Raw genomic sequence first — 57,671 nt, 5'->3', positions numbered from 1 at the left:
AAAATAGCTGGATTTAACAACATTGGATTACTTACACCAGGGCAATCGCCTACGTGAATAGTAAATGTGTTTGATTCACTTACACAATTTCCTCTCTTTACTATTAATCTAACCTTTAATCCGTTGATCGACTTCGTTGCGTGCTCAACTTTTAAGGTTTTATCTGTTACAAAAACAACCTGACTAAATGTTGTATTGGTAAGCGTTTTCCATGTTGGATCTCCAGTAGTTGAATACTCCCATGTATAAGTACTTCCATTTGCTACAACCGACACAAGTTGAGAATCGGAGTTTTCACAAATAGAAACATCTGCTAAAGAAGTATTTACTGTTGGTGAATCGACTATCGTGATATCAAAAGGCACTTTGTTTCCATAACATGCTCCTTTTCCTTCCGCTACGAAGTAACGATGCGTTCCAACTGTTGTAGGATTTGGTATTGTTGTAAGTGGATTTCCATCAGCATCAAAGTAAAACAACACATAGTTGTTGGTCACTCCTGTTGCAGATCGCTCTACATTTGGCACAACAGTATCATTCAAACAAAAGCTTACATCGGTTGCAGTTGGAACAGTTGTAATCACATCTTTACTTATCGCTAACTTAGCGTAACAACCTATTTCCATACCGGGAACAACAGCGTAATAATTTTTAGGTGTTCCATCGCTATTTAAAGCGAAATTACCCGTTACTAAACCTGTTGTACTTTCATATGAACTAGGAGGTACGTTAAAGAACTTCGTTCCTTGAGGATATGCATTTACCACTTCTGCACGATCCAATTGATTGGATGTAGAAGCAGAACACACTTCTTTGAAATAAAGCACTCCGTTATCTACAGGAGGAGTACAAGACGATAAGAACATTGTGCTAGCAACCAGAGTCATTTTAAATGGTTCTAAATTCGGTTGAGCACATAGATCTGTACTGTATTCACGAACAAATGGAGCGTTTAAATCAACTTGTGAATTCTTCCCTTTTCCAAGGATATTTCCATTGATTTCTAGGTTAAGTCCACAAGAATTTGTAGCTAATAAAACGCAGTTTTCAGAAGCTTTTAGATAGTATTTTAATTGCCCTAACAACTCTCTTTGTGTTAAATCTAGGGGCAATTCACCCACAGTCCAAACTATAGTTCCCCCAGAAGTTACAACAGGATCATTCGTTCCACCTGTTGGTGGTACCCATGAAACTGTGCCACCAACTGCCATATTTGGTGTCGGTTGAGCTGCTACATAATGCAAGTTAAAAGGAATGGGAATTTCTACTTTTGTTCCTGTTACTGCATCAGATCCTTTGTTGTATAGATCCAATTGGAAAGCTAAATCTTGTCCAGGCTGTATCGTACCATTGTGTGTTGGCAAAAATCCATTGTGTGTAATCGGTCGATTAAATCCAATTACTTCGGGTTCATAAGCATCTACTGCAAAAACCATATTATAGATAATATAGGTATCTTGATTAGATCCGTAACGGAATCTCGTAGACGTTTGTTCTTTCCCAATAAGATTATTATTGTTATTACTCAAATCAAAACGCGCTAAATCCATTCCTGTATTGTTAGTCAGACTAGGATTACGAGGATTTCCTCCTGTATTAATTGAAGAGTCGAAGAAGTTTACGCTTAAATCATTACTTGTTGCTAGTGTTGTATTACCAGTAACTCGATTAATTCTTCTCCATTCTGTATCATCAGCATTTCGAATATCGAAGTAATCTCCTTTAATATCTATATCTCCTTCACCCGCCATCAATCCAAGGGTAACACGAGCATTTCCTGTTTGAGCTGCTCTAAAACCCGAAATTGGCAATTCATAATTTGTTGTTGTACTACCTGGAACATAGGCATGTCCGTCAAATACCGAAATAGAGCGACGCGTAGTACCTGGAGTTTCATAAACAACGATCATTCCCCAACCACCGTAAAATCCTGTACTTCCTCCATTATCAGCATTTAAGGCAATATCAGCAACAAAATACTCTCCTGCACCTTTAGTTTGAACATAATCCGTCACATCTGCATAAGCTGAATACATGTTGCCATCTTGATTATTCGGATAATATATATCAGTAGCAGCAGCTTCAATTTCTCGATACGAATCTCCGGCCATTTTCAATTTAACTTTTCGCTTGTTCAATGGAGGATTACGATTCGGATCTACTTCTCTTGTGGTTACAGTATTGTAATAAATAACCGCTGCATTAGTGTAACTTTGTGTATTGCCGTTTGTGTTCGTGTCTCGTTTGAATTTTGTTATATATACCGTAGAACTTCCGACCTTTATTTCAAATGGCGTTGTCAAAGTTACAATGCCAGTGTTAGAATCATATGTACTTGCTAAGGTTTGATATTCACCATTTGTAATAAAATTCTTGCGATACTGTACTGGATTTGTTGCGTTATTGGTTAATCTAAAATCATATTGTGTCGCAAACAAAAATGCCTCATTAGACAAGGTGTATTTTGGATACTTATCTCTACTGCTTCCTTCACTCTGAACATTTGTAAACTTAAATCCACCTGTTGAAAATGAATTGCCTTTGCTAATATTTTGATCATATTGCGTAACTTCCTCCATACGTGCAACAGTGAAACTCATCGGACTCTCATTTTCATGTGCACGTCCAGACCAATACAATCCTGCATACACAATTTTCTGACAAGTAACATTTGTATTGGGTAAAACCAAGGTTGCAGAAGATGAATTTATGGTGTTCCAATCACCATCTACGTCAACATATTCCATTTTTTCATTTCCATTTCCTGTGGATGCACTATAGCTACTCAACGTCAGGTTGGTGTTTCCAATCATGGTAAATTCTCCTTGAACATTAAATTCCATTCGTTTAGAAAAGGGTTTCTTTACCTGTGCAAACCCTGAAAGTGCAGTACTTACAACCCATACAAAAGCAATCCATGTGAAAAGTTGTTTTTTATTATAAAGACTATTTCTCATACTACTTTACTTAATTAGGTTTCTCCATAATGAAATACACAATTTCTACTTCATTTCCCAAACGTTCTAACTGTCTGATCAAAGCTGAAAAGCGCTGTTTCACATAATTGTCATCCATTACTTGATGTGAGCGAAGGTAGATGTATTTCAATTTTGACATCCGTTGTATACTCCTTGTAGGTAGTGTAATAACATCTTGACCATTCCATTTCAAATCTATAACAGCTATTTCTTCTACTTCTAGATCTGTATTCTGAAACGCTCTAAAGTTGACAAAATGATCATTGTAATCTTCTGCTAAAAAAGCGCTAAACTCTTGGGCTTGTTCAACAGTTAATTCACTTAATTTCGTTTGATAGGCTACTACACGTTGCGCTTGTGCTTTAAAACCAAAGCACAAAAACAACGTGAATAGACCATATATATATTTATGTTTCATAATTAATCTTCGTTCACTGTAAATACGATATTCATAAAGTTCACCCCTTCTGCACTTGCTTGGGCACTTACTGTATACATCAATACACCATCAACGGTAATATCTGTAATGGTAAAAACTCCTTCTGTTGCAAATGTTACATGATACCCTAAATCCGTTGCTTGTAGCACTGGCAATGCTGCTGCACCTGGACTTGATTTTACTGTTGTACCATATTGTTTTTTATAAATAGTATACAATTCAATTCTTCCTTGACGTGTAGCATTATCAAAACTTACACCTGTTTGTGTTGCCTGACTTGCTGCTGTAGGTACTACAATTGAAGGCATATAGAAAAACTTCGGCATTGCTGCTTTTAATGCTTTTACCTCATTTGTACTGGCATCTACCGCTACTAAGTGTTGTACAATTTGATTATTTGAAACGGCTTGTGTTTTATCTTTATCTAAGCCAACTAAAGCTAATGTATGTCCATCAAGATCTAATACCGTGTTGCGAACTAATGGTCCTCCTAACTGAATATTTGAATCTGCAATATCTAATGGATTCTGTTGTAATCCATTGTTAAAGCTTACGCCTAATTTGTATGCGTTTCCTGCTTCTCCAGTACCAGAAATTGTAATTGGGCTTCTGTTTGCTCTTTCTGTTACACCTCCAAGACCATTATCTCCTTTATCCCCTTTGTCTCCTTTTTCACCTGGTAATCCGTCTTTTCCATTTACCCCATTTACTCCATCCGTTCCGTTTACTCCATTTTCTCCCTTAGGACCTTGCTCTCCTTGAAGTCCACGTTCTCCTTGGATTCCTTGTTCTCCTTGGATTCCTTGGATTCCTTGCTCACCTTGTTCTCCTTTTTCACCTGGTAAACCATCTTTTCCATTTACTCCATCTTCTCCTTTAGGGCCTTGTTCTCCTTGAAGTCCACGCTCTCCTTGTTCTCCTTTTTCACCTGGCAAACCATCTTTTCCATTTGCTCCATCTTCACCCTTAGGACCTTGCTCTCCTTGAAGTCCACGCTCTCCTTGCTCACCTTTTTCACCTGGTAAACCATCTATTCCATTTACTCCATCTTCTCCTTTAGGACCTTGTTCCCCTTGAAGTCCACGCTCTCCTTGGATTCCTTGTTCACCTTTTTCACCTGGTAAACCATCTATTCCATTTACTCCATCTTCTCCCTTAGGACCTTGTTCTCCTTGGATTCCTTGTTCTCCTTGTTCTCCTTGAAGTCCACGCTCTCCTTGTATTCCTTGCTCACCTTTTTCACCTGGTAAACCATCTATTCCATTTACTCCATCTTCTCCCTTAGGACCTTGTTCTCCTTGAAGTCCACGCTCTCCTTGTATTCCTTGCTCACCTTTTTCACCTGGTAAACCATCTATTCCATTTGCTCCATCTTCTCCTTTAGGACCTTGTTCTCCTTGAAGTCCACGCTCTCCTTGTTCACCTTTTTCACCTTTTTCACCTGGTAAACCATCTATTCCATTTACTCCATCTTCTCCTTTAGGACCTTGTTCCCCTTGAATTCCTTGCTCTCCTTGGATTCCTTGGGCACCTTCTTCTCCACGAACACCTTTTTCTCCAGGTACTCCTTGTGGTCCCTGCTCTCCTTGGATTCCTTGCTCACCTTGAAGTCCACGTTCTCCTTGGATTCCTTGCTCACCTTGAAGTCCACGTTCTCCCTGGATTCCTTGCTCACCTTGAAGTCCACGTTCTCCCTGGCTTCCTTGCTCTCCTTGAAGTCCACGTTCTCCCTGGATTCCTTGCTCACCTTGGATTCCTTGCTCTCCTTGTTCTCCTTGAAGTCCACGTTCTCCTTGAATTCCTTGCTCTCCTTGTTCTCCTTGAAGTCCACGTTCTCCCTGAATTCCTTGCTCTCCTTGGATTCCTTGTTCTCCTTGGATGCCTTGTTCTCCCTGAATTCCTTGCTCTCCTTTTTCACCTGGTAAACCATCTATTCCATTTACTCCATCTTCTCCTTTAGGACCTTGTTCACCTTGGATTCCACGTTCTCCCTGAATTCCTTGTTCTCCCTGAATTCCTTGTTCTCCTTGAAGTCCACGTTCTCCCTGAATTCCTTGTTCTCCTTGGATTCCTTGTTCTCCTTTTTCACCTGGTAAGCCATCAACTCCATCTTCTCCTTTTGGTCCTTGGATACCCTGCTCTCCTTGTGGTCCAGCAGCTAAATCAATCACAACTTTTTGATTTGCTTCATTTGTATATGTGATAGTTCCATCTCCATTATCAACCAATGTTGTAAGAGTTTCATTATCCTTTACAATAGTATTTGCATCTAAATTGTGTTGTATGTTTTCTTCGTCTGTATAAACGATTTTTTTTGTTGTTGCATTGTAAATCAGTGTCGTAAGAGATTGCTCAACCTGAACTAATTGTTTTAAGACTTGATACAAATCAAGGTCTGTTCTATTCTGAATTACTTCTGTAAGATCTCCAACTACATTGATATTCGTTGTTGCACCTGCTTCATTTGTATAGGTATATTTACCTGCTTGTGTGCGTACTAAAGTTGTTATTGTCTCTCTTTCTCTGATGAATGTTTCCAAGTTTAACGTTGTAGTTTCTCCCTCTTCATCAATAAAAGAAATAATTCCTGTAGTTCGATCAAACGCAATAGAGGTAACTGTTTCGAATGATTTGACAGCGCCTTTTATATCAACTGTTGCTACATGACCTTCCTCATTCGAGTAAGTCAACAGTCCAGTTGCAGAGTCATACCCCAAAACAGTTACAGTCTCATATTGCTGAACGATATCCTCAAAGTTTAATTCTACTTTAATTCCATCGTTATTGATGTAATATAATTTATCCCCTTCATAAATTACATTACCTTCAGTTGTTCTAACGATATTTTTAATTAGGTTTTTCACCTTATCGCCTTCCATGTTTAAAATCTCTTCGAAATGTTGTACAACTAGAGAAGGAATATCCTTTCCATTAACTAAACGTTGCCAAGCCTCATCGTACCAATAGTAGTAACCAGGCGTAATTAGCGCATTAGCCGTTGTGTTAAATACCATTAAACTATTAAGGTTACCATTCGTTATTGTCGTCTTATCTGTTGCGCTTGTTAAAGCAACATTGGGAATTAATAATCCTCGGTTCGTAGCTTCAATCGTCAATTCCGCAGATTTATTAGGGTTATTGGTTCCAATACCCACTTGCGCGTTTGCTGATACTGCCCCCATTAATAGAGCAATTGGTATTAATCTTTTTTTCATAATAATAGTGATGTGTCTAACATTCTTGTCTATAGAAAATGCTAATGCATTATTTCAATACCAAATTTTCACTCTTTATTTCAAATCTGGGATTCAAAAAATTGGCACAAACTAATTTTTAAAGATTTTCAAAAAACTGAACTCGCTCTTTTTAGAAAACACAAATAATTACAAAAACATGATTATCAACTAGATATATTTTAAAAAACCTAGACTATACCTAACCATTCGGGTAATTAAAAACTATTCTTTCTTTTTGATCTCAACGAAAACAATTAAACTTTTTACTGTACTTTTTTGAAGAAAAAAGAGACACTTACAGGTCGTTAAAACGGCATAAAAGTTAAATAAAAGTGAAGTACCCTCCTTTTTAAAGTTAATTAAATCAAAAAAAACACAAACCATACGAGAAATTCAACCTCTATTTCACCACTCAAAAAAGGATATAGGCTAGATTAAACTAGATCATAAAATACTTCTTTTCGAATGATGGAGTAATCTCCTTATAATGTCAAAATTTACAAGCGTATGTATTTACACGTTTGCCTTTATTCACTCTACCTTTACATTTATATTATCGCTGCCTAGTGTATAGAAATTACAGCGTATAAAGGACAGACCGTTATGCGTTTGTGAAAACAAAAAGAAAGTATACCACAGTAAATCAAAAAAATAAACTAAAAACAAAGCGTTTACACAAATAAATTCAAAGTATCCTATATTTTCCCAAGTTTTTTTTTGATAATATAATATTTTATTCAGCTACATAAATATTCTTTAAATTTAATTGATAAATAGTGAGTTTTTTTGCTATTTTTGTAAGGCAGTATTTCAAAAAAACTGCTTCAACGTTTTAGTTAATACAACAACAACTTTTAAAAAAACACTATAAAATGAGTTTAGAAACAAAATTTGAACTTTCTATTGACAAGATAGAAAAGTCTAGAGTCGATTCAATTGATTTCGAGAATGTAAAATTTGGATCTATTTTCACGGATCATATGTTGGTTTGTCATTATAAAGATGGTAAATGGGGAAAAGTGGAAATCAAACCTTATGGACCGATGAGTTTTGCTCCTTCAATTAATGTTTTCCATTACGGACAAGCAATTTTCGAAGGAATGAAAGCATACAAAGACAATAATGATGACGTATGGTTATTCCGTCCACGCGAGAACTGGGCTCGTTTTAATAAATCTGCAGAGCGTATGGCTATGCCACACATTGATGAGGAGAGATTTATTGACGGTTTAAAAGCACTTTTAGATTTAGACAGAGAATGGGTAAGAAAAGGACAAGGAAACTCTTTGTACTTACGTCCATTTATGGTTGGTACACACGAAGGTGTTGTAGCTGGTCCTTCTAGCGAATTTATGTTCTGTGTTATTTGTTCTCCTGCACGTACATACTACTCTGGTAAAGTAAAAGTACAAATCGCTGAACACTATAGCCGTGCGGCTAATGGTGGTGTAGGATACACTAAATGTTCTGGAAACTACGGTGGACAATTCTACCCTACACAATTAGCTCAAAAAGAAGGTTACCAACAAGTAATCTGGACAGATGACGCTACACATACAAAATTAGAAGAAGCTGGTACAATGAACGTATTCTTCAGAATTGGAGATACTTTAATTACAGCTCCTACAAGTGAGCGTATCTTAGACGGTGTTACAAGAAAAAGTTTAATCGATATCGCGAAAAGCAAAGGAATTAACGTTGAAGTTCGCTCTATCGTTGTTCAAGAGTTGTTAGATGCTCATGCTAAAGGTGAATTATTAGAAATTTTTGGTGCTGGTACTGCAGTTACAATTGGACAAATTGAAGGTTTTGCATACCAACAAAAATACTATGAATTACCAAATGTAACAGATGAAGATTCTTATGCTATCTTGTTAAAAACCAACCTACAAGGGATTCAACAAAAAGCAATTGAAGATACATTCAACTGGACAGAAAAAATATAATGATCCTTTTAGGATACAATTTCAAGAACGGCAGTAACCCTGCCGTTTTTTTATGTACTATATTGAAGGTTTTTACTTATTTTTGCTAAAATCTTTATTATGTTTACAACAGGTCAAATTCAATTCGCACTTTTTTTTATAATCACATTTACGATCATTTTAATTATTATGTATCGCAAAGACCTCAATCTTCACCGTAAATACTACAAGAATAGATTGTGGATTTTACTTGCGTTTTTGGCCTTTATTGGTTCGCTATTTATCCTAAAAAATGTACTGAAATAATGCTTTAATCCTTAGTGTCTACTGCTAATTATGAAAATCCTTAAGTATTTCCTTCTTCTTGTTATTTTGCTATGCATTTCGCTAGTTGTATTTGTATTAACTCAAAGTGGCAATTTCAAAATTACGAAGTCTTTTGAACTTGATGCACCTCAACCCATCGTATATCAATACATACAAGATTTAAACAATTGGAATGATTGGATTGAAACAGAAAATAACACCAACGGAATCTACAGCATCACCCTGCCTAACATCGGAGTTTATCAAATTCGAAAAGAATACGAAAAACCGTTTGACAGCATCTCACAAGACATTCTTTACGACAATAAATTATCTAATATTGTTTGGCGTTTTAGCCCTAAAGGACAAAAAACTAAAGTAGAATTCTTTTTTGAAGGTACTATCGACCTCAAAACAAAAATTTTAACCTTTTTCTCTGGATCTCCTGATCAAGTTGTTGGTCAAGCCATTGACAATAATATCAATGCTTTGATCGTATTTTTTATCAAGCAATATAGAGAGTATGATTTAGGTACGACTGGTTCGACAACAAAAGAAGCATTTCACTATATCTATTTGAATGGCTCTTCAAGTTATACTGATGTCAAAACCACAATTGAAGCACTAAATATACAATTGACCGACTTCTGTTCTTCAAATAGTATTAAAGTCGATTCAACTCCTTTACTTATTTTCGACAATAATCCCTTAACGGATAACTTGGAATTTCAATACGGATTCAGACTTCGAGATTCTATTTTCCTAAATGAAGAAGAAAACTTCAAATTAGGTAGTTTAGAAGCCAATACATACTTTGAAAGTACTATTACAGGTTATTATTCTCACTTGCCAAAAGCGTTGAGAGAAATTCGTACCATTGTTAGCAAATCTGAAGTTTTTACGAATAATCCAGCTCAGAAAATGATGATTGAATTGAATCAATCATCGCTGAATAATCGTCTACCTTCTACTTGGAAAACTACGGTTTTAATTCCGATTACACTTAATAAACAACCATCGGTGGTGTATGACAGTATAAGACGTCCGCGTGTACCCGTTTATAAGAAACCAGTAAATATACAAGAAAACGAAGAACCAGTTACACAAGAAGCAGCTCAAACCCCTCCTCCAACAGAGGAATAAATATAAAAAAAGAGAGAATCAAATTTGATTCTCTCTTTTTTTATATCACGCCTTTAGCTAGTAGCGCCTTAGCTTCTTCTAAATCTTCTGGGGTATCAATTCCCACACCGATGTGATGGGTAATTGCCATTTTTATACGCTTTCCATATTCTAAATAGCGTAATTGTTCCAATTTTTCGGTTGCTTCCAAAAATTTCATCGGCCAAGTTGTAAATTCCAACAAAGCATCACGTCTAAATGCATAAACTCCAATATGTTGATAATACTGTACTTGGGTTTCTTTATCACGAGGATAAGGAATAACTGAACGAGAAAAATACAAAGCTACTTGATTCTCATCAACGACTACCTTGACGTTATTGGGATTTTCAATGCGTTCCCATTCCTGAATAGGCGTCATTAAAGAAGCTAAATCGATTTGCTTATCCTGGTCTTCTTTGAAAATTTGAATTAACTTCTCCAAATTGTCTGTGTTGACAAAGGGTTCATCTCCTTGTACATTGATTACAATATCAGCCTCAAGATCTGCCACTGCCTCTGCTATTCGGTCACTTCCACTTTCGTGTTCTTTGATACTGCGAACCACTTTTCCGCCATGTGTTTGAATTTCGTCAAAAATCAAAGGTGAATCTGTCACAACAAATACATCATCAAATAATCCTGTTGCTACTGTTGCTTCATAAGTTCTTCGAATAATGGTTTTACCTCCTAATTCTTGCATTAATTTAGCAGGAAATCGCGTAGAGGCATAACGGGCCGGAATAACAGCAATTACTTTCATACTGGTTTTATTTAGTTGTTCAAAGATAAGAGAATTAGATAATCTCTAATAAAATATACGGTTGTTTTATCGTTTCAGCTAATCAAATTGCTCTTCGAAATATTCCTCTTGAAAGCCAATTAAATACAATTTACTTTTTGCACGTGTAATGGCCGTATACAGCCAACGCACATAATCTTGGGTGATTCCTTCCGGTAAATACGGTTGTTCTATAAAAACGGTATCCCATTGTCCACCTTGTGATTTATGACAAGTTACAGCATACGAAAACTTTACTTGTAACGCGTTGAAATACTCGTTTTCCTTTACTTTCTGATTCTTTTTATACTTGGATATTTCGTCTTCATAATCCAACAACACCTCTTGATATAAGCGATTACTCTCTTCATATGTCAAGGCAGGTGATTCACTCGTCAGGGTATCCAACAAAATAACGGTATCAAAAGGAGCCATTTGATCATAGTCAATCATGCGAATACGCACAGAAGCAAATCGAAAGCCATAGAGTTCGACTGTTTTGTAAATTTGAAGAATTTCGATAATATCTCCATTGGCTAAAAAGTCGGTTACAGTTGAATCTTTTAACCAATAGTAATTATTTTTCACTACCATCAACAAATCACCCGCGGCAATTTCACTATCTCGATCCAAAATTCGCATTCTTATTTGTTGATTGTAAGCATTGGCTCGCTTATTGGAACGTACGATAAACATAGTTTCCTCTGGACCAGCATTGGAATAGGACGAAAAAATGGCATCTTGAATATCATAGCTATCTGTCAGGCGAATAATATCTTTAAAACCATAGAGATTAAACTGAAACGTATCCATGAAGTGAGAGTCTAACAACAAGCGCAATTCTGTTGCATTATAGAGAATTCCCGAATCTTCTTCTTGACGCATAACCTCATCTAACTCGATGTGATGAATTGGCATATTGTAGTGAAAGCTCAACTGATCTGTATCCAAAGCGGGGCTAACAGTCATATTAATGGGAGGAAGCTGAGCAACATCACCAATTAAGATGAGTTTACAATTTTGTCCAGTATACACGTAGTAAATTAAGTCATCTAAAAGTGATCCATGTGGATACATACTACTATCACCTGCAGAACCATCTCCTATCATAGATGCTTCATCAACAATAAAGACGGTGTTCTTATGCTTGTTTTGGCGCATTGTATATTGCATTCCACCACCGTTCTTCAATGGTTTAGGATAATAAATATACTTGTGTATCGTAAAAGCAGGGCGTTGTGCATAGCTACTAATTACCTTTGCAGCGCGTCCTGTTGGAGCAAGCATAACGGCATATTTTTGAATCGAACGCAATTGATTAACCACCACAGATAACAAGGTTGTTTTCCCCGTTCCTGCATATCCTTTTAGGACAAATAATTCATCTTGTTGATCTGCTGTAATAAACTCCGCTATTTTCTGTAAAAAAATATCCTGCTTCAACGTCAGTTCGTATGGGAATTGATGTCGTAATACTTTGTAAAATTCCGTTCCTCTCATGCTACTTTCTCCTAAATACACCTAAAACACCAAAGATACTAAGCTTTTTAGGCCAAGACTAATATACTCCCTTAAAATTGTTTAAATTTGTCTCTCGCATTCGTTGTCAGAAATTTATAGCTAAACAAACTATGAAGCAAAGCTTAAACAAACTTATCATTCAGGTTTCCCTCCAGAAATTTACGTTTATCATTCAAGAAATTGAATCCAAACGCATTCATCATTTTGTTTCAGAAGGGTTAAATCAAAACAAAACAATTGAAGATCAGTTGCAGGTACTCTTTGCTAAACACGAAATTTTAAGCACTCCTTTTGAAGATATTTTAGTACTACATGACAATCATCTCAATACCTTTGTGCCAACAGCTCTATTTGACGAGAAAGCGATGGGATCGTATTTACAATACAACACCAAAGTTTTTTCTTCTGACTTTTTTGCCTTTGATGAATTAACGGGAAAAGACATCAATAATGTATACATTCCCTATGTACAAATCAACAACGTACTGTTTGATAAACTGGGTTCTTTTACCTATCAAAATATCAATACAGCCTTAGTTGAACGTGTGTTAAATCTATCAAAGGATGAAAGCGAAATCGAAGTCTACGCATACGTGCAAAAAGATCACTTTGAATTAGTGGTTACCCAAAAAGGAGAACTACTCTTATTTAATTCATTTTTGTATACTACTGCACAAGATTTCATCTACTATCTCTTATTTGTATATGAACAACTGAAGCTTGATCCGGAGCATATTCGATTAAGATTAATCAGTCGAATTGAAAAAGAAGATCCGTTGTTTGAACAAGCATACACCTATATTAGACACGTAGAAATTTTGGAGGAACAAGCCTTAATATCGCCCTCACTCCTCCTTCATTATCAAGTACCAAAACAACATTATATTTTATTCCATCTATGAGAATTATTTCAGGAAAATTAAAAGGAAGAAAACTTAGTCCACCAAAAAACTTACCCGTACGTCCAACGACCGATATGAGTAAAGAAGCCTTGTTTAATATTTTAAACAACCACTTCAATTTCTCAGAACTACAAGTATTGGATTTATTTTCGGGTACAGGAAGTATTAGCTACGAGTTTGCTTCAAGAGGCGTGGAAAATATTGTCAGCATCGACGCTGATTATGGTTGTGTCAATTTTATAAAAAAAACAGCAAAAGATTTTGATCTAAATATCGTTCCCTACAAATCAGATGTGTTTAAATTTATTGAAAAACACCAAGGAACGTATGATATTATTTTTGCGGATCCACCTTATGATTTCACCCAAGAGCAATTTGAAAAAATAGTTACAGATATTTTAGAAAACAACATCTTAGACGAAGAAGGAATGCTTGTGGTAGAGCATTCTAAATTCACAAAACTAGAGCACTTGCCTCATTTCTCTTTTGAGAAAAACTACGGAGGTTCAGTCTTTACGTTTTTTGAATACGCATCAGAAGAGGATGACGAAGATACAGACAACGAAGAATAAAAAAATCCACACTTTACGTGTGGATTTTTTTATTCTTATACATTGATTTTAAAATAAATGCAGATCTATAAGCCGGATTCTGTATGCACCGAAGTGCACCCTTATCATTTATCCAGGCCATCAATTACTCGATGGCTCTATCTGCCTACCCCTAAAGCATCGGGCGAGCAGCCCTCGAACGCTAAATATACATGGCATTTCACCGTATAGAGTTTACCTGATTTCACTACAGCCTTACCTGTACATCCTTTCTGTTGCACTTGTCCTCACGAATTGCTCCGCGGATGGGTGTTACCCACTATACTGCTCTATGGTGTCCAGACTTTCCTCTCGTTTATTGCTAAACCAGCGATAAGGCGATCTGCATAAGATCGCAAAAGTACAGCTTTCCGTGGGAATGCGGATAAACTATTTACTTTATTTTTTTTATATTATGGAATCCATTTTTTAGGAAAATTCGGCTTGCGTTTCTCTAAAAACGCATTGCGCCCTTCTATTGCTTCTTCTGTCATATAAGCCAAACGCGTTGCTTCTCCTGCAAATACTTGCTGTCCTACCATACCATCGTCTGTCAAGTTCATTGCAAATTTCAACATTTTAATTGATGTTGGTGATTTAGCTAATACTTCTTGTGCCCATTCATAGGCTGTATCTTCTAACTCATCATGCGGAATCACAGCATTTACCATTCCCATTTCAAAAGCTTCTTGCGCAGAATAGTTTCTTCCTAAAAAGAAAATCTCTCTTGCTTTCTTCTGTCCTACCATTTTCGCTAAATAAGCAGAACCATATCCACCGTCAAAACTAGTTACATCTGCATCTGTTTGCTTGAAAATAGCATGTTCTTTACTGGCTAAAGTCATATCACACACAACGTGTAAACTATGTCCTCCTCCGACAGCCCATCCAGGAACAACAGCAATCACAACTTTAGGCATGAAGCGAATTAAACGCTGTACTTCCAATATATTCAATCGATGCATTCCATCTTCACCTACATAGCCTTGGTGTCCTCTCGCCTTTTGATCTCCTCCACTACAAAAAGAATATACGCCATCTTTGGGTGAAGGGCCTTCTGCTGAAAGCAAAACTACCCCAATAGAAGTATCTTCTTGTGCATCGTAAAAAGCACGATACAACTCACTGGTTGTCTTTGGTCTAAAAGCATTTCGAACTTCTGGTCGATTAAACGCAATACGAGCCACTCCATTACACTTTTTATAGGTAATATCTTCAAACTCGATAGCCGTTTTCCATTCTATCTTACTCATATCTTAGATTATTTGTGAGTAAAATTACTATTTTTTTACTTGATATCTATACAAATACTGCGAGAATCCCGCTTATCTTCCCTTATCTATACGAAGCCTTCCTTTTCTTTTTCACAGCAACTCCATCGATTACTTGATTACTCTATTCTCAGTCTCAAACGATCCACTTACCTATACTTAAAAACCTCAAATTACGCAGTTCGCAATTATTTTAATTGGAATATGAAACTTTAATGAGTTTTTTCTTTGAAATTCAATAACTTTTACTAATTTGGTTTTTTCTTTAAAAAATCCCTACAAAGACAGTAAGACTAATGAATACCAAACTCACAATCGCTTTAGTTAGCTTATTAGCTTTAGCTTCTTGCAAACAACAGCAAGATGCTACTATGGATTTAGCCTTGAATATGCCCATCATCAAAGAACACAATGTCTTTGTTGACAAATCATATGAAGCGTCATTTCAAGAGTTAAAGCCTGAATACATCCTTGAAAAAGGACAACAAATCGAAGATTTTTACAATCAATATATCAATAAAAGTGGTTATACAGGGAGTTTTTTAGTAGCTCAAAATGGAAAAATTTTGTACGAACACTATTCGGGTTATGCCAATAAAAAACAAAATGAAGCCATTACGGAAACCACTCCTATACATGTAGCTTCTGTAGGAAAAGTCATTACAGCAATTACGATTCTTCGCTTGGTTCAAGAAGGGCTTATCTCTCTTGATCAACCAGTTTCAGAGATTATCGAAGGTTTTCCGTATGATGAGATTACAGTTCGTACCCTGCTAAGTCACCGAAGCGGGTTGAAATATTATGGTTATTATCCCAATGGTAAATGGAGCAGTTCAAACGTCATTACCAATGATCAAGTAATCGATGTAATTAAAAGTAAATCAGTTGCTTTAGATTTTAAACCCAATACGCGATTTACGTATAGCAATACCAATTATGTTGTATTAGCCTCAATTGCTGAAAAAGTAACAGGTAAAAAATTCAAACAAGTGGTGCGCGATTTAATTTTCGATCCATTAGAAATGAACCACAGTTTTGTGTTTGATGATATCTCTCACAAAAGAGAAGTTACGCAATCGTATAACTCAAACTATCGCGAAATGCATTGGGATTATATGGATGGAACCTACGGGGATAAAAACATTTATACAACCCCAAGAGATATGCTCAAACTTGACACAGCGATGTACTCAGATGATTTTTTAAGTGCTAACCTAAAAGAGCAAATGACAGAAGGTTACAGCTTTGAAAGTAGAGGTACGCGCAATTATGGATTAGGTTTGCGCTTGATCAAAATGAAAAACGACAAAAATTACACCTACCACAACGGTTGGTGGAGAGGAAACACCTCATCTTATATTCGATTAGCGGACTCAAATGCTTGTATCATCCTCTTCTCAAATAAGTATTCAAAATTAACGTATAAAACGATCGATTTATCTCACTATCTAGGAGATTATCCCGTTGGAAATGTAGAGTTGTAATGTAAATTACAACTCTTTTTTTTTAATACTTTTTGTTTAGTTGGTTGGGAGTTGTTCGGCGAATCTTCACTTCTTTCTTCTTTCCAATAAGCTATTCACTCAAAATTCGCTTAATGTCTTTGTTATCTCCATAGATAACCATGATATCCCCTTTGTGCAAAACTGTATCATAAGACGCAATTCCTTGTACCTCGTGTATTTTTCGTTGTGCTCCAAAGAAATTGCGTTCTTCGCGTACTTTTAACGTAGTAAGTACTACTAAATTATAATTCGTTCTGAATCCAATTTCTCCCAATGTTTTATTGGCAAAACGATCCGAAATAGTGATCTCAACAATACTATAGCGTCCGTTGATTTCATAAGAATCAACCACTCCTTTTATACAAAGTTTTTTAGCCCAACGCTCCGCAGTTTCTTCTTCTGGATGTACGATCTCATCAACGCCAATTGCCTGTAACACGTTTTCATGTAAAGGAGTAATTGCACGACTGATCAAACGTTTGACATTGAGATTTTTCAATACTGCAGTAGTCATAATATTAGCTCCTTGATCTTCACCAATAGCAACGATAACGATATCGGTATTTCCTAAAGGCAATCCCGCCACCAAATATTGATCTGTTGAATCTAAGCAGATGGTGTGAGATACTTTATCTTTATTTGCATCAACACGAGCCATGTTCTTATCTACCCCGATCACTTCATTTCCCTGCTCTGTTAACTTTTGAGCCAAAGATGCTCCAAAATTCCCTAAACCGATAATTATATATTTCATCGTAACATTTTCTATTAGTTAATCAAAATCTCTTCTGTTGGATACCTGTAATTGGTAACTGTTTCTTTTTTGCTTATTGCAATTAAAAGTGTCAATATACTCACTCTCCCTACAAACATCAACATGATAAGTGTAACCTTACTCGGATCAGCTAAATTAGGGGTAATCCCCGTACTCAATCCTGCTGTACTATAGGCGGAAAAAGCTTCATAGGATAGGCGAATAATATCGATATTGGGTTCAAAAAAAGTCAAAGCAAAAAGTGCAATTCCAATAACAAACAAAGATAAAAAGATAATTGCAAAAGCGCGTCTTATCGCTGATTCATCTACTTCTCGTCTGTTTATTTCGATGCGTGTTTTTCCTTTCATCAAAGTCCATATATTCAGCAACGCAATAGCAAATGTCGTTGTTTTTATCCCCCCTCCTGTAGAAATTGGAGAGGCACCAATCCACATCAGTAGCATGAGAATTAAAAAAGTTGGCACCGTAAATAGATTATTATCCACAGAGGCAAATCCGGCAGTACGCGGTGAAGTCGCTGTAAAGAAAGCAACCACAACCTTTCCCAAACCACGATGCTCTGCAAGTGTGTTATTGTATTCTAAACAATACACCAAAACTGTCCCGCCAACGATTAATCCTGCGGTAGTTATCAAAATAATTTTTGTACTCAAATTAATCACTCGAGGCACGTATACACTAGCTTCTTTTAAGCTAAAAGGCAAAAGTCTATTAACGATTAAATGCTTGATATATTTGTACACATTGTAAACAATAGGAAAACCTAATCCTCCCATAATAAATAAACCTGCAATAATCAATTGCAATGGATAATTAAATCGATATTCAAAAGTATACAAATTCTCAGGTAATGTTGAAAATCCAGCATTACAAAAAGCGGAAACCCCGTGAAATACCGAGAAGAACAATCGTTCATATAACGAGTCAAATGCTTGATGTCTCACACTAATAAAGATTGCGACCATCCCGACGAATTGGATAATTCCAGAGATAATTATGATGCGTTTCAATGTAGCAAATACATCTCCTAACTTATCAATAGATGATACATCCTTTAGAACCAATTGGTTGCCATAAGACGCTTTTCCCCTAAAAAAGTAGCTAAAATAACTGGCGATGGTCATGATTCCCAATCCACCACATTCCATCAAGAAGATCATCACTGTTTTTCCAAACAAGGTAAACTGACTGCCGATATCTACAGTAGACAACCCCGTCACACAAACGGCACTTGTTGCGGTAAAAAGCGCGTCAATATACCTCATACTACCAGGGGTAACTGTTGCTTTGGGAAAAGACAACATAAATGCCCCGATGAAAATAATCAACAAAAAGCTAACGATAAACAACTGAGGTGGCGTAAGTTTCGTTTTTTTTAGGTTGAGCTGTAGCATGGAAAACTCGCGAACCAACATCAGAAAAACCGCAAAAAAGATCACGGCATTACTATCAAAAAAGCGATTGGTGTGTTCTGGAAGCCAACGTGCCACAATGAGAATCAAAAACAATAATACGCTAAAGAGATCAAATATTTTAACCCCTAAACTCAGGTGTTTTTTTTGTGAAAAAGCACTGTAATACCGATAGATAATTATGGTCATTCCAAAGGTTAAACACACATTATACAAATGGTGTAAATGACTGTGATAATCATTTAGCGTATTAAATCCCAAGTCAAAAATCAAAGCAAATAGGGAAATAAAACTAAGCAAGAAAGGCAAGCGTACTAACACATATTTAATCTTACTTAAAACGACATCTTTGATATAAAATAATGGCATAGCTACAAAACTAGTTCTTCAAAAAGTTGGTTAAATGTTTGTTCCGCATCTTCAGTTAACCCACAATGCGTTGGTGAAACCTGAAGACAAGAACTTTTGGTTGCCGCTAACCATCTAAATCGCTCCGCCGCATCAAAACTAGCGATAGGACTTGCTTTCGCTTCAGCTTGGGCAATAGCGATAAACGCTTGAATATGCTTTTCTAAAACATCCATATCGATCTCAGTAGAAAAACAAGCTAATTTTTCACGATTCAAATAATATTGTCCACGCAAAGCTCTCTTTTGCTTACAAAACAACAAAAGTCCTATATTTATGAATTCCCCTCGTTCAACACGAGGAACGAATCGAATCACTGCATACTCATATACCAACATGACGTAATTTTTTTGCTTCATTCACAAATAGCATGGCATTATCTCGTCTTACTTTCAGAAACTGATAATAAACGGCTCTTATTTCTTCCGGATTTAATTCTGATTCTTCCCAAGTTAACCAATCAATAGGAATTTGTTGTACCACTTCTTGTAATACCTCATCTGTTAATCGCTGTGTAAATACTTCATTTACTTGATCTAATTTAGAGGCTTTGGCTAATAAAACATGATCCTTGATCAACGAAAAAGGCGTCAAAGCACTCTTTTCCCAATTGGTAAAAGAATGGTGAAAATAGAAAGACGCACCGTGATCAATCAACCATAGTTCTTTGTGCCAAATCAACATATTGGTATTTCGGAACGTACGATCTACATTCGTGATAAATGCATCCAACCAAACCACTTTCGAAGCAAGCTCATCATCCACAGCATAAGCTTGTGGATCAAATGTCAACGCACCAGATAAAAAGTGTAACCCGAGATTCAATCCTTGACTAAACTTGAGTAAATCCTGTATTTCTTCATCAGCTTCGGTTCTACCAAAAGCTTCATCTAAAGTTACAAACACCAACTCAGGCACAGGTAAATCTAGTTTTTTCGCGAGTAATCCGCCTAGTAATTCCGCAATTAATGCCTTTACTCCATGTCCTGCTCCTCTAAATTTAATGACATATTTAAATCCGTCATCAGCATCAGCCAAAGCAGGTAAAGACCCTCCTTCTCTCAAAGGAGTAACATAGCGTGTAACCACTACACTTCTCAAATCAAGTGATGTATTCATGATTGTACGTTCTTTTTATTTAAAAGACTTGATGAACTAAAAGTAAGCTTTCTCTTTATCTTTATCAACTCCAGCCTTATGAAAAGTAAAAAAAGGGATAAATCCCTTCTTTTCTTCTATTAATTCGATTGTTTTAGACGTATTATATCCCTAATAAAGGGTTATTTCATTACTATTTTCGCATTAGTCAAAATCTTGCGCAATTCACTTTGTTGTTCTTTGGTTTTGAGATTAAAAATCTCCCTAACCTTGCCATTATTCAACTTAACTTCTGCTTTCGTAGCCAATCCTTTTGGCATTTTTACATACTTAATAGCCACTTTGTCTATGGCTTCCCCAGCTGTTTTCTTAATAAAGTTCTTGTATACCAAAAACAAAAATACAGCTGCAATGATACAGAAAACATAATCCATCTCTTTCGGATTCTTTAAGTCCGCCATAAATAAGCGAATCAAAGACATTCCCAAAATAACAGCAGACATCAAACGAGAAGAAGTTAATCTTCCTTTGTAATTATCCTTAATCAACAATTGTTTGGTTTCATTATTAAACGACAGCATAGAAAGTATATGTTTTTATTTTTCAATCTTGCAAAGTTAAGTATTTAACTAAGAAGTTGCTCTTTTTTAACCTTTCAACAAGAGATTCTTCACCTGTAAACATCTCATTCCTTGTTCTTCATCCTTGTGAAAAGATCGAATCAAAAACAGGATCAGGAAGTTCTTCTACGTTAGTTAGCAATTGTTTCAGCAAAGGGATGTAGCCATCGTGTAATTCGCCATGTTCAAAGACGATTTGTTTATTCTTCATAATGTATCCATCGTAAAAAAAGGTATTCAATTGCCCTATTTTAGTGATAACACCTACTTTCAAATAAGGATGTATTCGGCTAAAACCCGCTATTTTCTCGTCTAAAAAAAGTACCGACACATCGAAATTCGTCCAGCAAATTTCATCTATATTAATGGTTAACAACAACAGGGTTTCCTCCTGACAATCGACGAACTTCATCGAAGCAAAAGGAAATAAAATTTTTAATTCATCCGTAAAAGCTTGCTTATTTTCTGCATGTAATACTATAATAACATAAAGGATTTCCATAGACTAACTTCTTTTATTTAAAGCTAAGCCGTAAAAATGTTAATTCCTTCTTTTTAACCTTATGAAATGGTTATATTATTATTATGCTAAAGAAAGAGGAGAGAGAAAAGAAGAGAGAAGAAGTTTCACCTCTTCTCTTTCTTCTTTTCTCTCTCCTCTATTTTATCGTATTAGTTCTAATTTATCGAACTAATTTCTTGTATTTCAAACGCGTTGGTGCAACATCACCTAAACGTTTCTTACGGTTTTCTTCGTATTCTGAGAAAGATCCTTCAAAGAAGTATACTTGAGATTCTCCTTCAAAAGCAAGAATATGTGTACAGATACGGTCTAAAAACCAACGGTCGTGGGAAATCACTACTGCACATCCCGCAAAGTTATCCAAACCTTCTTCTAACGCACGAAGTGTGTTCACATCTAAGTCGTTCGTAGGCTCATCGAGTAACAATACGTTTCCTTCTTCTTTCAAGGTCATTGCTAAGTGTAAGCGATTGCGCTCTCCACCTGATAAAGTAGCTACCTTTTTATTTTGATCAGATCCCCCAAAGTTAAAGCGGCTTAAATACGCTCTTGAATTAACTTGGCGTCCCCCCATCATAATCAATTCTTGTCCATCACAGAAGTTTTCCCAAATTGATTTTTCAGGATCAATATTTGAGTGTGACTGATCGACATATGCGATTTTCACCGTATCTCCAATAGAGAATGTTCCTGCATCTGGTGTTTGTTCTCCCATGATCATGCGGAAGATTGTCGATTTACCAGCACCATTTGGTCCAATAATTCCCACAATACCCGCTTGTGGTAAAGTAAAGTTTAGGTTGTCATACAACAACTTGTCTCCAAAAGCTTTGGCTACACCTTGCGCCTCGATTACATTGGTTCCCAAACGAGGTCCATTTGGAATGTAGATTTCCAATTTTTCCTCTAATTGTTTTTGATCCTCATTCAACAATTTATCGTAGTTCTGTAACCTTGCTTTTTGTTTGGTTTGACGACCTTTAGCACCTTGACGAACCCAATCCAACTCGCGCTCTAACGTTTTACGGCGTTTTGATGCAGTTTTCTCCTCTTGTTCTAAACGTTTTGCTTTTTGGTCTAACCAAGAAGAGTAGTTTCCTTTCCAAGGAATTCCCTCTCCTCTATCCAACTCTAAAATCCATCCTGCAACATTATCCAAGAAATAACGGTCGTGCGTTACAGCGATAACCGTTCCTGCATACTGTTGTAAGTGTTGCTCCAACCAATGTACAGATTCTGCATCCAAGTGGTTGGTAGGCTCATCCAATAGTAATACATCTGGATTTTGTAACAACAAACGACATAAAGCTACTCGACGACGCTCCCCTCCTGATAATACTTTAATTGGCGTATCTGGATCTGGTGTGCGCAAAGCATCCATTGCTATTTCTAATTTTGTATCCAACTCCCATCCTCCAACAGCATCAATCTTATCTTGTAATAGTGCTTGTCTATCCATCAGTTTTTGCATTTTATCTGCATCTTCATAAACCTCTGGTAAACCAAACATATCGTTAATCTCATTGAATTCATCCAGAATAGCTACAATTTCTGCTGCACCTTCTCTTACAATTTCGATTACCGTTTTCTCTTCGTCTAATTCTGGTTCTTGTTCTAAATACCCCACAGTATACCCTGGTGCAAATACAACATCCCCTTGGTAATTCTTATCAACACCAGCAATAATCTTCAATAAGGAAGATTTACCTGAACCGTTAAGACCCAAAATACCGATTTTAGCTCCATAAAAGAAGCTTAAATAAATGTCTTTTAAAACTGTTTTGTTTGTAGATGAGTACGTTTTACTCACCTTCGACATGGAAAAAATTACCTTTTTATCGTCTGACATAAAGTAAAAAAATTGATTGAAAAATGATGTGACAAAATTCTTCTCGTTCACCCTGAACGACAAGAGAATCATCGAATACCCCAAAAATACACATTATTACGGAGATAAGAAATATTTTTCAATCAGGAACAGCGATTAATCAAATACACCACACCTATTTGAATAGAGATTATTTCCTCAAAGGTCAACAGCGTGAATCCAAAAGACGATTTAAATTGCCCTAACACTACATTGAAAAAGAAGTTATGCATTAGCTACCTCTTTTTTGATGGCCAATTCAATTAAACAAGAACCACATACATACCGTACAAAAGAGAAAAAAAGCGGGAAACATAACGAAATTTTGATAGCGATTGACCGTCATCGGCTCATTTCCTCCTAGTTTATACAGACTTATTCCACAGGAGAAAGCTAAAATCACAAACAAAACAAGCGTAAATCCATTAGATCCAGAAGAAAGAAGTGGTGTATAATCTCTTGTACTTGTTTTGACCTGGACAATTTGTTTAAACAACAACGTTCGCTTTAGCACAATAGATGATCCCCGAATATAGTCTTTATCAATTGAAAACCGACCTCCCTTATTTGTGTAATAGTAATACCCTACAACCTCTCTCGATCTTACTTGTCTTCTAATACCATAGTATTCGATTGTTTCCTCCGACTGTTGATAGGGTAAAAACACGGCATCAACAATAATTAAAACACTAAAGACTAAAACGGCCACCATTCCCCAAACGGTGTATCTCTTGTTTTTAATATTAAACATCCTACTCTACTACTTCTTATTACTATAGCTAACTTTAAAAAACCGCCTAAACTCTTAAAAAGAGTTAAACCACACCTATATCGGTATATCGAACACTACAATATGTTAAAGTTTTCGAAAATAACAATTAATAGTTCAAAAACACCTAAAATAATCAAATATTTTTTACTATATTTAAAAGTATAAAAATCACACAAAATTGTATGGAAAAATTTTTTAGAACGATCCGTTTTAAAGACCTACAAGAGCAGGATGTGGAAACAAACCAATCTGTAGGCGACAACTTAAATTACCCACTGAGCGAAGCTGAAATACCAGCGGGCCTCTATGTAGAGTTAGAAGAAGAAGAAATAGATTATTACGATGAGTACGAGGAACATTTGGGAATTTAAGCATGTAGGATCTTGTAACTGATTTTCGGTTTTTTAATTAAAACGACAATCAATTACAAGATTTTTTATTTTATGCGATCATCAAATGCAATCAATCATTCTTTTATCCTAGATTTAAGTAATTAAGTATAACCCTTACATTTTTTCTTTCATCTAGAAATTCACTTCACCTTAGCGTGAAACGTTTACACGCGTCCTTTTAGCGCATTAAATACCCAAGCGATGGCTAAGAATCCAACGCCTACGGTAGCAAATCCCCAACCGGCAATTTCGTAATACTTTAGTGTACCCAATCCAATTAACGCCAGTCCCATTACAATCATAAGTAAGGTTGCGTACCCTAAAATTTTGTTTTTATTTAAATTATTTGCCATTTCTTTTTTAATTAAAAATTTTCATCAACATTTCCTTCAATAGGTCTCCTTGTGGCAATTGGGATGCACCAACGCCTTTTCCTTTTAAATCCACTTCTTTTAAATGAGCAATGATCTGACTCACTCGTTTCATTGGATATGTTTTAAACCCCAATTCATAGTCTTTTATTGCGTACTGAACAATCTTTAAATTTTTCATTGCGTTTTGAGGCGATTTATCTTGCAGGCCGTGATACAATAACAGTTTCGAAAAATACGCGTACACAATTCCAATAGTCACTACAAAAGGATTGTTTTTTGGGTTCTGAGCAAAGTGATTGGCAATTTTATAAGCTTGTAACTGATTGCGATCAACGATAGCTTTCATCAACTCAAAATTATTGTAATCTTTACTAATACCGATATTTTTCTCGATTACCTCTGCGGTAATAGGTTGTCCTTTGGGAAGAACAAGAGCCAGTTTGTCTAATTCTTTGACAATCTTAGACAAGTCATTTCCAAGAAATTCAATAAGCATAGCCGCTGATTTAGGATCAATACTATATCCGCGTTTGCTAACTGTTTGTTGCAACCATCCTTCTAATTTATAATCTTTTAGGCGGTTACTCTCGAAGAGAACGGCATTTTTCTGTAAGCTTTTATACAGTTTCTTGCGCTTGTCTATTGTTTTATACTTGTAGCAGAACACCAATACAGTAGAAGGTTGGGGTTGATTGACATAATCATCCAACTGTTCGATAGTCTTGGCTAATTCTTGCGCTTCTTTGACAATAATCACTTGTTTGTCCGCCATCAAAGGAAAGCGCTTAGCATTGGAAACGATATCTTGAATAGTAACATCTCTACCGTATAGTATCATCTGATTAAATCCTTTTTCCTCCTCAGTTAATACATTACTTTCGATATAATCCGCAACATTATCAATATAATAAGGCTCATCCCCCATCAAAAAATATACAGGCGCTATAGTCTTATTTTTAATGTTTTTTACGATTTCTTTGAGTTGTTCCAAAATATAATTTACTTAAAATTGTTCTGTCCGTTTAAACAAATATCTTTGTGATATGCAAAGATTAAACTTTCCATCTTTTAATTTCCGATTCAAAAATAGTGAAAATAAGATATCTATTTTTGATGTGATCCGTAAAAAATTTATTCTTCTAACTCCTGAAGAATGGGTTCGACAACATGTTGTCCACGATTTAATGCAGGTTAAAGGATATCCTATTTCTTTAATTAGCGTTGAAAAAATCGTCAAGATCAACGGAATGAACAAGCGATATGATGTAGTTGTTTTTAAACCCAATGGAGAAATTGCTGTTTTAGTTGAGTGTAAAGCACCCTCAGTGGGAATTACACAGGATACATTTGATCAAATTGCTCGATATAATTTTCAACTTCGCGCCGAACACTTGTATGTAACCAATGGATTAAACCACTACTTTTGTCAAATGGATTATGAGAAAGAAAGCTATTTCTTTTTGCGCTCCTTGCCTGACTATACTGCGATAAAAAAATGATTAACTCAATGGAAAAACAATTTGCTTTAGTTGTCTTAAACTGGAATGGTAAAAAACTCTTAGAAACTTTTTTACCCACTTTGGTGGACTATTCTCCACAAGCAAACATCTATGTAGTTGACAACGATTCTACAGATGGTAGTCAAGCACTCATACACGAGCAATTTCCGAGTGTACAACTCATACAAAATGACGGAAACTATGGCTACGCTAAAGGATATAACAAAGGGCTTGTTTCGCTAAGCGAACCCATTTTGATATTAATTAATTCTGATATTGAAGTAACTGAAAATTGGCTTGTACCAATTGCACAATTATTCGACGAAGATCCTGAAGTGGCTCTTGTACAGCCCAAGATTCTCGATTATAAAAACAAGGCGTATTTTGAATATGCTGGCGCAGCTGGTGGATACATTGATAAGTATGGTTTTCCTTACTGTAGAGGACGTATTTTTGACACGATTGAAAAAGATGAAGGTCAATACGATGACATCGTTTCTATTTTTTGGGCGAGCGGTGCCTGTCTATGTATTAAAAACGACGTTTTTAAAGCCTTGAATGGTTTTGACGAAACATTCTTTGCGCATCAAGAAGAAATTGATTTATGTTGGCGTGCTCAAAATAGAGGATATCGCATTAAATACTGTGGATACTCCACGGTATACCATGTAGGTGGTGCAACCTTAAACTATGAAAATCCACGCAAGACCTATCTAAATTTTAGAAACTCATTGATGATGCTTTACAAAAACCTTCCTGCTCATCAAAAATTTAGCACAATATTTATTCGATTGTGTTTAGATGGAATTGCGGGTGTTCGATTTCTTCTTTTGTTCAAACCCAAACACTGTTGGGCAATTATTCGCTCGCATTTTGCTTTCTATAAACGCATTCCAAAACTGAAAAAGAAGATTGAATTTACAAATATTAACAATTATTTTACAGATAAATCGATAATTTATTCGTACTTTGTATGTAGAAAAAGAAATTTCATCAAAATACACAACAAATAATAAATAATTTTCACTCAGATATACTAGAATCTCAACGCTTTTGGTATATTTGACTCGAAATTCAATCATTTTTTTATTTATGAAAAAAGTAGTTTTAGGTTTATCTGTTTTGGCTTTGACACTTACGTCATGTGGTACAAAACAAAAAATTGCTGATTTAGAAGCAAAAAACAAAGAAGTACAAGATTTGTTAAACACTTGTACAATTCAATTGAACTCTGCTCTTGCTGAGAAAAAAGTTTTATCAGACCAAGTGCACGACTTAAAGAAAAATACCTCTGATTTAATTAGCAACGTAGGTAACTTAACAATGTTATCTTCAAAAGGAGCGGATAACTTAGAGAAATCTTTAGAAAGTTTAAAAGAAAAAGATTTAAAAATCACAAGATTACAAGATGCGCTTACTAAAAAGGATTCAGTTACTTTAGCTTTAGTTAAGAGTGTAAAAAAAGAAGTTGGGTTTGACGATCCAGATATTGAAGTTAACGTTGAAAAAGGAGTTGTATATATTTCAATTGCCGACAAATTGTTATTCAAATCTGCTAGCTACCAAGTAAATGATAAAGCGAAAGCTGTATTAGCAAAAGTGGCTAAAATTGCTAAAAGCAAACCTGATTTTGAATTGATGGTTGAAGGACATACAGATAATGTGCCTATCAAAAACACAATGTTTGAAGACAACTGGGATTTAAGTGTAAAAAGAGCTACTTCAATCGTGAGAGTTCTACAAAAAGACTTAGGTTTAGATCCTAAACAATTAGTTGCTTCAGGACGCGGAGAGTATGTGCCTTTAGTTGACAATGATACTGCTGAAAATAAAGCAAGAAACAGAAGAACAAGAATCATCTTGATGCCGAAAATCGATCAGTTCTATGACATGATCGAGAAAGAAATGAAAGAAATGAAAAAATAATCATTTTCTATATAAGAAAAAGCCGTTTGAATATTCAAACGGCTTTTTTTATGCTTTGTATTTTCCTAGAGCAAAATCCTCTCCATATACTTGCTTATTTCACTAATAATCCTTACTTTTTATATTATAAAATGCGAGTATTAATCCTTGCTTTTTTTACACCCTTAGAAACTATGAAAAGAATTCCAGAAAATTTTAACAACTTTGATATCATTGGTGATATTCACGGTCACAGCAATGATCTAAAAAAATTATTAGGCGCTTTAGGTTACAAGCTCAAAGGCAATTACTATCAACATCCGGAACGAAAAGTACTCTTTTTAGGAGATTACATTGACCGCGGTGTAAACGTCGTTGACGTTCTCGAAATTGTAAAAAACATGGTAGACAATGGAGAGGCTATTGCCTTAATGGGCAATCACGAATACAATGCTATTTGCTATAACACACTTACTGCCGATGGTACATATTTGAGAGAACACAGTAAGAAAAACTTCAATCAACATGCCATTACAATGGCAGCTTTTATGCAACATCCCAACCTGTACAAAATGTATATTGAATGGTTTAAAACGCTTCCTCTCTTTTATGAAAACGATTTCTTTCGAGCCATACACGCTTGTTGGGATGAACAAAGTGTAAACTACTTAAAAACACGTCTTTTGGATAATTGCCTAACTAGTGATTTACTGGAAGAAGCTAATAAAGAAGGAACAGAATTATACCATGCTGTAGAAATTGTTCTCAAAGGGAAAGAAATAGACTTACCTAATAAGCAATCCTTTATTGATAAAGATGGGATTATCCGTCATTCATTTCGCGTAAAATGGTGGGAAAAACCGAAACAACCACATACTTTAAGTACAGTCAGTGCTTCTGTAATTAAACACCACGCAGACGAACCCATTGATGTACAACACATCAATTTCTATTCTGCAGAAGCCAAACCAGTATTTTTCGGGCATTATTGGATGAAAGTCAACACAGCACTCCGTCCACTCATCCTAACATCAAACACCTGTTGTCTTGATTATAGTGTTGCCAAAAATGGTCATCTCGTATGCTATCGCTACAGTGGCGAGCAACAACTCGATTCAAATTCCATCAATTTTATTAAGGAATATAACTAATATATAGAAGGATCCAATAAATCAATCAAGTCATATTGTAAGATTTTCGGATCCTTTTTCATGGAAAAACGCTTGGTTACAAAAAAGGAAACTCGTTTGTTTGACAATTGTGTTGAATAGTTACCTACTTTTTCATAATACATGGCACTAAGCGATGTTTTTACTCCTATGCCCCATTCCTCTCCTTGATAAGCGAGATTCAAATCACTAGCTACTTGTCCATTGACATAGAATATTGTTCTTTTAGTACTGAGATTTTCATCAAAAATTCCATTAATACCTACACTAAAAGACAGCGAAGCTAAAAACTTCCTCCACAAGACCCAATTATAGGCATAACCTACAGTTGGTCCAAAACTAAAACTACGACTGTCCTTACCTCTAATTCCATCGTCTAGCTCTGGAGTATTTTTAATCACGCTCAAAAAACTAGATCCTCCAATTAATAGAGCTCCTGCAGATTTCTTCTGAATGCTATTCTTGTTATTCGCTGCTCCAATCGAAAACTTATCGGAATTAAAAACATAGGTAAATCTTCCTCCATACAAATTGATTCTCAAATCATCAAAACTTAAATATGTTTTTGTGGCTTCATCTTCTCGATAAAAACCTTTGTATTGTTGAAAATAAAAATCAAGAATGAATTTTTTACTGATCACGTGATACTGAAGATCTACTGTTGAACTTTTTCCTTTTTGTTTATTTCTCATCCCAGAAAAACCATGACTATAGCTCAACGAAGAATTCTTCCACGAAAAGGATAAACCAATATTTAAAGGACGATTGGGCTCAAAGGAAATATCTTTCTCCCCTTCTTCGTAACTCAAAGACAAGAATTCTTGACTCAAACTTGGTGTTACTCCATAAGTATGTTTATAGGTGCCGATGTAAAGCGAATCAACTTGCGCAAAACTATACGAACAACAAAACAAACTGATTACTAAAAGAAGTATGTTTTTCTCTTTCATCTTGTATACTAAGTAAATAACTCTTCGATCTCTTGAATACCATCTCGCTGACATACAATACGATAACGTTTATATTCCGTATGATTCTCGTATTCAATCTGCGAAATAAAATTGATGTAATATACCTTATCTGCATAAAATCCAATTACTTGATCATTGTGTTCATCCAAACTCAGTACAGGTACCTTCGGATTGTCCATGCGCTGCAATAAACGCGTCAAATTAAATCGAAAAATATCGTGAACTCCTTTGAAAAAATAGGTACTATCTTTCATCATTTCTCCACGATCCAACGAAACTTTTTTGCGATATAACAGTATTTTTTCATTGTGAATGCGGTTCTCTACTTCTAATAGCACGGATCGATTTCGTATGCTTAAAATTTCAGATGGAACCTTTTCGTCAGTGATAAAATCCACCGCTTCTTTAATCCATCCTATTTTTTTTCCTTTGACACTGATTTCAGTTTTATTGTCAAAATATTTACCGCCTAATTTTCCTGCAAAATAAAAACGCGTTAACTCTTTAATCCTATCTTTTAGCATGTATCCAACTACTAAAGCGACAAATAATGGCATGGTAAAATTACCGTACTTTTGTTGAAAAGAAAAAGCAATTACGGTTGCAAACACCATAGAGATTCCTGCAGCAATACTGTAATATACCTGTTGAACAAATACACCATCACTATCCTTTTTTTTATTTGATTCTAGCAACAGATCTGATTCAACATACTTATTCAGCATAGCATAGCGATAAATTACCGCTTGATTCAGCCCTTGTTCATTAACTTTAATAAAGCTATATCCTTTGCTCTTCATGTATGCTTGTTCTGATAAAATCAGCTCTTTCACCTGCTGCTGTAACAATTGAAAGCGCTCATCTGTTACTAACATCAATCGATCCAACAACAAAAAACTGTAACGCAGTAATGTGTAGGATAAGTATTCATCAGCAAAACTAAAGTAATTAAAATACTCTTTTCTCACTACTTGTTCATTTTGATGTAAGCTTTCCTTTAACTCTCTATATTTATCGCGAATGGCGATACTTGCAGAGACGTAAGATTGAATTAATGTGGCGTGATTATCAGCTTTAGTCTGCTTAAATTCGGTAACTGCATTGCGTAGGGCACTTCTAAAAATAGCCATAAACATTTTGAGCTGATACTCTATTTCATATACATGCTGATTGGTTTCGTCTTTCAACAAATGTTGCGTCGCAGCACTCAAATTATTAAATGGAATTGCCCCTTCGTCGACAATAGCTGTTAACGCATAAACAGGAGTAATAAATCGAACTTTAGACTTAACGTCAGAATAAAACTGATCTTTTGAATAATTCGATTTATTTAAATCCAACGTATTGGGAACGAAAATCCAGGTATTGATGGTAAAATCACTTTTATGTTGTTCTTTTCCTTTGATAAAACCCACCTTCATTTCTAACGTATAAGCATCATGGGATCTAACTTTGATATCTAGCATTCTACTTTTTTTAAAAACTATACCATTATCTACTATCCCATTATTTTAACAATAGAGGGCATACTAATTGAGCTGCAGTAAGAAAACAGCAGTCTTACAAATTTAATTATAAAATTCACATAATTATGCCTTTATTTTCCAACAAATTCAGACAAAACCTTTCTAATCTACGAAAAGAAAAAAAAAATTGTTATATAACATACCATCTACTAGCTTATTTGGAACACCCCAATATCACACCTCTTGGTTTTTACATTTTCTTGGACAATCTGTGCATAAAAAATTCACTCAGTTTTAAAAAAACAGCTATTGTGCTTTTGATCGACTTAGGTTTGCGCATCTTACAGCACCAAGCCACTTTACGACACAATCTTGAAGATTTGGAAAAACTCGGAATTTTATTCCAAATTCAAACCATTGATTACAAAAACCATCTAAAGCAACTAAAGGTTTACCCTCCTACTATTGAAGATGAATATCGTCTTAAACATGAAATGGAGCAACTATTAAGACGTACGAATTTATTGTAATCGACATAGAAAAGGGATGGTCAATTTACCTTTGATAAAAAAGAGAGTATGTTTTCTATTTATCTTGTAAATATCCCCCATTAGAACATAAAAAAAGCTACGCATACCTAGGTATACGTAGCTCAATTCAAACAAAAAAGGCCTATATACATAGACCTTTTCGTATTAGTTATTTAGCATAACAGGCATAACAAGCATTGTAACTGCTTCTCCATCTTCTAAACCATCTACTGGTGTTAAGATACCCGCTCTGTTTGGCAATGACATTTCTAATTGAATCTCATCAGACTGAAGGTTGTTCAACATCTCCAATAAGAATCTTGAATTAAATCCGATTTGCATATCATCTCCTTGATAATCACAAGTAAGACGCTCATCTGCTTTATTTGAGTAATCAATATCCTCTGCTGAAATATTTAACTCTGTACCTGCAATGCGCAATCTAATTTGATGTGTTGTTTTATTAGCATAAATAGCCACACGACGAACAGAATTTAAAAATTGAACTCTGTTCAACAACAATTTATTTGGATTTTCCTTTGGAATTACTGCTTCGTAATTTGGATATTTCCCGTCAATTAAACGACAAGTTAATGCATAGTTATCGAATGTAAATTTCGCATTTGAATCGTTAAACTCAATTACTACATCTGCTCCCGATGCCATTAAGATATTCTTCAAAATAGTTAATGGTTTCTTTGGCATGATAAAACTAGCTTCACTTGGTGAAGTAATATCAGTACGAGAATACTTAACTAATTTATGTGCATCTGTTGCAACGAAGATCAATCCTGTTGGTGCAAACTGGAAAAATACTCCAGACATTACAGGTCTTAAATCATCATTACCCGCTGCGAAAATAGTTTTGCTAATAGCAGTTGCCAATACACCAGCTGAAACTTCCGTTCTTGATGGGTCTTCTAAGCTCTCTGCTTTAGGAAATTCATCACCAGCAGAATAAGCTAAAACGTATTTTCCAACATCAGAACTAATTTCAATCGTATTGTTTTCCTTTACTGAGAAAGTCAATGGTTGCTCAGGAAATGTTTTCAATGTTTCCAACAATAACTTAGCAGGAACAGCGATACTTCCTTGACTAGTTGACTCTATCTCTAGGCTAGCAGACATTGTTGTTTCTAAGTCAGAAGCTGAAACTCTCAAGATATTATTATCCAATTCAAACAAGAAATTGTCTAATATATGTAATGTATTACTACTACTAATAACACTTCCTAATACCTGTAATTGCTTCAACAAATAGGAACTCGATACTATAAACTTCATATTAAAATATTTTTATATGTAAAAGGCTTTACACCTACAAATATATTCGTTTAACTTCAATAATAAAAGCAGAATTTGCACTACTTTTTAACAAAAGCCTTTCTTTTAAAGAAAGAAAACAAAAATCCAAGAACTAATAGAACGGCAATCGGAACTCCTAACACAATAAATTGAATTGTGGAATACTTTTCAAATACCTTCATCTTATCGAGTACTGGAATTTTAACTTCCTTAGTACGAAGGTTAATCAGTCCTGAATCATCCAAAAGATAATTGACTGCATTAAAAATAAACTCCTTATTTCCGTATAGCTTATTGGTCCATTTATCATACCCCAATTCCATCGGCTGATATTCTTGATCGAGTTGATTTTTGATAATATCACCATCACTTATCACGATCATTTTTGTTTCTTCACTTCTATTTTTTGCTTTTGGCAATGCAAATGGCAGTACTCTATTTTCAAAAACAGACTTAAATTGTCCCTCTAATAATACTCCCATGATATAATTTCCTTTCCCTTCATAATGTTCAGGGGCAGATTCTTCATTAATCATATTGAGATTAATCTCATTTGGTGTTCCAACGGTCAATGAATATTGAGAAGATTGTAGAAGCACTGTTTTTTTAATCCCATTTTTCAATGTATCGATAGGAGAAGCAAAATCTAATCGAACTCCTTCAATATTTTTTACAATAGGATGGTTGGATTCTGGATAAACAAAAGGAGCAAACTTCCAAATGAACTCTCCATATTGCGTTTCACTACCTTGTCGACCTAGTGCCAATTTAATTGGTGTAGCAACCTCATCTTTTATCAACACAGGGTTTATTCTAACGCCATATTTAAACAGCATTTCTCCCAAAGATTGATCTTTAGGATACGCAAATAAAGATCCCTTTACGCGTAAACTATCAAAATCAGCCTGTACTTGATCCAACAACCACAGTGTTTTTCCGCCGTTCATAATAAATTGATCCAAGACTTCAATTTGTTTTTCATCAAAGGGCTTGGTTGGTTTAGCAATAAGAGCTAAATCAAATTCTTTCAATTGCTCCAGCGTTTTTTCAGGCGCATGAGCAACTGAGTCTAAGGTAAAAGGCGCAAGGTGATAATTCTCTCCAGCCGTCATCAAAAAGTCCGCCATATATTGATCTTCCAATTGGCCATTGCCTTTTAGTACAGCGATCTTTTTTGATTTAGGTGTATTTACTTTTGAGATAGCTTCAGTAAAAGCATACTCTAAATGTTGAATTGAAGTCAATACTTTTTCCTCTGTATTGGCTCCAATCATATTTTTAAGCAATTGCACTTTGACCATTTGTTCTCCTTTAGTTACAAAAGCCCAAGGAAAAACAAGTGATTGCGATTGAATCCCTTTATTATTTACTGTCAGGGTAACTGGCTTAGCCCCCAATTGATATAAATTACCAACAATTTGGTCCTCTGTTCCTCCCCCTTCTTCCAAAGGATTGACAAAGCGAAACAAAATATTCGAATTTTCGGCACTAAACTCCTCCAATAACTGACGAGTTTCGCCTTGTAATTTGACAAATTCTTGAGAAAACTGACCTTCTAAAAGTACCTCTATTAAAATAGGTTCTTCTACGCGATCGATAATTTCATTGGTAATTGGCGATAGCGTATAGCGCTTATCTTGCGTTAAGTCGAAACGATGATGCACATATGTTCCAATACCGTTTAACAGTACAATTCCAGCAATAAAACTCCCAAGTTGAACAAGGTTTTTCTTTGTTTCTCTTTTCATTATTTGCGCAATTGATTAATTCGGAAAACAGTTAAACTTAAAAACAAGGCTGAAAAAGAGACAAAATACAATAGATCTCTTGTATCGATTACACCTTTAGAAATACTGCTAAAATGAGCATTAATACCCCATTTACCTATACCGTGTAAGGCCTTAACTCCATCTAACATCAGCAGGCCATAAGAGGCCAGCAAACAAAATAGAACAGCTAGAATAAAAGACACCACCTGATTACTTGTTAAAGAAGAAGCAAAAATTCCCATCGAAACATAGGCTGCACCAAGAAAAACAAGTCCTAAGTACGAACCAATTACACTTCCCATGTCAAACGTTTGTCCTGCTAAAAGATAGTTTTGCAGCACCCAAACATACACAAGAGTAGGTAGAACCGCTAAAACAACAAGAACTAATACCCCAAAAAATTTACCCAAGACAATTTGCCAAGGCGACAAAGGTTTGGTTAAAAGCAACTCTATAGTTCCCTGCTTAATTTCTTCAGAAAAACTTCGCATGGTTACTGCGGGAATTAAGAATAAAAAAACCCACGGAGCCAAGAAGAAAAAAGGAGATAAATCGGCAAAACCACTTTGAGGGATGTTGTACTTTCCGTCAAAAACCCAAAGAAATAGCCCATTAATAATCAAAAAAACAATAATTACTAAATAGCCAATCGGTGATCCAAAAAAGGATTTTATCTCGCGCAAACACAGTGCTTTCATATAATATAAGGGCGATTAGTTTAAAGTAGCGTATTTATCTACGCTCCACGCTTCAGCTTTTTCTTTAAATAAAGTCTTAAAATACGGCCAAACTTCGCCGAATAACGTTGACTTTTTATACGTATCTAAATCAGATTCTTCCGACCAATAACTGTAGGTAAAAAAGATATTAGGTTGGTGTTTATCCCGATAAACTTCTAAAAATTGACAACCAGGAAAGTTGCGAATTTGGTTTTTATATTTTTCAAAATGATTCAAAAAATCATCAATTCTATCCTCTTGTAAGGTAAGTTTTACGATTCGTACAAACATATTTTTTACTTTAGATTAAGTTTCGCTAAATTCAATAAACAGCTGATCTTCCAAATGCACGCCTAAAAGAGTTCGAATAGATCCTCCTGGTTCATTTGTTGTTGAATACATAATAGCCACAACCAATTGCCCCACTTCATTAAATAAAGCTAATAATTCACCTGCTTTATTCATCAATTCACTTGGATCATTGACATTAAAATCAGCATAGTATTCATTAATTTTTGTAATTGTACGATTTTTTATTCGAATACCAAAGCTTCTCCCTTGTCCTACTTGTTCAAATAGCTCCCTTGAGATATTAGTTACTAAATTTCCAAACTTATCTTCATACACATAAGTTCCAATAATGAGATTTGGTTTGACCGTTAGATTTTCAAGCAACAAATTCATTTTGTACAAGGCATCAATTGGCTGACCAATAGATTGAAGTTCTTTCCCTTCACACAATTGATATGCACAGTACACAAAAACATCATTGGTACTCATTCCCTCGATGTGGTTAATTGCTACAGCTTCTTCGAATTCATGTGTTCCTAAAGCAACGGCAATAGCACCATTATCAGTTCCAATAAAATAGTGATCTTGATATTTCACGCAAATAGCGGCTGAAAAAGGTAAAATAGCGGAGGCAACCGATAGAATGTGAATGGTTCCCTTAGGAAAATGACTATATGCCATGGAGAGAACAAATCCAGCATCGGCAACCCGATAATTTCTCACCCCATGCGAAATATCAACTACATTACAATTTTGAATATTAGAATATATTTTTCCCTTTAAAACCCCCACATAATAATCTGTATATCCAAAATCAGTTGTTAATGTAATTATTCTCTGCATTATTTTTTAGTCTCTGTTTTTATAAGAAAAATCAATTTTTTATAGTAGATTTGAAATACAAAATTAGACTATTTTTTTAATTAATTCGTATTAGTATTGAACGAAAGAATAATAGAACTATCGGAAATTAGCCCTAAAGAGTTTTGGGGACCTCAAGACTTACATTTAGATGTCTTAAAAAAACTTTATCCTCGTGTAAAAATAATAGCAAGGGGATCTCTATTAAAAATCTACGGAGAAGAAGAAGTTTTAGATGAGTTTGAACGCAAATTTGTCCGTTTACTTAAATACTTCACTCGATACAATAAAATTGACGAAAACGCGATTGAACGCATTGTTATGGATAGTGATTTGCAACAAACAACGGCTTTGGACGATGTATTGGTTCACGGTGTTGGGGGTAAACTAATCAAGGCGATGACGGATAACCAGCAAAAATTAGTCAAATTTGTTGAGAAAAACGACATGGTTTTTGCCATAGGACCTGCAGGAACAGGAAAAACCTATACAGGTGTAGCTTTAGCTGTTCGCGCATTAAAAAACAAAGAAGTCAAACGAATCATCTTAACGCGTCCTGCGGTAGAAGCTGGAGAAAATCTGGGTTTTTTACCGGGTGACATGAAAGAAAAGTTAGATCCTTACATGCAACCGCTTTATGATGCCTTGCGCGATATGATTCCACCTCAAACTTTGGAAGACTACCTCTTTAAAGGGGTTATCCAGATAGCACCTTTAGCTTTTATGCGTGGAAGAACCTTGGACCATGCTTTTGTCATTTTGGATGAAGCTCAAAATACAACGCATTCGCAAATGAAAATGTTCTTGACGCGTATGGGTAAAAATGCAAAGTTCATTATTACAGGTGATCCTGGTCAGATTGACCTACCTCGTAAAGTTTCTTCTGGTCTAAAAGAAGCCATTGAAATTCTAAAAGATGTTGAAGGAATAGGTATGTTGTATTTAGATGACAAAGATATTGTACGCCACAAATTGGTAAAACGAATCGTCAATGCCTATAAAGTTGTAGAAGACAGACGAGACACAATCAAACCTGATGATATGAAAAAGGTTGAAAACAATTAAGTTTTCAACCTTTTTTTTATTCAATTATTTACTCCCAAATTTACACGTTATAGGTATCTCTAAAAAATTGTAGTTTGATATCTTCCCCTATAAACAAATTCAAATCGTCTCCATCCAATTCATAACGATCACATTCTTCTAAAATTTCAAGTAATTCTTTTTCCTTACTTTCATTCAAAGAAACATAATCTGGAGAGAGCACAATTTTAAATGCGATGCTATCACCTTCACAACGAAGATCACCATAAATCATGTGATTTCCTCCGCTTCCAGAAAAACTACGTGTATTAACATCAATACATACTAAAGGAATTTGATTAATTCCCAACTCTTCTATCTTCTTATTTTCAAATGCTTTAAACACCCAATTTCCCGATAATTTCTTATCGTACAAATAGTGCCCGAAGCAAGCAAAGTCACTTTCCATTCCATCTTTCTTATTTAAACTCACTGCAACGGAATGATCAAATCGACCATCTAAAAAAGAACGAGCACTATCGTCTTTATAGATTACGATTTCAATTTTTTCGTTAGCGGTAGCTGAGCGATATACTCTACCCTCCCCTTCAATCAGTGGTTCTTCATAAGGAAAAACAATTTTTACATTAGGTTTTAAACTAGCGTAAACAATTCCTTTTTTACTAATAGTAATTGTTTGTAAAGAATCTTGTGCTAGTATTTTAAAAAAAACCCCCTCTGAATCTTCTTTTTTTAATAGATCCAGTTGCTTTGTATCATTTTCTTTCTGTCCTTTTTCAGTTAAATTATCACTTCCACAAGAGGGAAATAATGAAACAGTTAAAGCCAATATCATATTCTCAATCTTTTACGTTACAAAGATAAACCCAAACAACATACCAAAAAAAACCAACTTTTTTTATTTAGTAATAATTTAACTTTTATTACTCATTATTTTAGAGTTTCAAGTATAAAATTAAATAAATAATTAAGAACAAAAAAATAATATTACACAAAAATAAACAATAAAATCAATATTTTAACAAATTTACAAAAACGAGCATAAAAAACACAGAAGAAGATTAATTAACAATTTTAACGTAGCATCATGCACTTCCCCTTAATAAAAACAAAAAACAAAAAGCGATTTTTTTCACTTTTCAACAACATGTGCCCTTATTTCCTCAAAATAAGCAACAAAGAATGAGAAAAGGTTTCTTTTTTAGAAAAAAAAAACTGTTCACACCCAAAAAGCGAAACAGTTTTAGAACAATTGAAAAGCCCATTCAAAGCGTTTAAAATAAAACATCTTTAGAGCAGTGTCGTTTTATAGCCCGTTTGACGTAAACAGAACATCAAATCGTCCTCATTATTACTAATACAATAGACGCGAATTGTTGAATTATCCTTTTTTTGAAAAATAGGTTTAAAGCTTTTTGGTAAACTAGCATAAAATGGATCCATTTCTTTTAACTCATATTTTGGATCGATATCTACAGTCACTAATACCACAAACTCATTTGCTTTTAATACAATTGGTAATTTCATATATCTCGTTTTTTATTTAATTCTATCGAAATTTAAAAAAAAAATTAGACAATTCATATTCTATATTAAAAATACTTGTTTAATGTAAACTAAAAACGTAGTAAAAAAGGAACGCTTATGAAATTTAATTCAATTTTATTAACAATATATGTTCAAAAAATAAAAATAGTACATTTTTGCCGAAAAGAATGTTTCTTATTTTTCATTTGCTTCACTGTATTAAATAAATGTTATTGTTCCATACTATAAGCTATTTTACCTACTTTTGCTTCCTATAAAACAGTAAGAGCAACTAACAACTTAGAAGATGCAAAACATTCCTAGTGTTAACTTACGTGATTTCCTATCGGATGACCCGGTACGTAAACAAAAGTTTGTAAATGAAATCGGCCAAGCCTACGAAGAAATTGGATTCGTAGCATTAAAAGGACACTTCTTAGACGATCAACTTGTTGAGAATCTTTACACAGAAGTTCGCAATTTTTTCAACCTTCCTTTAGAGACCAAAAAGAAATACGAAATTCCTGGCATTGGTGGCCAAAGAGGATACGTGTCTTTTGGAAAAGAACACGCCAAAGGGCGTTCTGAAGGGGATCTAAAAGAGTTTTTCCATTTTGGACAATATGTCGAAGACAATCCTGAATTGGAAAAGAGCTATCCCGCTAACGTTTTAGTTGAAGAATTACCTCAATTTAATCCCATTGGAAAAGAGACGTATCAAATGTTAGAAAAAACAGGTGTTTACGTTTTACGCGCTTTAGCTATTTTCTTGGGACTTGACGAGTTTTACTTCGATAAATTCGTTAAAAATGGCAACAGCATACTTCGACCGATCCACTATCCTCCTATTACAGATGAGCCGAAAAATGCTGTTCGCGCTGCTGCTCATGGAGATATCAACTTGATTACCTTATTAATGGGAGCACAAGGTAAAGGTCTGCAAGTTCAAAATCACAAAGGAGAATGGATTGACGCCATCGCCGCAGATGATGAACTTGTAATTAACGTTGGAGATATGTTATCAAGACACTCAAACAACCGATTAAAATCAACCATTCACCAAGTAGTGAACCCGCCTAGAGAATTATGGAGTACCTCTCGTTACTCTATTCCTTTCTTTATGCACCCTATAAGCGAAATGCCGCTAAACTGCTTAGACAATTGTATCGATGAAGCAAATCCTAAAAAATTTGACGATATCACAGCAGGTGAATTCTTACATCAACGCTTAGTTGAATTGGGATTGATTAAATAGCAATTTGGAAAGAGGAAATCGAAACGCAGTGAAAATCGTAACGTAGTGGAAATCGAAACGCAGTGTAGATTCATCGGACACCAAAACAAATATAAAATAAATGAGATATATTCATCGAACACAAAAACCAATATAAACTCGGTGAGATATATTCATCGAATACCAAAATAAAATATAATCCTAATGAGATAAAGAGGAAAGAGGAAAGAGGAAATCGAAACGCAGTGAAAATCGTAACGTAGAGGAAATCGAAACGCAGTGTAGATTCATCGAATACCAAAACAAATATAAAATAAGTGAGATATATTCATCGAACACAAAAACCAATATAAACTCGGTGAGATATATTCATCGAACACCAAAACAAATATAAAATAAGTGAGATATATTCATCGAATATCAAAACCGAATATAAACCTATTAAGATAAAGAGAGAATACTTCTCTCCCTTTTCCTCTCTCCTCTCTCTATTAAATATTCTTTCAACTCAACGAGTAAATCCGTATCTTTGAGTTATACCAATACATTTTAGATCTATAAAACCAACGTACACTAATGGCAAAAAAAATCAGCAGTCTAGAGGACCTAGGGGGATTTGTTTTTTCGACAAACAAAGATTTCGAATTTAGTCAAGATGACGAAACAACAACACTTACTCCTGGAGAACAACGATTAGAGGCTCATTTAGACAAGAAAAATAGAGGAGGTAAAATTGCTACAATTATCAAAGGTTTTGAAGGAAATGACGATGATTTAAAAACATTGGCCAAAGACTTAAAGACGCTTTGCGGAGTGGGAGGAAGCGCTAAAGATGGCGAAATTATCATTCAAGGTAATTTTCGCGATAAGATCATGGAGTATTTACAGAAAAAAGGCTACAAAGTAAAACGTGTAGGCGGTTAATAATAAAGACTATGAAAATAAAATCATCCGAACTCATTTTAAATCCCGATGGTAGTGTATACCACTTGAATTTAAGACCTGAACACCTAGCTGAAAATATCATCTTCGTAGGAGATCAGAATCGCGTAGATCGAATTTCAAGACATTTTGATACGATTGAGTTTTCAACGCAAAAAAGGGAATTCAAAACGCATACTGGTACTTATAAAGGCAAGCGTTTTTCCGTAATTTCAACGGGAATTGGTCCTGATAATATTGATATCGTTGTCAACGAAATTGACGCCCTGTTCAATATTGATCTGGAAACAAGAGAAATCAAAAAAGAACTGACTTCCGTAAATATTGTTCGTATCGGTACTTCTGGATCGCTACAGGCAGACATTCCTGTAAATAGTTTTGTTCTATCACAGTATGGATTAGGTTTAGATAATATGATGCGTTCGTATCTTATTGAGGACATCACCGATTATGCAATGGAAGAAGCTTTTATTGCTCATACGCAGTGGGACTTGAGAAAAGGACGTCCTTATTTTATTCAAAACAGTCCTTGGTTAGAGGAAAAACTCAGCAGTGATCAAACTTTTAAAGGCATTACGGGAACTGCAGGTGGATTCTATGGTCCACAGGGTCGTGTTTTGCGTTTAAACATTCAGGATCCAGCATTGAATCACAAAATTGATAATTTCACGTTTAACGACTACCGCATTACCAATTTTGAAATGGAAACTTCTGCCATTTATGGTTTAGCAAAATTGTTAGGACATCATGCTGTTTCCTTGAATACCATCATTGCCAATCGCGCAAATGGAACTTTCTCAGAAGATCCTTACGCGGCAGTAGATCAATTAATTATTTACACCTTAGACAAGCTAAGCGAAATATAAAATCGCTTCTTTTATACTAAAAAGCTCAGCTAGGCTGAGCTTTTATTTTTTATAATACTCTTGAAGATCAAATCCCAAATACGCATTGTACTTTTCATATTGCTCATCTATGGTCGCGCTTAAGTGAATCTGTTCTTGTGTAATAGGATGTTCAAAAGTCAATTCAACTGCGTGTAACAACATGGCGGTTAAACCAAATTCATCCAACCACAGTTTATTTTGCTTATTACATCCATGAGGTCTACTTCCCAAAATTGGATGAAAAATATGTTTAAAATGTTTGCGTAATTGATGCTGTCTTCCTGTTTCTGGATAGGCCTCAACCAAAGAATAACGCGAGGTCTTGTGCTTGCCAAATGGAATATCCACCTCAACGCGTTGCAGTGTTTTGTAGAGCGTTTTCGCCTCTTGCAGTTGCCCGCTGTCGTTAGTCAGCGCATAGTCAATCGTTTCTTCCTCTATCGTATATCCCCTTACAATAGCGATGTACTTTTTCTCTACTTGTCTCGTAGCAAAAATTGCATTGAGCTGCTTGAGAACTTCTTTATTTAGTGCAAACAACAATACACCTGATGTTTTGCGATCCAAACGGTGTACGGGATAAACATATTGTCCAATCTGATCCCGTAAAATCTGAATGGCATACTCCTGAATATCACTCGCTATAAAAGACTTGTGTACTAATAAATCTCTAGGTTTATTAATAGCAACTAAATACTCGTCCTGAAACAAAATTTCTAACATCCCGCAAAGATACTTCATCTTCTCTACTACTAAAACCATTGGTATAATTTATCGTTCTTTTTTTTAAATTAATAGTACCTTTGCTTACTTTTTTTATCGCTATATGACGACTCAAGTACAAACTAAAACGGGTGTTTTAGCACTGATTAAACAATCATTTTCAAATGAAAATCTCGATTTAACAAAAATCCCTACCAATAGGGCTGTATTGTTATTGGCGATTCCTATGATGTTTGAGATGTTAATGGAATCCGTTTTTGCCTTAGTGGATTTGTATTTTGTCGGACACTTAAAAGAAAGTGCATTTGCCATCCAAACTGTAGGACTTACAGAGTCTTTACTATCCATTATATATGCCATTTGTATTGGAATCAGCATGGCTGCAACTGCTATTGTTGCACGTCGTATTGGAGAAAAAGATAGAGAACAAGCTTCAATTAATGCTGCACAAGCCATTTCTATTGCAACCATCATCACTATTATCCTGAGTGTGCTGGGCTTTATCTACGCCAAAGATTGGTTAATTTGGATGGGAGCCTCAGAAGAATCTGCTGAATATGGTTATGGTTATACTCGTATTTTATTGGTTAGTTGTGTGTCTATTATGATGCTCTTCTTGATTAATGGTATTTTCAGAGGGGCAGGAAATGCAGCAATTGCAATGAAAAGTTTGTGGTTTGGAAATATATTCAACATTATCCTTTGCCCTATCTTGGTACGTGGCTGGTGGATATTCCCCGAAATGGGATTAGACGGTGCTGCTTATTCGACTGCCATTGGAAGAAGTGTTGGTGTTTTATATCAGATTTACTACTTAACGCGAAAGGATTCGCTAATTCAACTGAAATGGCATTACTTCAAAATGCAAATGGATAAGGTATGGCATATTTTAAAAATTGCCATTCCAGGTATGGTTCAATACATGATTTCAACTTGCAGCTGGGTAATTCTCGCCCGTATTGTTGCACAAAGTAGTGGTGAAATTGGATCTTCGGGTTTCTTAACTTGCTTGCGTTTGATGGTCTTCTTTATTTTACCTGCCTGGGGTTTGAGTAATGCGGCTTCCACACTAGTAGGGCAACACTTGGGAAATAAAGATCCTCAAAGTGCTGCTAAATCAGTAATGACTACCCTAAAATACAACGTGATCTACATGCTTGTTGTAACGGTGATCTTCTTTACAATGGCCAATTACCTCGCGTCAATTTTCACCATACAAGAAGATATTAAAGAAGTAGCTATTCTCGCTATGTATATTGGCGCTAGTGGTTTTATCTTTTATGGCGTAGGGATGACCTTAATGAATGCTTTTAATGGTGCTGGAGACACCTTAACTCCTTCTATATTGAATTTTGTTGGATTTTGGTTGTTCCAAATTCCACTTGCTTATGCCCTAGTTTACTATTTCAACTGGGGTCCTGAAGGTGTATTTATCGCCATTCCAGCTGCGGAAACACTTATTGCTATTTTAGCCTTTTTTGCCTTTAGAAGAGGAAAATGGAAATTGAAACAAGTGTAATAACCGTTTACCGTTAACTGTTCGCAGTTAACGGATTTCTAATCATATCCACATGTGGTATGCCATCTTCTAAATATTCTTCAGACACCGGTTCAAACCCAAAAGATCCGTAAAATTTCTTTAGATACGTTTGAGCTCCAATTTGAATTGGTTGTGTACCAAATTCCTCTTCAATTTTCTCAAGTGTCAGATCAATTAAAATTCGTCCTAACCCATCTTTTCTATGCTTTGCATCTACAACAACTCGACCAATTGAAATCTCTTTATAGCTCAAACCTGGAGGAACAATTCTAGCATAAGCAACTATTTTACCCCCTTGTGTTGCAAATACATGCAAACAATTTTTATCCTTTCCATCTAATTCTGGGTATGCACAATTTTGTTCTACCACGAAAATATCGGTACGCAACTGCATGATATCATACAACTCATCCAACGTTAATTCTTCAAATGCTTTTGTGTGCCAATGAATGCTATTCATATCTTGTATTTTTTTGACAAAAATAGCGAATTATGCGATTATTGTCGTGTATATTTTTTACTATTGATTTACATTAGCAATAAAAAGGCTAACTGCAATAGCGTTGTTTAGAGCATGAAAGAGATAACCTTGCCAAAATCCGAAACGCATACGCAAATACCCCATTCCCAACCCTAAGATCAACTGAGGTAAAATGATGATTGGCACTAATACAATTACGCGCAAAGGAAACTCTTCAAAATTTGCAATGTGAATCAACGCAAAACACACTGAAAAAAGATAAAAGATGAACGAAAAATTGCTTGTCCAGTAATACTCCATCTTTTCTCGGTACTTCAGACATAAGACAACAAAACTAACAGTAGCTAGAAAAGCTATCGCATATAAATACACCATTCCATATTCACCACCAAAGCGCTTTACAGCAGGGGAAGTAGCTGTAGCTACATAACTAACAAAAGCAACAACGCCAATCAACACGTTGCGCAAGCGGAAACGCATACCCAATCGAAAAGCTACTTCTTCTAAAAATGGACCAACTACGACAGCAAACACAGTAAATCCGACAAGTCCATACTGTTCAATAGCTTCTTTAAATCCCCCATGTTTTGGAAGGTCAAGCAACAACGACCCGACAACAACACTACCTAAGACAATAAAAACAAACAGATAGCTCCATAAACGAAACACTTGCATCCAACTTTGCTTTGGGTCAAGCGTACTTCGAATAGTATCTGGTTTCTTTAAAAAAGACAGAAAATCAACCAACAATTCACGTGTAGACATGCGTATTCTTATTTGTGTTCAAGGTACTAAAATAAATATCAACGGTAAAACAACAGCTGTAAGTCACACTTTATTCCCTTAGCATCATGGTACAATCCGCGTCTAACTCTTTTATTTTCAACAAATTTATTTGAATATTTAATTAACTTATTTTGATCACTTTAACCCTTTTTTGTTAAGTTTTCAAGCCTTATTTTTTAGTAGAGGATTTGCGTTTTAATTTTATAGTGTTCGCGAAACATGAAGATGTTATAGTTATAAATGTCTTTCCTTCCTCTTAAGAGTACCTATACAATTTGCCTCTATTTTTTACTAGAGTCACCTAATTGATCTATGATCATATTGTTTTTTAAATTAAATACATTAAAAAAATGAAAACAAGATTATTACTTATCTTTTTACTAAGTACATTCATTGGTACTTATGCCCAGAATAGTGTAACTCGTATTCAGGGCCGTCCAGCAGTAGTTGTAGGAAACGATATTTACTGTGGTTTAACTGGATCTACGTGTTTCATACTTTATACGTATACAGATACCTCTACACAAGATGCGGTAATTGTTGAAACTTTTAAAGAAAAGTCAATAGATCGCTATGAATCAAATTCTAATTACACCCTTGATAACAATGATTCAAACACAACAAATGCAAGTACCATGGCAAGATTTGAATATTTAACCCCAATTAAAAATGAAAAAAACAGATAAAATGAAAATTATAGCAGTAGTACTATTCTTACTAAGTTTTGGTTTTAGTTTTGGCCAATACTATCCACCTATTGTAAACGTTGAAGGTCAACCAGCGATAGAATACAACCAAAAAATAATTTGTGGATTTGACAATAGACTATGTCTACAAATTATAGATCCTATCTTTTTTCCTGTACCTCCACCTACTCCGTCAGAACCTGCATATCAAATAGCCAAAGATGAAGTAATTGTTGTACTACATACAGAGAAAGGTGAAAAACATTTTGCCACAAAACGAGGAACTTCAACTTTTCTTAAAGATGAAAACGCTGTCGAATTTGATTTTTTAAGACCTTTATCTAAATAAATGAAAAACTATAGTTATTTAAACCATAGGAGAAACTTCATTGTATTCCTCCTATGGTTTTTCAGTTGCAATTTACTAGCGCAAAATGTTTATTTGCGCATATCAGAGAAAGACTGCCTAAACTGCTACATCAACATAAAACAAGCAACTAAAGATAAAAAAGTAACCTATTTATTTCCTGAAAATAGTAAAGGAAATAGATTCAAGATCTTTAATGAATCTTTTTTCGACAATGCGATTGATGAAAAAGAAGTATTGTTCTCAGATGAATTATACAGTAAAACTAGTACTGTACTAAATGATCTATCTGGATTAGTTTTTATTTATAACAATGAAATACTATTTTCAGAAAAAGGTACTGATTTTACTATTGAAAAAGTAAACTGTTTTTTTGATGCAATTCACAGTTTTAAAAAAATAGGAAATCTAAATACTTCTGGGTTATCCTCTCGCTACACAATTCGTCCTGACTATTTTCAAAGTGAACTAATTATCTTGGACGGAATGACACAAAAATTGTATTGCACTGCTGACACAATTGCTCTAAAGTTTGATTTTCAAGCGTTGAATTTTGACTCTATAGCCAAAGCAACATTGAGCGAAGATGATTATCAAAATTTTCTCAATCACAAAACGATTCTTTTCAATTCGGGTAGAAGAAATATTAATCTGGTAAATTTAACTAGTAACAAGAATAAATATTATATCGGTTTTTTTTTGCCAAGCATTCTATTAGATAGAAAATTAAATGAGCAAGGGGAAACTAATGATATTTACACTATTCGCAACAATTACAACTATTTTATTTTGGATCGAAAAGATTTAAATTTTCCTGAAAAAATATACAACAGCATTTATACATTTGATTTCCAAAATGAGCATTACTATTATACATTAGACGAAGCCCTCTTTACTGATAAATTCTATAAACTCAACCAAATTATTTATTCAGATTCAATAGACAACAACACACCTCTGTTTTCAGCTTTTAGAATCAACTCCAAAAAGAAAAGAATTGAATTTCAATCTTATACAGATAATATTTCTTTATTTGATTTTCAAAAAGATGAAAAACTGAACACTATTGAAGTTATTCATTCCATTCAATTTTCTACTTTTAATAATCTATTGCTTCTTCAGGATTTTCCTTATATAGTAAATTTAGAAAACGGAGATAAAATTAAATTGGATTGGGAAAGCAATGATTTTCCCAAAAATCGAAGGTGTCAAAATCTACAACTATGGACTACTAAAGACACAAATACAATTTTATTTAAAGATGACAATACTTTTCTCTTGAAGAAATACACCCCAGAATTCAAACTAATTAGTACCGATAAATTATTGTTTAATACCCACACAAAAGCAGTCTTCTTCACTGAAAAGTATATTTACTTTCTAACTGAGACAGAGAATGTATACCGAATAAACAATTTCATATAAGACTTAATTCCTGAAGAACAACAAAATCAACCACCTCTAATCAGGTGGTTTTTTCATCATACACAACGACTAAGCCCTATATTTTCAACTATTTATTTAAATACTTAATTAACTTATTTTGATTACTTTAACCCTTTTTTATTAAGTTTTAAAGCCTTATTTTTTAGTAGAGGATTTGCGTTTTAATTTCATATCTGTATAACAACAAATGAATATAAACGAAATGAATGTTACACTATGAGAAAAAAAAACAGCAATAATTGGATAATCAAGAGGAATGAAGTTTTCTTGCTGTTTTTTATTTTTTGCAGCATAGCAATAGCAGCTCAAACAAAGGAACTAAAAATAAAGGTCTACGATTCCTCTCATCTACCTATAGAAGAAGTAGTATGCTTCAATGTTTCTACTACAGAAGAAGTAAAAACCAACCCACAAGGTGAAGTAGTTATTCGTGGAACGAATGGATCTAGTTTCTTTTTATTTAAAGAAAATTATATCGGTAAACAGTATAGTTGGGAAGAATTAAATGAATCCCCCAGTTTAATTCTAGAGCAAGACAATCAAACCTTATCAGAATTGTTTATTTATGTTTCCCCTGCAAAAAACGATGCCGGTCGTATTACATACAAAATTAATAAGCAGCTTTTAGGTGAAAATCCTACAGTGTTTCAAGTAATAGAAAACATCCCCTTATTTTTTATAAAGGGAGAAAAAGTAAACTACAAAGGAAAAGAGGTAACGCTAATTGTTAATGGAAAAAAAACGATTGGAAAAATAGAAAATATCGACCCTAAAAACATTGAATCGATTGAAATTATTCCCTATGGACATTCCGCTTATGGTAATACTGGTGAACCTGTATTGAACATTATACTGAAAAAAAATGTACTCGATTATTTTAGAGAAGATTTATCACTTGGATACAATCTAACAAAAGAAAGCTATGTTCTAAATGCCAATTCTTTTTTCAAAAAAAACAATATAACAATCTCCTTGCCTATTAGATTGGGAAAATCGATTTTTGAAAGTAATAGTACAACCTACTCAGCAGGTTCAGAACTAAATAGTAGCAAAGAGCAAACAATTTCAGATGGTATAACGATACAGCCAGATCTTCATGTTCAGTTAAACGAAAAAAACTCCATTGGAGCTACGCTATTTTTATACACTCCAAGAAACAAAAACACTAGTGCATATACAATCCAACCCGTGGAAACTGTAAATACTTACAGGCAAGATATTGCTTATTTGAATACAGGTTCTTTTCTTTTTTTCAATCATATATTTAATGACAGTACTTCCCTGAACACGTCTTTTTTGTACACCTATAACGAATACAGCAACAAAGGATATTATGCCGACAAGCAATGGAACAACATATTGTATGACAATGCACTGAACTTTGATCTTATTCTAAGTAAAAGCAATAGAACACTCTTAAATCTCCCTCTTCGATATGATGTATACTATTCATACTATCAATCCACTATGAAGAATAAAATGCAAGATAACGTAACCAATCAACGCCATAAGTTTTCATTTACATCTACCCTAACACTAACAAATAACCTTAGCCTTGCTACAGATCTTTCTTACAACTTCATTAATAAGAATGATCAAGTGCTATTAAATAGCACGACGCTAGCCTTTACTAAAAAGTCTTACTCCATCTATTTAAACTACTTCAATTCTTATCAATTAATTTCTGTTTACGATGTCAATAAACAAAATAGTATAGACGACAACCTTAATACAACTATTGACAATTATGGGATTAAAAGAAGTAATACAGATCATTTTTCTCTAGAATTTAATTACACTATAAAAAGCGGAATAGAACTTTTTGCACGCGGTAAATTCCAAACTCACCACAACGCTCCAATCCATTATTTGGTCAAATCTGATACAGATGAACGATTTAAAACAAATGTAAACGCGGGGAAAATTCAGCGTTATATCATAGAGGTAGGAGGCTTCTTTGAACTTGCGGATCATTTTATCATACAATCCTTATTCACCTTGAACCGAAATCAGTTTAATCTAGTAGATTATACAACACATCAATACTTACTTGGTTATGATTTTTATGCCAAATATCAATTCAACAAAGGTTTTAGTTTAAAACTCTCTTCTTCCTATACAAATTTTGACCTCTATACTCCTTTTGAATCGACTGAAATAAAGCATCCTTTTGTGAGCTTTACTGTTGAGAAAGAATTTAGTAAAAAAAATATAAAAGTAGCTCTCGTAGTAAACAATCCTTTTATCAAAGCGAAAGAAGATTCAACTACGTTGTATTCCAATAGCTTTGACAACGTCCATATCGTAGATACACGATTTAAATCGAAAGAAATAAAAAACTACGCTTCCATCGCTATCCATTTAAGTAATACCCTGGGAAACAACAAACTAAGAGCTAAAAAAGATGCACAAATCCAAGCGACATACTAAGTATTATGAAATATCTTAAAAAAAATGAACAGATTATTACGACAATAAATACACCAAATCAAACTATTCTACGTTCCTTCAACACGCCCAATAATTCGTGATAATTATTTACATTAAACGCCACTAATAGTTTAGACACTCTCTTTTGCGTGGCACTTCTACTCAACACAATTTGATCACTTATTTGATTCATGCGATAACCTTGAGCTAGCAAAAAGAGGATCTGCCTATTCTTTGAATCCAATAACGAAGCGTTTTTTAGCATAGTCTGAATTGCTTTTTTTGCGCTAGGACTTATATAAGGGAAGTCAATTTTGGTAGCGGTTACAAGATCGCAAAACAACTCTTTGGTAAAATCTGATTTGACCAGCAATGCATCTACCTTTATTGTTTTATACAGCTCATACAAGACAAGTGCTTTCTCATGTTCTGTAAGCAGAATGATCTTGCAATACGGAATATTCTTTTTTATAAACAACGCGCAATCCAAACCTGTTTTTAATTTTCTTTCAAAAACATCCATACTATGATCTGTAATCAGGGCTAGATCTAAATCTTTTGCTTTAGTAAAAAGCGCAAAAAAATCTTGGCCATTAGCCACCTTCAAAAAAGTATGTTTTTCATTTCCTAGTACAGCTATATACCCTTCTATCAGCAATGCATTAGACTCAATAATTAAAATTTTCATTTTTTACCTTCAAAGTATAAAAATAAAAACACAACTCTATTTTTTTAACTAAAAATCAATATAAACTTTTAAAAATCAACTATTTAACACATATAACTATAAAATAAAAACCCAAAAAGACAATTCTTTTTGGGTTTTATTTATTTTATTTTTGGGCTATCTACTAAAACAACCCTTTCAAGGCGTCAATTGCTCCTCCGAGTCCTTCTTTTCCTCCTGTTAATGAACCAAGCATATCCTTTAATCCTCCGCCATTACCTTCACTCAATCCGCCGATTAAATCTGTTAGTTGGAAACCACTTTCTCCTCCCTGCACTTTAGAAACAATCATTTCAATGACAGAAGGAATTACGCTACCTGCAAAATTAGAAGCCACGCCTTCTGGCAATCCGATTTTTTCTGTTAACCCCGAAATCAAGTTTCCAATCATTCCTGATACCATCGGATTGGATGCTAAATTGCTTACTCCACCTCCTAGTAAATCAGTTAAACCGCCGATATTACCACTGCTGATGCTATCTTTGAAACCATTGATGATACTCTCGCCTGTTTCTTTTGTAACTGCTGATGTTAAATCTGTTGAAATTGCAGATCCACTGATTTCTTTTGCACTTACCTGCTCAATTAATTTTGTAATTTGCTCTACCATAGTTTTAATTATTTCAAATAAAACTAAGCAATTAATTCAACAAATCTTTTATTTTAACAGTTATTTCAGACCATACGTGGTGTTGACTTTCATGTGTTGCTGTTGCGATATTGGGTGAAAGAGAAAACGCAGGTTGCATCAATACCTGAATCACAGGATGGGGTTCTTCTTCAAAGCGATCTAATCCTGCAAAAAGAATGGTTTCTTTGTTAACCTCATCCACTAAATCTACTTCGTTAATTGCTTCTGGATAAGCACAATTAACCACGCCAATTAAATTTTGCGCTTTTTCAAAAGACTCTTTATTGACAATATAACGTTGAAAATACTTGGTATGAACCGAAATAAAATGCACTTGTTCAAGTAATTCATCCATCGTTATGGATTCCATGTCAATAGGGAAAACGATTCCATTCGGCAGTTCGAATTCTGTTTTGATTGTAGGTGTTGCTGGATCCGTATATACTACATGCATCCCCAGTCCCAATGCTTTTTGTGCTAAAAACTGACCTGCTAGATTCATTCCGATAATTCCAAGTGTTTTTCCCGCTAATTCAATTCCCGAACTATAGGACTGTTGTAGCGATTTAAACATCGTATCTCCTTCTAACGGCATATTTCTATTCGATTCTTGTAATAATCTCGCACCGCTAAACATATGGGCAATCACCATTTCTGCTGTAGCATTAGCCAAAGAGTCTTCTGCCCAAATTACGGTAATTCCATTGCTCTTAATGTGGTCTATGATTTCTAAATTCACCACAACCCCAGCAAAAACAATTGCTTTTAGATGTTTTAACTCATCGATCATGGTTTTGTTGAGCAAGGTTCCTTGCTGTACCAATAAAACATCAATCTCATTTTTTTTCGTGTATGTTACTACTTGTTCATGAGCAACACGCACTTCTTTTATTTCAAAACCAAAAGATTCTAATTCTTGTTTGACTTGTTCTGGTATACCATCATTGGCTAATACTCTCATTGTCTGTTTATTCTTTATGCTATTAAACCCTTGTTTTCATCTGTTGTAAAACGCCCGTTAGCACTTCAACACTCGCTAATGTCACCGCATTATACAGTGAAGCGCGATACCCTCCCATAGAACGGTGTCCTTTGATATTAACTACATTTGCTTCTTGACAAAGTTGGTCAAATACGGTATTCATTTGTTCCTCTTCAAAAGTAAAGGTTACGTTCATCTTTGATCGGTCTGTTTTTGCTGCCACTCCATGTACAAAATCCAAGCGATCTATTGTTTCATACAAGAGTGCTGCTTTTTGATTGTTCACTTTTTCAATTGCCGCTACTCCGCCCTGTTGTTTGAGCCATCTCAAATTTAACAGACAAGTATAAATGGCAAATACATTAGCGGTATGATACAGACTATCTTTTGCGATATGCTCTTGATAATCTAACATTTGCGGGATAGTTCTAGTTGTTTTTCCTAGAATTTCTTCCTTAACCAAAATCAAACTAACCCCTGCAGGACCAATATTTTTCTGCGCACCTGCATAAATCAGATCCATTTGATCATAGGCAAATTCACGGGAGTAAATATCCGAACTCATATCGCAAACTAAAGGAGCTTTGGTTTGCGGTACATCGTTAAATTGTGTGCCGTAAATGGTGTTATTGGAAGTAAAATGTACGTAATCTAGTTCTTCTTCTACTTGTATTCCCTTGGGAATGTAAGAAAAGTGTTGATCTTCTGAACTTGCAATTACCTTGACTTCCCCAAACATTTTTGCCTGTTCGATTGCTTTGGTAGACCACGTTCCCGTATTGATATACCCTGCTTTTTGTTGCATTAAATTATAGGGAATGCGCAAGAATTCCATACTTGCACCTCCTTGTAAAAACAAAGCGACATACCCTTTTTTATGCAAATCAAGCAATTCCAAACTCAATTGTCGAGCTTCTTCCAATACTGTAAGAAACTCCTTACTTCTATGAGAAATAGACAGGATGGACATACCTGTTTGTTCAAAATTGAGAATGGCTTGTGCCGCTTGCTCATAAACCGTTTGAGGTAATAAACAGGGGCCTGCGCAAAAATTGTGTACGTCTTTCATTGCTTTATAATTTTAATAAAAACTCAAGAGTATCCACTTGATCTGCATAATCCCATAGCTGTGGATGTTGTGTTTGCCCAAAGGCAATACTATCTTCCGTTAATCCATTGGAAACGATGCACTGTATTTTTTCTTGATCCACGCGTAATCGCTCTACTACTTCTTCCACGGTGTCATAGTATTCATAATAAACCGAAGAGATTGGCGACGCATAAGACGCGTCTTCCTTGATGGTTAAAAATCCATTGTCTAACAATTGAAACTCACTCATCAGGAAAACAGCTTTGTTATAATCGTAATTATTGGCGTATTTTTCATATTCGATTACCTCTTTCTGAGCGTACATGCCCTGAAAAAACGCATCGAAATTATAGCCTTTGGGTACGAATAATTTCGATACATTTCGACAACCTAAACCGTAGTAAGTAAAAATATCTTTCGCTAATGCTGTTAATTGGTCAGGTGTTTCTTCTCCTGTAAGCAATGCAACAGAGTTTCTATTTTTTCGGATGATATGAGGTACTGTACTAAAATAGTAATCAAAATAACGAGCGGTATTATTACTTCCTGTTGCAATAACAGCGTCGAATCCCTCCATTTTGCCTGCTATAAAAACTAGGCGCTCTTTAAACTGAGGTTCTACAGTTTGCAAGTATTCTGCCAAGAAAGGCAATATTTTTTGATCGTTGGAAGACAACTTAACTAAAGCAATATTTCCAGAAAGCAAAACGGAAACTAAATCGTGAAACCCAACTAAAGGAATATTTCCAGCTAAGATTAAGCCAACCTTTTTTAAAGGCTCTCTTGAGAAATCGTAAGCGGCGCACCATTGCGTTAGATTTTCTTCTGTTAACGCATCTGCCCAAGATTGAACAGCGATAAGAACTTGTTCTTTTACAAACCATCCGTTATAATGCACAGATGTCTCAATTAAAGCTTCAAATGAGGAAAAAAAAGGATCATTATATTCAACTTTTTCACTTTTTACAAATTCATTTGTAGCAAATTGTCTTAAAAAATCTCCTAACGCTACGAATGCTTTTTTTTTAGCTTCTAAATCCATATTGATTTGTTTCTGAAATGTTTTGGGTGTAAATTTGTAGCAAAGTTAATACATATAAAACAAAATATAAGCTATGGCAATCATTATAACTGACGAATGCATAAATTGCGGTGCTTGTGAACCTGAGTGCCCAAACAATGCGATATACGAGGGAGCTGACGATTGGAGATATAAAGATGGTACAGCCTTAAGAGGACGTGTAGTTTTAACTGATGGTACAGAAGTTGACGCAGATGCTGCTCAAGATCCTGTATCTGACGAATTCTACTATATTGTTCCTTCTAAATGTACGGAATGTAAAGGTTTCCACGAAGAGCCACAATGTGCTGCTGTTTGTCCTGTTGATTGTTGTATTCCAGACGACAATCACGTTGAAAGTGAAGAAACACTTTTAAACAGACAAGCGTTCTTACACAATCACTAATTGATGTAGACCGAAAAAATCACAGCCTTGTGCTGAGATATTTCATAACGAAAAAGAGATTTGGCCCTTTCCAAATCTCTTTTTTTGTGTTTTATTTTTTCTTCTGGTGTTGATTAATACTCTTGTAAATCTCCACCGTTTTCATTGTTGTATACGACTGCATTTTATGTTGTAAATACAAAGCATGACTTGAAGTATTATCTCCTACTTGTAGTTTTCTCCTTTCCTGATTTGCCCACGTATAATAATAGGATTGATTATTCTCTATAGCAACAGCTCCTTTTTCATCGGCAATAAAGCTATAATCGTTTAGTGCGAAACGATGTTCAACAGCAGGATCAAAGAGATTATCTCCTGTATAAAAGTAAGAAGCATCGGAAAGCGCTAAATTAAAGATCGTTGGGAAAATATCCTTATGAGAAGCTAAAACACTTCCATCAAAGAAAGCCGGTTTATACTTTTCTGGAATGTACATCAAAATAGGTACACTGCGTTTTAAGAATCCTTCTTCTGGTGTATACTCAAACACTTGGCGGATATTGTGATCGCCAGACGCAACGATAATTGTATTTTCTCCTAAAGGTGAATTGCGAATCTCTTTTATAAAACGAGCCAACTCCGACGCTGCATATTGATGAGAATAGAAATTGGCATAAGCCGTTTGCTCATCAACACGGATTTTCTTTTTCATCTCCTCACTCATTGCAATCGTTTTCTTCTTATAATAAGAAGGCACCTCAAAAGGAGTATGATTACTAATTGTCAGTCCGAAAATAAACTTCGGTGTAGTCGATTCTTTTAGCGTTTCTCTAATATAATCAAAGAGATAGCCATCGTGAACACCCCAAGCAAATTCTTCAGCATTTGGAAATTTCTCCTGAATGAAGTTTTTTCCCTGTATCACATCAAACTTTTGATGCTTAATCATGTTGTCAATATTTCTCCATGAGATACTAGCCCCTGTCAAGAAAAATGTCTCATATCCCTTACTTTTAAAAGGCAATGCAATCGAACTAGTAAAAGGAGTATCGAAGTAAACTGATTGCGAAATAATCGTTTTAGGTGTACCAATTAAAAAATCCTCTAAGGTTTGTATCGTTCCATTATAGGCAGATAAACTATTTTTAAAATAGTATAGATTCGGTAATTCTCCACTCAAATCACCCAGTAAATTCAACGTTTCTGTGTTCAAGTCAAAATAGTGATTACTCATACTTTCCATTTGTAAAAACACAACATTTGGTGGATTTTGTGCTAAAAAATCACTGTGATTGGTTTGGGTAAACAAGTTTTCATCAAACAAATTTCTTTCGCTTTCTCCTTTATAACTTGTTTGCA

At 34.9% G+C, this 57,671-nt stretch carries 56 protein-coding genes and 1 other RNA gene (2 of these 57 cut by a window edge); 22 read left to right on the top strand and 35 right to left on the bottom strand.

Going from position 1 to position 57,671, the window contains the following annotated elements; all coding sequences use genetic code 11:
- The 3 genes in view from H4K33_RS11270 to H4K33_RS11260 are tightly spaced (at most 10 nt apart) and all read right to left on the bottom strand, a layout consistent with a single transcriptional unit that may run on beyond the window.
- Window positions 1–2,957, bottom strand: the 5' portion of a protein-coding gene (locus H4K33_RS11270) for a hypothetical protein (protein WP_182648981.1). The gene continues 4 nt to the left of window position 1, outside the view; only the first 2,957 of its 2,961 coding nucleotides appear in the window; the start codon lies at window positions 2,955–2,957; the stop codon falls past the left edge of the window.
- A 10-nt stretch (window positions 2,958–2,967) separates the two neighbouring features.
- Window positions 2,968–3,396 (bottom strand): hypothetical protein, encoded by a 429-nt coding sequence (locus tag H4K33_RS11265; RefSeq protein ID WP_182648979.1) that lies wholly within the window; start codon window positions 3,394–3,396, stop codon window positions 2,968–2,970.
- A gap of 2 nt (window positions 3,397–3,398) precedes the next feature.
- Window positions 3,399–6,632, bottom strand: a complete 3,234-nt coding sequence (locus H4K33_RS11260) for a hypothetical protein (RefSeq protein WP_220485320.1) — start codon at window positions 6,630–6,632, stop codon at window positions 3,399–3,401.
- Between the two features lie 893 nt (window positions 6,633–7,525).
- On the opposite strand from H4K33_RS11260, the gene H4K33_RS11255 reads away from it, so the two are divergent.
- The 3 genes from H4K33_RS11255 (at window position 7,526) to H4K33_RS11250 (ending at window position 10,027) form a co-directional block, all read left to right on the top strand.
- The gene (locus H4K33_RS11255) at window positions 7,526–8,599 is read left to right on the top strand and encodes a branched-chain amino acid aminotransferase (protein ID WP_182648977.1); all 1,074 of its coding nucleotides are present in this window, start codon (window positions 7,526–7,528) and stop codon (window positions 8,597–8,599) included.
- A gap of 99 nt (window positions 8,600–8,698) precedes the next feature.
- Entirely contained in the window at window positions 8,699–8,884 is a 186-nt protein-coding gene (locus H4K33_RS16570) for a hypothetical protein (RefSeq protein WP_255493670.1), read from the top strand.
- 30 nt (window positions 8,885–8,914) lie between these two features.
- Complete coding sequence (locus H4K33_RS11250; RefSeq protein WP_255493668.1) at window positions 8,915–10,027, top strand: hypothetical protein; 1,113 nt, start codon at window positions 8,915–8,917, stop codon at window positions 10,025–10,027.
- A gap of 40 nt (window positions 10,028–10,067) precedes the next feature.
- On the opposite strand, the gene kdsB is transcribed toward H4K33_RS11250, so the two are convergent.
- Window positions 10,068–10,808, bottom strand: a complete 741-nt coding sequence (gene kdsB, locus H4K33_RS11245) for a 3-deoxy-manno-octulosonate cytidylyltransferase (protein ID WP_182648975.1) — start codon at window positions 10,806–10,808, stop codon at window positions 10,068–10,070.
- A 78-nt stretch (window positions 10,809–10,886) separates the two neighbouring features.
- Entirely contained in the window at window positions 10,887–12,326 is a 1,440-nt protein-coding gene (locus H4K33_RS11240; RefSeq protein ID WP_182648973.1) for an ATP-dependent RecD-like DNA helicase, read from the bottom strand.
- A gap of 131 nt (window positions 12,327–12,457) precedes the next feature.
- Here H4K33_RS11240 and H4K33_RS11235 point away from each other — a divergent pair, with 131 nt between their 5' ends.
- Together H4K33_RS11235 and rsmD are read left to right on the top strand one after the other, a co-directional pair.
- A complete protein-coding gene (locus tag H4K33_RS11235; RefSeq protein ID WP_182648971.1) occupies window positions 12,458–13,249 on the top strand; it encodes a DUF3822 family protein in 792 nt (263 codons plus the stop codon).
- Window positions 13,246–13,821 (top strand): 16S rRNA (guanine(966)-N(2))-methyltransferase RsmD, encoded by a 576-nt coding sequence (gene rsmD, locus H4K33_RS11230; protein ID WP_182648968.1) that lies wholly within the window; start codon window positions 13,246–13,248, stop codon window positions 13,819–13,821. The genes H4K33_RS11235 and rsmD overlap by 4 nt, the downstream gene beginning before the upstream one ends.
- Window positions 13,822–13,873: 52 nt before the next feature.
- Here the strand turns inward: rsmD and rnpB are convergent.
- Window positions 13,874–14,189: RNase P RNA component class A (rnpB, locus tag H4K33_RS11225), an RNA gene on the bottom strand.
- 63 nt (window positions 14,190–14,252) lie between these two features.
- Entirely contained in the window at window positions 14,253–15,092 is an 840-nt protein-coding gene (locus H4K33_RS11220) for a 1,4-dihydroxy-2-naphthoyl-CoA synthase (RefSeq protein WP_182648966.1), read from the bottom strand.
- Between the two features lie 314 nt (window positions 15,093–15,406).
- On the opposite strand from H4K33_RS11220, the gene H4K33_RS11215 reads away from it, so the two are divergent.
- On the top strand, window positions 15,407–16,594 hold the full coding sequence (locus H4K33_RS11215) for a serine hydrolase (protein WP_182648963.1): 1,188 nt from the start codon (window positions 15,407–15,409) through the stop codon (window positions 16,592–16,594).
- A gap of 91 nt (window positions 16,595–16,685) precedes the next feature.
- On the opposite strand, the gene H4K33_RS11210 is transcribed toward H4K33_RS11215, so the two are convergent.
- The 8 genes from H4K33_RS11210 to H4K33_RS11175 all read right to left on the bottom strand — a co-directional run bounded on the left by H4K33_RS11210 (window position 16,686) and on the right by H4K33_RS11175 (window position 24,072).
- Window positions 16,686–17,369, bottom strand: coding sequence for a TrkA family potassium uptake protein (locus tag H4K33_RS11210; RefSeq protein WP_182648961.1), 684 nt, complete (start codon window positions 17,367–17,369; stop codon window positions 16,686–16,688).
- 14 nt (window positions 17,370–17,383) lie between these two features.
- The gene (locus tag H4K33_RS11205) at window positions 17,384–19,174 is read right to left on the bottom strand and encodes a TrkH family potassium uptake protein (RefSeq protein WP_182648959.1); all 1,791 of its coding nucleotides are present in this window, start codon (window positions 19,172–19,174) and stop codon (window positions 17,384–17,386) included.
- Window positions 19,175–19,176: 2 nt separating this feature from the next.
- Window positions 19,177–19,551 carry a DUF3037 domain-containing protein gene (locus tag H4K33_RS11200; protein ID WP_182648957.1) on the bottom strand — a complete coding sequence of 125 codons (375 nt, stop codon included), beginning with the start codon at window positions 19,549–19,551 and terminating at the stop codon, window positions 19,177–19,179.
- Complete coding sequence (locus H4K33_RS11195; RefSeq protein WP_182648955.1) at window positions 19,538–20,332, bottom strand: HipA family kinase; 795 nt, start codon at window positions 20,330–20,332, stop codon at window positions 19,538–19,540. The genes H4K33_RS11200 and H4K33_RS11195 overlap by 14 nt, the downstream gene beginning before the upstream one ends.
- A 161-nt stretch (window positions 20,333–20,493) precedes the next feature.
- Entirely contained in the window at window positions 20,494–20,892 is a 399-nt protein-coding gene (locus H4K33_RS11190; RefSeq protein WP_182648952.1) for a hypothetical protein, read from the bottom strand.
- 118 nt (window positions 20,893–21,010) lie between these two features.
- The gene (locus tag H4K33_RS11185; protein ID WP_182648950.1) at window positions 21,011–21,433 is read right to left on the bottom strand and encodes a hypothetical protein; all 423 of its coding nucleotides are present in this window, start codon (window positions 21,431–21,433) and stop codon (window positions 21,011–21,013) included.
- 181 nt (window positions 21,434–21,614) lie between these two features.
- Entirely contained in the window at window positions 21,615–23,303 is a 1,689-nt protein-coding gene (gene ettA / locus H4K33_RS11180; RefSeq protein WP_182648948.1) for an energy-dependent translational throttle protein EttA, read from the bottom strand.
- A gap of 277 nt (window positions 23,304–23,580) precedes the next feature.
- On the bottom strand, window positions 23,581–24,072 hold the full coding sequence (locus H4K33_RS11175; RefSeq protein ID WP_182648946.1) for a hypothetical protein: 492 nt from the start codon (window positions 24,070–24,072) through the stop codon (window positions 23,581–23,583).
- Window positions 24,073–24,275: 203 nt separating this feature from the next.
- Between H4K33_RS11175 and H4K33_RS11170 the strand changes: the two genes are divergently transcribed.
- Entirely contained in the window at window positions 24,276–24,464 is a 189-nt protein-coding gene (locus tag H4K33_RS11170; RefSeq protein ID WP_182648944.1) for a hypothetical protein, read from the top strand.
- A 185-nt stretch (window positions 24,465–24,649) separates the two neighbouring features.
- Here the strand turns inward: H4K33_RS11170 and H4K33_RS11165 are convergent, their stop codons facing one another.
- Window positions 24,650–24,838 carry a CAL67264 family membrane protein gene (locus tag H4K33_RS11165; RefSeq protein WP_182648941.1) on the bottom strand — a complete coding sequence of 63 codons (189 nt, stop codon included), beginning with the start codon at window positions 24,836–24,838 and terminating at the stop codon, window positions 24,650–24,652.
- Between the two features lie 7 nt (window positions 24,839–24,845).
- On the bottom strand, window positions 24,846–25,850 hold the full coding sequence (gene holA, locus H4K33_RS11160) for a DNA polymerase III subunit delta (RefSeq protein WP_182648939.1): 1,005 nt from the start codon (window positions 25,848–25,850) through the stop codon (window positions 24,846–24,848).
- A gap of 52 nt (window positions 25,851–25,902) precedes the next feature.
- Here holA and H4K33_RS11155 point away from each other — a divergent pair, with 52 nt between their 5' ends.
- From H4K33_RS11155 to H4K33_RS11140, 4 genes are all read left to right on the top strand, one after another.
- Window positions 25,903–26,358 carry a type I restriction enzyme HsdR N-terminal domain-containing protein gene (locus H4K33_RS11155; RefSeq protein ID WP_182648937.1) on the top strand — a complete coding sequence of 152 codons (456 nt, stop codon included), beginning with the start codon at window positions 25,903–25,905 and terminating at the stop codon, window positions 26,356–26,358.
- Between the two features lie 8 nt (window positions 26,359–26,366).
- Window positions 26,367–27,371 carry a glycosyltransferase family 2 protein gene (locus tag H4K33_RS11150; RefSeq protein ID WP_182648935.1) on the top strand — a complete coding sequence of 335 codons (1,005 nt, stop codon included), beginning with the start codon at window positions 26,367–26,369 and terminating at the stop codon, window positions 27,369–27,371.
- Between the two features lie 79 nt (window positions 27,372–27,450).
- Window positions 27,451–28,284, top strand: a complete 834-nt coding sequence (locus H4K33_RS11145; protein ID WP_182648933.1) for an OmpA family protein — start codon at window positions 27,451–27,453, stop codon at window positions 28,282–28,284.
- Window positions 28,285–28,457: 173 nt separating this feature from the next.
- Window positions 28,458–29,414, top strand: coding sequence for a metallophosphoesterase (locus H4K33_RS11140; protein WP_182648931.1), 957 nt, complete (start codon window positions 28,458–28,460; stop codon window positions 29,412–29,414).
- Here H4K33_RS11140 and H4K33_RS11135 read toward each other — a convergent pair.
- Together H4K33_RS11135 and H4K33_RS11130 are read right to left on the bottom strand one after the other, a co-directional pair.
- Window positions 29,411–30,382 (bottom strand): DUF4421 family protein, encoded by a 972-nt coding sequence (locus H4K33_RS11135; RefSeq protein WP_182648929.1) that lies wholly within the window; start codon window positions 30,380–30,382, stop codon window positions 29,411–29,413. The two genes, H4K33_RS11140 and H4K33_RS11135, sit on opposite strands and share 4 nt — an antisense overlap.
- An 8-nt stretch (window positions 30,383–30,390) precedes the next feature.
- The gene (locus H4K33_RS11130; RefSeq protein WP_182648927.1) at window positions 30,391–31,869 is read right to left on the bottom strand and encodes a hypothetical protein; all 1,479 of its coding nucleotides are present in this window, start codon (window positions 31,867–31,869) and stop codon (window positions 30,391–30,393) included.
- A gap of 125 nt (window positions 31,870–31,994) precedes the next feature.
- Between H4K33_RS11130 and H4K33_RS11125 the strand changes: the two genes are divergently transcribed.
- Window positions 31,995–32,399: a hypothetical protein gene (locus H4K33_RS11125; RefSeq protein ID WP_182648925.1), complete on the top strand. Its 405-nt coding sequence runs from the start codon at window positions 31,995–31,997 to the stop codon at window positions 32,397–32,399.
- A gap of 165 nt (window positions 32,400–32,564) precedes the next feature.
- Here the strand turns inward: H4K33_RS11125 and dnaN are convergent, their stop codons facing one another.
- The 5 genes from dnaN to H4K33_RS11100 all read right to left on the bottom strand — a co-directional run bounded on the left by dnaN (window position 32,565) and on the right by H4K33_RS11100 (window position 37,326).
- Window positions 32,565–33,683: a DNA polymerase III subunit beta gene (gene dnaN, locus H4K33_RS11120; RefSeq protein WP_182648923.1), complete on the bottom strand. Its 1,119-nt coding sequence runs from the start codon at window positions 33,681–33,683 to the stop codon at window positions 32,565–32,567.
- Window positions 33,684–33,763: 80 nt separating this feature from the next.
- The gene (gene gldG, locus H4K33_RS11115) at window positions 33,764–35,452 is read right to left on the bottom strand and encodes a gliding motility-associated ABC transporter substrate-binding protein GldG (protein ID WP_182648921.1); all 1,689 of its coding nucleotides are present in this window, start codon (window positions 35,450–35,452) and stop codon (window positions 33,764–33,766) included.
- Entirely contained in the window at window positions 35,452–36,171 is a 720-nt protein-coding gene (gene gldF, locus H4K33_RS11110) for a gliding motility-associated ABC transporter permease subunit GldF (RefSeq protein WP_182648919.1), read from the bottom strand. Before gldF ends, gldG begins: the two co-directional genes overlap by 1 nt.
- Window positions 36,172–36,186: 15 nt before the next feature.
- Entirely contained in the window at window positions 36,187–36,483 is a 297-nt protein-coding gene (locus H4K33_RS11105; protein WP_182648917.1) for a putative quinol monooxygenase, read from the bottom strand.
- Window positions 36,484–36,498: 15 nt separating this feature from the next.
- Window positions 36,499–37,326, bottom strand: coding sequence for an S-adenosyl-l-methionine hydroxide adenosyltransferase family protein (locus tag H4K33_RS11100; RefSeq protein WP_182648916.1), 828 nt, complete (start codon window positions 37,324–37,326; stop codon window positions 36,499–36,501).
- 96 nt (window positions 37,327–37,422) lie between these two features.
- On the opposite strand from H4K33_RS11100, the gene H4K33_RS11095 reads away from it, so the two are divergent.
- Window positions 37,423–38,409: a PhoH family protein gene (locus H4K33_RS11095; RefSeq protein ID WP_182648914.1), complete on the top strand. Its 987-nt coding sequence runs from the start codon at window positions 37,423–37,425 to the stop codon at window positions 38,407–38,409.
- A gap of 40 nt (window positions 38,410–38,449) precedes the next feature.
- On the opposite strand, the gene H4K33_RS11090 is transcribed toward H4K33_RS11095, so the two are convergent.
- Both H4K33_RS11090 and H4K33_RS11085 read right to left on the bottom strand, forming a co-directional pair.
- Window positions 38,450–39,223: a hypothetical protein gene (locus H4K33_RS11090; RefSeq protein WP_182648912.1), complete on the bottom strand. Its 774-nt coding sequence runs from the start codon at window positions 39,221–39,223 to the stop codon at window positions 38,450–38,452.
- Window positions 39,224–39,678: 455 nt separating this feature from the next.
- A complete protein-coding gene (locus H4K33_RS11085) occupies window positions 39,679–39,915 on the bottom strand; it encodes a hypothetical protein (RefSeq protein WP_182648910.1) in 237 nt (78 codons plus the stop codon).
- 307 nt (window positions 39,916–40,222) lie between these two features.
- Here H4K33_RS11085 and H4K33_RS11080 point away from each other — a divergent pair, with 307 nt between their 5' ends.
- From H4K33_RS11080 to H4K33_RS11070, 3 genes are all read left to right on the top strand, one after another.
- Complete coding sequence (locus H4K33_RS11080; RefSeq protein ID WP_182648908.1) at window positions 40,223–41,170, top strand: isopenicillin N synthase family oxygenase; 948 nt, start codon at window positions 40,223–40,225, stop codon at window positions 41,168–41,170.
- Between the two features lie 555 nt (window positions 41,171–41,725).
- A complete protein-coding gene (locus H4K33_RS11075; RefSeq protein ID WP_182648906.1) occupies window positions 41,726–42,073 on the top strand; it encodes a translation initiation factor in 348 nt (115 codons plus the stop codon).
- Between the two features lie 11 nt (window positions 42,074–42,084).
- Complete coding sequence (locus H4K33_RS11070; RefSeq protein ID WP_182648904.1) at window positions 42,085–42,957, top strand: nucleoside phosphorylase; 873 nt, start codon at window positions 42,085–42,087, stop codon at window positions 42,955–42,957.
- A 42-nt stretch (window positions 42,958–42,999) separates the two neighbouring features.
- Here H4K33_RS11070 and H4K33_RS11065 read toward each other — a convergent pair whose 3' ends face one another.
- On the bottom strand, window positions 43,000–43,701 hold the full coding sequence (locus tag H4K33_RS11065; protein ID WP_182648991.1) for a pseudouridine synthase: 702 nt from the start codon (window positions 43,699–43,701) through the stop codon (window positions 43,000–43,002).
- Between the two features lie 103 nt (window positions 43,702–43,804).
- On the opposite strand from H4K33_RS11065, the gene H4K33_RS11060 reads away from it, so the two are divergent.
- The gene (locus H4K33_RS11060) at window positions 43,805–45,220 is read left to right on the top strand and encodes an MATE family efflux transporter (RefSeq protein ID WP_182648902.1); all 1,416 of its coding nucleotides are present in this window, start codon (window positions 43,805–43,807) and stop codon (window positions 45,218–45,220) included.
- A gap of 13 nt (window positions 45,221–45,233) precedes the next feature.
- Here H4K33_RS11060 and H4K33_RS11055 read toward each other — a convergent pair whose 3' ends face one another.
- Together H4K33_RS11055 and H4K33_RS11050 are read right to left on the bottom strand one after the other, a co-directional pair.
- A complete protein-coding gene (locus tag H4K33_RS11055; RefSeq protein WP_182648900.1) occupies window positions 45,234–45,701 on the bottom strand; it encodes a GNAT family N-acetyltransferase in 468 nt (155 codons plus the stop codon).
- Between the two features lie 60 nt (window positions 45,702–45,761).
- On the bottom strand, window positions 45,762–46,487 hold the full coding sequence (locus tag H4K33_RS11050; RefSeq protein ID WP_182648898.1) for a type II CAAX prenyl endopeptidase Rce1 family protein: 726 nt from the start codon (window positions 46,485–46,487) through the stop codon (window positions 45,762–45,764).
- Window positions 46,488–46,858: 371 nt separating this feature from the next.
- Between H4K33_RS11050 and H4K33_RS11045 the strand changes: the two genes are divergently transcribed.
- From H4K33_RS11045 to H4K33_RS11030, 4 genes are all read left to right on the top strand, one after another.
- Window positions 46,859–47,194 (top strand): hypothetical protein, encoded by a 336-nt coding sequence (locus tag H4K33_RS11045; RefSeq protein ID WP_182648896.1) that lies wholly within the window; start codon window positions 46,859–46,861, stop codon window positions 47,192–47,194.
- A 1-nt stretch (window position 47,195) separates the two neighbouring features.
- Complete coding sequence (locus tag H4K33_RS11040; RefSeq protein WP_182648894.1) at window positions 47,196–47,543, top strand: hypothetical protein; 348 nt, start codon at window positions 47,196–47,198, stop codon at window positions 47,541–47,543.
- Window positions 47,544–48,986 carry a hypothetical protein gene (locus H4K33_RS11035; RefSeq protein ID WP_182648892.1) on the top strand — a complete coding sequence of 481 codons (1,443 nt, stop codon included), beginning with the start codon at window positions 47,544–47,546 and terminating at the stop codon, window positions 48,984–48,986. It begins immediately after the preceding gene.
- Between the two features lie 237 nt (window positions 48,987–49,223).
- Window positions 49,224–51,437 (top strand): outer membrane beta-barrel protein, encoded by a 2,214-nt coding sequence (locus H4K33_RS11030; protein WP_182648890.1) that lies wholly within the window; start codon window positions 49,224–49,226, stop codon window positions 51,435–51,437.
- Between the two features lie 58 nt (window positions 51,438–51,495).
- On the opposite strand, the gene H4K33_RS11025 is transcribed toward H4K33_RS11030, so the two are convergent.
- From H4K33_RS11025 to H4K33_RS11005, 5 genes are all read right to left on the bottom strand, one after another.
- Window positions 51,496–52,125, bottom strand: a complete 630-nt coding sequence (locus H4K33_RS11025) for a response regulator transcription factor (protein WP_182648888.1) — start codon at window positions 52,123–52,125, stop codon at window positions 51,496–51,498.
- 163 nt (window positions 52,126–52,288) lie between these two features.
- Window positions 52,289–52,774, bottom strand: a complete 486-nt coding sequence (locus H4K33_RS11020; RefSeq protein ID WP_182648886.1) for a hypothetical protein — start codon at window positions 52,772–52,774, stop codon at window positions 52,289–52,291.
- A 31-nt stretch (window positions 52,775–52,805) separates the two neighbouring features.
- The gene (locus H4K33_RS11015; protein ID WP_182648884.1) at window positions 52,806–53,756 is read right to left on the bottom strand and encodes an NAD(P)-dependent oxidoreductase; all 951 of its coding nucleotides are present in this window, start codon (window positions 53,754–53,756) and stop codon (window positions 52,806–52,808) included.
- A gap of 22 nt (window positions 53,757–53,778) precedes the next feature.
- Window positions 53,779–54,846 (bottom strand): 3-phosphoserine/phosphohydroxythreonine transaminase, encoded by a 1,068-nt coding sequence (gene serC / locus H4K33_RS11010; protein WP_182648883.1) that lies wholly within the window; start codon window positions 54,844–54,846, stop codon window positions 53,779–53,781.
- 4 nt (window positions 54,847–54,850) lie between these two features.
- Complete coding sequence (locus tag H4K33_RS11005; RefSeq protein WP_182648881.1) at window positions 54,851–55,909, bottom strand: acyl-CoA reductase; 1,059 nt, start codon at window positions 55,907–55,909, stop codon at window positions 54,851–54,853.
- A gap of 73 nt (window positions 55,910–55,982) precedes the next feature.
- Between H4K33_RS11005 and H4K33_RS11000 the strand changes: the two genes are divergently transcribed.
- Window positions 55,983–56,333 (top strand): 4Fe-4S dicluster domain-containing protein, encoded by a 351-nt coding sequence (locus tag H4K33_RS11000; protein WP_182648879.1) that lies wholly within the window; start codon window positions 55,983–55,985, stop codon window positions 56,331–56,333.
- Window positions 56,334–56,424: 91 nt separating this feature from the next.
- On the opposite strand, the gene H4K33_RS10995 is transcribed toward H4K33_RS11000, so the two are convergent.
- Window positions 56,425–57,671: the 3' portion of an LTA synthase family protein gene (locus H4K33_RS10995; RefSeq protein WP_182648877.1), read on the bottom strand. It continues 793 nt past the right edge of the window; only the last 1,247 of its 2,040 coding nucleotides appear in the window; the start codon falls outside the window, past its right edge — the gene reads right to left on this strand; it ends in the stop codon at window positions 56,425–56,427.

It is taken from the genome of Myroides sp. WP-1, from assembly GCF_014145635.1.
Lineage (GTDB): Bacteria > Bacteroidota > Bacteroidia > Flavobacteriales > Flavobacteriaceae > Flavobacterium.
Note: the sequence above shows the minus strand (reverse complement) of the source record. Positions and strands in the feature narration are given on the sequence as shown.

Excerpts from the sequence above, each read along its gene's own strand:
- H4K33_RS11025 (WP_182648888.1), bottom strand. The coding sequence starts at position 52,125 with ATGAAAATTTTAATTATTGAGTCTAATGCATTGCTGATAGAAGGGTAT.
- H4K33_RS11215 (WP_182648963.1), top strand. The coding sequence starts at position 15,407 with ATGAATACCAAACTCACAATCGCTTTAGTTAGCTTATTAGCTTTAGCT.
- H4K33_RS11200 (WP_182648957.1), bottom strand. The coding sequence starts at position 19,551 with ATGTTGGTATATGAGTATGCAGTGATTCGATTCGTTCCTCGTGTTGAA.
- H4K33_RS11155 (WP_182648937.1), top strand. The coding sequence starts at position 25,903 with ATGCAAAGATTAAACTTTCCATCTTTTAATTTCCGATTCAAAAATAGT.
- H4K33_RS11050 (WP_182648898.1), bottom strand. The coding sequence starts at position 46,487 with ATGTCTACACGTGAATTGTTGGTTGATTTTCTGTCTTTTTTAAAGAAA.
- H4K33_RS11075 (WP_182648906.1), top strand. The coding sequence starts at position 41,726 with ATGGCAAAAAAAATCAGCAGTCTAGAGGACCTAGGGGGATTTGTTTTT.
- H4K33_RS11100 (WP_182648916.1), bottom strand. The coding sequence starts at position 37,326 with ATGCAGAGAATAATTACATTAACAACTGATTTTGGATATACAGATTAT.
- serC (WP_182648883.1), bottom strand. The coding sequence starts at position 54,846 with ATGAAAGACGTACACAATTTTTGCGCAGGCCCCTGTTTATTACCTCAA.
- H4K33_RS11045 (WP_182648896.1), top strand. The coding sequence starts at position 46,859 with ATGAAAACAAGATTATTACTTATCTTTTTACTAAGTACATTCATTGGT.
- H4K33_RS11240 (WP_182648973.1), bottom strand. The coding sequence starts at position 12,326 with ATGAGAGGAACGGAATTTTACAAAGTATTACGACATCAATTCCCATAC.
- H4K33_RS11030 (WP_182648890.1), top strand. The coding sequence starts at position 49,224 with ATGAGAAAAAAAAACAGCAATAATTGGATAATCAAGAGGAATGAAGTT.
- gldF (WP_182648919.1), bottom strand. The coding sequence starts at position 36,171 with ATGAAAGCACTGTGTTTGCGCGAGATAAAATCCTTTTTTGGATCACCG.
- H4K33_RS11195 (WP_182648955.1), bottom strand. The coding sequence starts at position 20,332 with ATGAATACATCACTTGATTTGAGAAGTGTAGTGGTTACACGCTATGTT.
- H4K33_RS11170 (WP_182648944.1), top strand. The coding sequence starts at position 24,276 with ATGGAAAAATTTTTTAGAACGATCCGTTTTAAAGACCTACAAGAGCAG.
- H4K33_RS16570 (WP_255493670.1), top strand. The coding sequence starts at position 8,699 with ATGTTTACAACAGGTCAAATTCAATTCGCACTTTTTTTTATAATCACA.
- gldG (WP_182648921.1), bottom strand. The coding sequence starts at position 35,452 with ATGAAAAGAGAAACAAAGAAAAACCTTGTTCAACTTGGGAGTTTTATT.
- H4K33_RS11125 (WP_182648925.1), top strand. The coding sequence starts at position 31,995 with ATGCCTTTATTTTCCAACAAATTCAGACAAAACCTTTCTAATCTACGA.
- H4K33_RS11220 (WP_182648966.1), bottom strand. The coding sequence starts at position 15,092 with ATGAGTAAGATAGAATGGAAAACGGCTATCGAGTTTGAAGATATTACC.
- H4K33_RS11070 (WP_182648904.1), top strand. The coding sequence starts at position 42,085 with ATGAAAATAAAATCATCCGAACTCATTTTAAATCCCGATGGTAGTGTA.
- H4K33_RS11235 (WP_182648971.1), top strand. The coding sequence starts at position 12,458 with ATGAAGCAAAGCTTAAACAAACTTATCATTCAGGTTTCCCTCCAGAAA.
- H4K33_RS11055 (WP_182648900.1), bottom strand. The coding sequence starts at position 45,701 with ATGAATAGCATTCATTGGCACACAAAAGCATTTGAAGAATTAACGTTG.
- H4K33_RS11135 (WP_182648929.1), bottom strand. The coding sequence starts at position 30,382 with ATGAAAGAGAAAAACATACTTCTTTTAGTAATCAGTTTGTTTTGTTGT.
- H4K33_RS11210 (WP_182648961.1), bottom strand. The coding sequence starts at position 17,369 with ATGAAATATATAATTATCGGTTTAGGGAATTTTGGAGCATCTTTGGCT.
- H4K33_RS11105 (WP_182648917.1), bottom strand. The coding sequence starts at position 36,483 with ATGTTTGTACGAATCGTAAAACTTACCTTACAAGAGGATAGAATTGAT.
- H4K33_RS11130 (WP_182648927.1), bottom strand. The coding sequence starts at position 31,869 with ATGCTAGATATCAAAGTTAGATCCCATGATGCTTATACGTTAGAAATG.
- H4K33_RS11175 (WP_182648946.1), bottom strand. The coding sequence starts at position 24,072 with ATGTTTAATATTAAAAACAAGAGATACACCGTTTGGGGAATGGTGGCC.
- H4K33_RS11080 (WP_182648908.1), top strand. The coding sequence starts at position 40,223 with ATGCAAAACATTCCTAGTGTTAACTTACGTGATTTCCTATCGGATGAC.
- H4K33_RS11005 (WP_182648881.1), bottom strand. The coding sequence starts at position 55,909 with ATGGATTTAGAAGCTAAAAAAAAAGCATTCGTAGCGTTAGGAGATTTT.
- H4K33_RS11140 (WP_182648931.1), top strand. The coding sequence starts at position 28,458 with ATGAAAAGAATTCCAGAAAATTTTAACAACTTTGATATCATTGGTGAT.
- H4K33_RS11000 (WP_182648879.1), top strand. The coding sequence starts at position 55,983 with ATGGCAATCATTATAACTGACGAATGCATAAATTGCGGTGCTTGTGAA.
- H4K33_RS11150 (WP_182648935.1), top strand. The coding sequence starts at position 26,367 with ATGGAAAAACAATTTGCTTTAGTTGTCTTAAACTGGAATGGTAAAAAA.
- H4K33_RS11020 (WP_182648886.1), bottom strand. The coding sequence starts at position 52,774 with ATGGTAGAGCAAATTACAAAATTAATTGAGCAGGTAAGTGCAAAAGAA.
- H4K33_RS11090 (WP_182648912.1), bottom strand. The coding sequence starts at position 39,223 with ATGATATTGGCTTTAACTGTTTCATTATTTCCCTCTTGTGGAAGTGAT.
- dnaN (WP_182648923.1), bottom strand. The coding sequence starts at position 33,683 with ATGAAGTTTATAGTATCGAGTTCCTATTTGTTGAAGCAATTACAGGTA.
- H4K33_RS11185 (WP_182648950.1), bottom strand. The coding sequence starts at position 21,433 with ATGGAAATCCTTTATGTTATTATAGTATTACATGCAGAAAATAAGCAA.
- H4K33_RS11015 (WP_182648884.1), bottom strand. The coding sequence starts at position 53,756 with ATGAGAGTATTAGCCAATGATGGTATACCAGAACAAGTCAAACAAGAA.
- H4K33_RS11255 (WP_182648977.1), top strand. The coding sequence starts at position 7,526 with ATGAGTTTAGAAACAAAATTTGAACTTTCTATTGACAAGATAGAAAAG.
- H4K33_RS11260 (WP_220485320.1), bottom strand. The coding sequence starts at position 6,632 with ATGAAAAAAAGATTAATACCAATTGCTCTATTAATGGGGGCAGTATCA.
- H4K33_RS11060 (WP_182648902.1), top strand. The coding sequence starts at position 43,805 with ATGACGACTCAAGTACAAACTAAAACGGGTGTTTTAGCACTGATTAAA.
- H4K33_RS11145 (WP_182648933.1), top strand. The coding sequence starts at position 27,451 with ATGAAAAAAGTAGTTTTAGGTTTATCTGTTTTGGCTTTGACACTTACG.
- H4K33_RS11265 (WP_182648979.1), bottom strand. The coding sequence starts at position 3,396 with ATGAAACATAAATATATATATGGTCTATTCACGTTGTTTTTGTGCTTT.
- rsmD (WP_182648968.1), top strand. The coding sequence starts at position 13,246 with ATGAGAATTATTTCAGGAAAATTAAAAGGAAGAAAACTTAGTCCACCA.
- H4K33_RS11250 (WP_255493668.1), top strand. The coding sequence starts at position 8,915 with ATGAAAATCCTTAAGTATTTCCTTCTTCTTGTTATTTTGCTATGCATT.
- H4K33_RS11085 (WP_182648910.1), bottom strand. The coding sequence starts at position 39,915 with ATGAAATTACCAATTGTATTAAAAGCAAATGAGTTTGTGGTATTAGTG.
- H4K33_RS11165 (WP_182648941.1), bottom strand. The coding sequence starts at position 24,838 with ATGGCAAATAATTTAAATAAAAACAAAATTTTAGGGTACGCAACCTTA.
- H4K33_RS11065 (WP_182648991.1), bottom strand. The coding sequence starts at position 43,701 with ATGTTAGAAATTTTGTTTCAGGACGAGTATTTAGTTGCTATTAATAAA.
- H4K33_RS11035 (WP_182648892.1), top strand. The coding sequence starts at position 47,544 with ATGAAAAACTATAGTTATTTAAACCATAGGAGAAACTTCATTGTATTC.
- H4K33_RS11040 (WP_182648894.1), top strand. The coding sequence starts at position 47,196 with ATGAAAATTATAGCAGTAGTACTATTCTTACTAAGTTTTGGTTTTAGT.
- H4K33_RS11205 (WP_182648959.1), bottom strand. The coding sequence starts at position 19,174 with ATGCCATTATTTTATATCAAAGATGTCGTTTTAAGTAAGATTAAATAT.
- ettA (WP_182648948.1), bottom strand. The coding sequence starts at position 23,303 with ATGTCAGACGATAAAAAGGTAATTTTTTCCATGTCGAAGGTGAGTAAA.
- kdsB (WP_182648975.1), bottom strand. The coding sequence starts at position 10,808 with ATGAAAGTAATTGCTGTTATTCCGGCCCGTTATGCCTCTACGCGATTT.
- H4K33_RS11190 (WP_182648952.1), bottom strand. The coding sequence starts at position 20,892 with ATGCTGTCGTTTAATAATGAAACCAAACAATTGTTGATTAAGGATAAT.